Annotated in this window: 36 protein-coding genes and 1 pseudogene (1 of these 37 cut by a window edge); 20 read left to right on the top strand and 17 right to left on the bottom strand. The window is 57.2% G+C overall.

The window, feature by feature from the left end; translation table 11 throughout:
- Both TRM7615_RS20110 and TRM7615_RS20105 read right to left on the bottom strand, forming a co-directional pair.
- Positions 1-127: pseudogene (locus tag TRM7615_RS20110) on the bottom strand (electron transfer flavoprotein subunit beta/FixA family protein); the annotation flags it as partial.
- The gene (locus TRM7615_RS20105) at positions 93-1,550 is read right to left on the bottom strand and encodes an aspartate ammonia-lyase (protein ID WP_108791058.1); all 1,458 of its coding nucleotides are present in this window, start codon (positions 1,548-1,550) and stop codon (positions 93-95) included. The gene TRM7615_RS20105 and the pseudogene TRM7615_RS20110, both read right to left, overlap by 35 nt.
- A 284-nt stretch (positions 1,551-1,834) precedes the next feature.
- Here TRM7615_RS20105 and TRM7615_RS20100 point away from each other — a divergent pair, with 284 nt between their 5' ends.
- Genes TRM7615_RS20100 through TRM7615_RS20085 form a run of 4 tightly spaced genes read left to right on the top strand, consistent with a single transcriptional unit; the run spans position 1,835 to position 5,745 of the window.
- Entirely contained in the window at positions 1,835-2,944 is a 1,110-nt protein-coding gene (locus TRM7615_RS20100) for an ABC transporter ATP-binding protein (RefSeq protein ID WP_108791056.1), read from the top strand.
- Positions 2,944-3,873, top strand: a complete 930-nt coding sequence (locus TRM7615_RS20095) for an ABC transporter permease (protein ID WP_108791054.1) — start codon at positions 2,944-2,946, stop codon at positions 3,871-3,873. The genes TRM7615_RS20100 and TRM7615_RS20095 overlap by 1 nt, the downstream gene beginning before the upstream one ends.
- Positions 3,874-3,876: 3 nt before the next feature.
- The gene (locus tag TRM7615_RS20090) at positions 3,877-4,686 is read left to right on the top strand and encodes an ABC transporter permease (RefSeq protein WP_108791052.1); all 810 of its coding nucleotides are present in this window, start codon (positions 3,877-3,879) and stop codon (positions 4,684-4,686) included.
- Between the two features lie 21 nt (positions 4,687-4,707).
- Entirely contained in the window at positions 4,708-5,745 is a 1,038-nt protein-coding gene (locus TRM7615_RS20085; protein WP_207775249.1) for an extracellular solute-binding protein, read from the top strand.
- A 52-nt stretch (positions 5,746-5,797) separates the two neighbouring features.
- Here TRM7615_RS20085 and TRM7615_RS20080 read toward each other — a convergent pair whose 3' ends face one another.
- On the bottom strand, positions 5,798-6,835 hold the full coding sequence (locus tag TRM7615_RS20080; protein WP_207775248.1) for a helix-turn-helix domain-containing protein: 1,038 nt from the start codon (positions 6,833-6,835) through the stop codon (positions 5,798-5,800).
- 111 nt (positions 6,836-6,946) lie between these two features.
- Here TRM7615_RS20080 and TRM7615_RS20075 point away from each other — a divergent pair, with 111 nt between their 5' ends.
- Together TRM7615_RS20075 and TRM7615_RS20070 are read left to right on the top strand one after the other, a co-directional pair.
- A complete protein-coding gene (locus tag TRM7615_RS20075) occupies positions 6,947-8,992 on the top strand; it encodes an oxidoreductase (RefSeq protein ID WP_108791050.1) in 2,046 nt (681 codons plus the stop codon).
- 11 nt (positions 8,993-9,003) lie between these two features.
- A complete protein-coding gene (locus tag TRM7615_RS20070) occupies positions 9,004-9,366 on the top strand; it encodes a cupin domain-containing protein (protein WP_165821486.1) in 363 nt (120 codons plus the stop codon).
- Between the two features lie 16 nt (positions 9,367-9,382).
- Here the strand turns inward: TRM7615_RS20070 and TRM7615_RS20065 are convergent, their stop codons facing one another.
- The 8 genes from TRM7615_RS20065 to TRM7615_RS20030 all read right to left on the bottom strand — a co-directional run bounded on the left by TRM7615_RS20065 (position 9,383) and on the right by TRM7615_RS20030 (position 16,819).
- Positions 9,383-9,646 (bottom strand): CBU_0592 family membrane protein, encoded by a 264-nt coding sequence (locus TRM7615_RS20065; protein ID WP_108791046.1) that lies wholly within the window; start codon positions 9,644-9,646, stop codon positions 9,383-9,385.
- A 3-nt stretch (positions 9,647-9,649) separates the two neighbouring features.
- On the bottom strand, positions 9,650-10,798 hold the full coding sequence (gene argE, locus TRM7615_RS20060; protein WP_108791044.1) for an acetylornithine deacetylase: 1,149 nt from the start codon (positions 10,796-10,798) through the stop codon (positions 9,650-9,652).
- 30 nt (positions 10,799-10,828) lie between these two features.
- Positions 10,829-11,767 carry a LysR substrate-binding domain-containing protein gene (locus tag TRM7615_RS20055; RefSeq protein WP_108791042.1) on the bottom strand — a complete coding sequence of 313 codons (939 nt, stop codon included), beginning with the start codon at positions 11,765-11,767 and terminating at the stop codon, positions 10,829-10,831.
- A gap of 24 nt (positions 11,768-11,791) precedes the next feature.
- Positions 11,792-13,288, bottom strand: a complete 1,497-nt coding sequence (locus TRM7615_RS20050; protein WP_108791040.1) for an aldehyde dehydrogenase — start codon at positions 13,286-13,288, stop codon at positions 11,792-11,794.
- 15 nt (positions 13,289-13,303) lie between these two features.
- On the bottom strand, positions 13,304-13,978 hold the full coding sequence (locus TRM7615_RS20045) for a DUF1028 domain-containing protein (RefSeq protein ID WP_108791038.1): 675 nt from the start codon (positions 13,976-13,978) through the stop codon (positions 13,304-13,306).
- Between the two features lie 89 nt (positions 13,979-14,067).
- Entirely contained in the window at positions 14,068-14,484 is a 417-nt protein-coding gene (locus TRM7615_RS20040) for a RidA family protein (RefSeq protein WP_108791036.1), read from the bottom strand.
- 18 nt (positions 14,485-14,502) lie between these two features.
- Entirely contained in the window at positions 14,503-15,780 is a 1,278-nt protein-coding gene (locus TRM7615_RS20035) for a flavin-containing monooxygenase (protein ID WP_108791034.1), read from the bottom strand.
- A 253-nt stretch (positions 15,781-16,033) separates the two neighbouring features.
- A complete protein-coding gene (locus TRM7615_RS20030) occupies positions 16,034-16,819 on the bottom strand; it encodes a helix-turn-helix transcriptional regulator (RefSeq protein WP_108791032.1) in 786 nt (261 codons plus the stop codon).
- Positions 16,820-16,921: 102 nt separating this feature from the next.
- Between TRM7615_RS20030 and TRM7615_RS20025 the strand changes: the two genes are divergently transcribed.
- Positions 16,922-18,991, top strand: coding sequence for an oxidoreductase (locus TRM7615_RS20025; RefSeq protein WP_108791030.1), 2,070 nt, complete (start codon positions 16,922-16,924; stop codon positions 18,989-18,991).
- A gap of 336 nt (positions 18,992-19,327) precedes the next feature.
- Positions 19,328-20,497, top strand: coding sequence for a 4-hydroxybenzoate 3-monooxygenase (gene pobA, locus TRM7615_RS20020; RefSeq protein WP_108791028.1), 1,170 nt, complete (start codon positions 19,328-19,330; stop codon positions 20,495-20,497).
- A gap of 127 nt (positions 20,498-20,624) precedes the next feature.
- Here pobA and TRM7615_RS20015 read toward each other — a convergent pair whose 3' ends face one another.
- Positions 20,625-22,154 carry a sulfatase-like hydrolase/transferase gene (locus TRM7615_RS20015; RefSeq protein ID WP_108791026.1) on the bottom strand — a complete coding sequence of 510 codons (1,530 nt, stop codon included), beginning with the start codon at positions 22,152-22,154 and terminating at the stop codon, positions 20,625-20,627.
- Between the two features lie 333 nt (positions 22,155-22,487).
- On the opposite strand from TRM7615_RS20015, the gene TRM7615_RS20010 reads away from it, so the two are divergent.
- On the top strand, positions 22,488-23,549 hold the full coding sequence (locus TRM7615_RS20010; protein ID WP_108791024.1) for an AbrB family transcriptional regulator: 1,062 nt from the start codon (positions 22,488-22,490) through the stop codon (positions 23,547-23,549).
- An 82-nt stretch (positions 23,550-23,631) separates the two neighbouring features.
- Here TRM7615_RS20010 and TRM7615_RS20005 read toward each other — a convergent pair whose 3' ends face one another.
- The gene (locus TRM7615_RS20005; RefSeq protein WP_108791022.1) at positions 23,632-25,761 is read right to left on the bottom strand and encodes a S8/S53 family peptidase; all 2,130 of its coding nucleotides are present in this window, start codon (positions 25,759-25,761) and stop codon (positions 23,632-23,634) included.
- Between the two features lie 2 nt (positions 25,762-25,763).
- Positions 25,764-26,945 carry a phosphatase PAP2 family protein gene (locus TRM7615_RS20000; protein WP_165821485.1) on the bottom strand — a complete coding sequence of 394 codons (1,182 nt, stop codon included), beginning with the start codon at positions 26,943-26,945 and terminating at the stop codon, positions 25,764-25,766.
- A gap of 363 nt (positions 26,946-27,308) precedes the next feature.
- Between TRM7615_RS20000 and TRM7615_RS19990 the strand changes: the two genes are divergently transcribed.
- Positions 27,309-28,751, top strand: a complete 1,443-nt coding sequence (locus tag TRM7615_RS19990) for a tetratricopeptide repeat protein (RefSeq protein ID WP_165821484.1) — start codon at positions 27,309-27,311, stop codon at positions 28,749-28,751.
- On the opposite strand, the gene TRM7615_RS19985 is transcribed toward TRM7615_RS19990, so the two are convergent.
- Positions 28,736-29,674 carry an aminotransferase class IV gene (locus tag TRM7615_RS19985; RefSeq protein WP_108791019.1) on the bottom strand — a complete coding sequence of 313 codons (939 nt, stop codon included), beginning with the start codon at positions 29,672-29,674 and terminating at the stop codon, positions 28,736-28,738. The two genes, TRM7615_RS19990 and TRM7615_RS19985, sit on opposite strands and share 16 nt — an antisense overlap.
- Positions 29,675-29,773: 99 nt before the next feature.
- Positions 29,774-30,394, bottom strand: coding sequence for a response regulator transcription factor (locus tag TRM7615_RS19980; RefSeq protein ID WP_108791017.1), 621 nt, complete (start codon positions 30,392-30,394; stop codon positions 29,774-29,776).
- A gap of 331 nt (positions 30,395-30,725) precedes the next feature.
- Between TRM7615_RS19980 and TRM7615_RS19975 the strand changes: the two genes are divergently transcribed.
- The gene (locus tag TRM7615_RS19975) at positions 30,726-31,220 is read left to right on the top strand and encodes a putative pterin-binding protein (protein WP_235824150.1); all 495 of its coding nucleotides are present in this window, start codon (positions 30,726-30,728) and stop codon (positions 31,218-31,220) included.
- On the opposite strand, the gene TRM7615_RS25980 is transcribed toward TRM7615_RS19975, so the two are convergent.
- On the bottom strand, positions 31,170-31,727 hold the full coding sequence (locus tag TRM7615_RS25980; RefSeq protein WP_235824149.1) for a hypothetical protein: 558 nt from the start codon (positions 31,725-31,727) through the stop codon (positions 31,170-31,172). The genes TRM7615_RS19975 and TRM7615_RS25980 overlap by 51 nt on opposite strands.
- A gap of 18 nt (positions 31,728-31,745) precedes the next feature.
- Here TRM7615_RS25980 and TRM7615_RS19970 point away from each other — a divergent pair, with 18 nt between their 5' ends.
- From TRM7615_RS19970 to TRM7615_RS19930, 9 genes are all read left to right on the top strand, one after another.
- Positions 31,746-33,734, top strand: a complete 1,989-nt coding sequence (locus tag TRM7615_RS19970) for a PAS domain-containing hybrid sensor histidine kinase/response regulator (protein ID WP_235824148.1) — start codon at positions 31,746-31,748, stop codon at positions 33,732-33,734.
- 411 nt (positions 33,735-34,145) lie between these two features.
- A complete protein-coding gene (locus TRM7615_RS19965; RefSeq protein WP_108791013.1) occupies positions 34,146-35,321 on the top strand; it encodes a substrate-binding domain-containing protein in 1,176 nt (391 codons plus the stop codon).
- Positions 35,322-35,395: 74 nt separating this feature from the next.
- Positions 35,396-36,160, top strand: a complete 765-nt coding sequence (locus TRM7615_RS19960) for an ABC transporter ATP-binding protein (RefSeq protein ID WP_108791011.1) — start codon at positions 35,396-35,398, stop codon at positions 36,158-36,160.
- Entirely contained in the window at positions 36,153-36,875 is a 723-nt protein-coding gene (locus tag TRM7615_RS19955) for an ABC transporter ATP-binding protein (protein WP_108791009.1), read from the top strand. Before TRM7615_RS19960 ends, TRM7615_RS19955 begins: the two co-directional genes overlap by 8 nt.
- Positions 36,876-37,907, top strand: a complete 1,032-nt coding sequence (locus TRM7615_RS19950) for a branched-chain amino acid ABC transporter permease (RefSeq protein WP_108791007.1) — start codon at positions 36,876-36,878, stop codon at positions 37,905-37,907.
- A 1-nt stretch (position 37,908) separates the two neighbouring features.
- On the top strand, positions 37,909-38,967 hold the full coding sequence (locus TRM7615_RS19945; RefSeq protein WP_108791005.1) for a branched-chain amino acid ABC transporter permease: 1,059 nt from the start codon (positions 37,909-37,911) through the stop codon (positions 38,965-38,967).
- Positions 38,964-39,749 carry an alpha/beta fold hydrolase gene (locus tag TRM7615_RS19940; protein ID WP_108791003.1) on the top strand — a complete coding sequence of 262 codons (786 nt, stop codon included), beginning with the start codon at positions 38,964-38,966 and terminating at the stop codon, positions 39,747-39,749. The genes TRM7615_RS19945 and TRM7615_RS19940 overlap by 4 nt, the downstream gene beginning before the upstream one ends.
- Positions 39,746-40,342, top strand: a complete 597-nt coding sequence (locus TRM7615_RS19935) for a TetR/AcrR family transcriptional regulator (RefSeq protein WP_108791001.1) — start codon at positions 39,746-39,748, stop codon at positions 40,340-40,342. The genes TRM7615_RS19940 and TRM7615_RS19935 overlap by 4 nt, the downstream gene beginning before the upstream one ends.
- On the top strand, positions 40,339-40,696 hold the start of the coding sequence (locus TRM7615_RS19930; protein WP_108790999.1) for an enoyl-CoA hydratase/isomerase family protein. 410 nt of this gene lie beyond the right edge of the window; only the first 358 of its 768 coding nucleotides appear in the window; its start codon is at positions 40,339-40,341; its stop codon lies off the right edge, out of view. The genes TRM7615_RS19935 and TRM7615_RS19930 overlap by 4 nt, the downstream gene beginning before the upstream one ends.

Genomic DNA, 40,696 nt, shown 5'->3' with positions numbered 1-40,696 from the left:
CTGCAATCTCGTCGAACGGGTTCATCGACATTTTGACATTGGCGAGATCGACACCGCTACCATCCGCGTTAACGCGAACCTTCACATTGTAGTCAATCACGCGCTTGACAGGCACAAGTACCTTCATCGCATTCTCCTGTGTTGAAGTCTTCGTGGTTCCCCTGTGCCAACATTGCGTTGGGTGACAGGACTTCGGTCAGCTGTGCGATGGGCAACACGCCACTTTCGGCGGCAACCTGGCGAATGGAGCAGTCGCTGACAAGCGCCTGTTTCGCAATCTTTGCAGCCGCGTCATACCCAATGTGCGGAGCAAGCGCCGTGACCAGAACGAGACTGTTGTCCAGCAGGGCCGCGCAGCGGTCAGCATCAGCTTCAATGCCCGTCACACATTTGTCGGTTAGAACGTCAATGGCATTCACAAGGATTGTCTGAGAGTTCAGCAGGTTATACGCAACCACCGGCTCCATCGCGTTTAATTGCAATTGCCCCGCCTCAGCCGCCATCGTGATCGTCAGATCGTTGCCGATCACCTGATAGCAGACCTGGTTTACCACCTCGGGAATGACCGGGTTGACCTTGCCCGGCATGATCGACGATCCCGCCTGAACTGGAGGCAATATGATTTCGCCAAGCCCGGCGCGTGGACCTGACGACAACAACCTCAGGTCATTGCAGATTTTCGACAACTTCACCGCGACCCGCTTCAAGATACCAGAAAACGTGACAAAGCCACCCAGGTCCGAAGAGGCTTCGATCAGGTCGCTGGCCTGTTTCAAATCAAAACCCGAGATCTTTGCCAGATGCGTAATTGCACGCGCATCGTACCCGGCCTCGGCATTGATCCGAGTCCCAATTGCAGTGCCGCCGAGGTTGATCTCGGTCAGCAGTCGGCCGATCTCGTGAATTCGGTCAATGTCTTCGCCCAGGGTCACGGCAAAGGACCGGAACTCTGCCCCCAACGACATTGGCACCGCATCCTGAAGCTGCGTGCGGCCAACCTTGGCGATGCCTGCAAATTCGGACGCCTTGTGTTCGAATGCTGCTTTCAAGCGCGCCAAGGCTTCGCGCAGGGGGGCGACATGCGACAGCACGGCCAGGCGCACCGCCGTTGGGTAGACATCGTTTGTCGATTGGCCGTGATTGACGTCATCGTTGGGGTGAAGGTGATCGTAACTGCCGGGCTTGTGCCCCAGTTTGACCAGAGCCAGATTGGCGATCACCTCATTGGCATTCATGTTGGTCGAGGTCCCGGCACCGCCCTGGATCATGTCGACCACGAAATGCGCGTGATGATGCCCCGCGATGATTTCGTCGCAAACCTCGACAATCGCTTGGGCCTTGTGAGTATCCAACGCAGCAATCTCTCCATTGGCACGCGCAGCGGCGCTTTTGACCATGGCAAGCGCCGACACAAGGTTTGGAAATTGCGACAGGCGCACGCCCGTGATCATGAAGTTCTGCCGCGCGCGTTCTGTCTGAATGCCGTACAGACAAGATGCGGGCAGTTCGATGCTGCCAATCGAATCCGTTTCGGTTCGTACCTGGGGCATGAAGATACACTCTGATAATTGATGAGTCTTTCGTGAGGCTTAAGAGACAGGTGCCACAAACCAAAGTCGATCTTTCCGCGGCATTGATTAGGACAGGACGAAGCAGATACCTGTTTCAGGGTCGCAGGACAGTTTTTTCGTGCCTATTTTTGCATCACCAACTCCCGCAAGCGTCGAAAGAAACGCATAAAACACCGATTGCTTAGGATCAGCCTAAGGTTAGGTGAGGAAGTCAATTATTCAGCGATACCTGAGCCGCGTATATACCTTTGGAAAATTTCGCGATGCTCAGGGAGGCGCATTTGTCTGACAAGGAAAATATCGCGATTGACGTGCGGGATGCGGTGAAACGTTATGGCGACTTTACCGCGCTTAAGAAAATCTCTCTGTCAATCATGGATAATGAGTTCTTTACGCTTCTCGGGCCATCGGGATGCGGCAAGACAACGTTGCTGCGGATGATCGCGGGATTCGAAGATGTCACTGAAGGGGCGATCTTCCTTTACGGTGACGAAATCGAAAACCTACCTCCCAACAAACGCCCGGTGAACACGGTGTTCCAGAACTATGCGCTGTTCCCGCACATGACCATTCTGGACAACGTGGCATTCGGGCTTGAGATGCGCGGAGCATCCAAAGCAGACGCGCGCACCAAGGCCGGCGAAATGCTCGAGCTGGTACAGCTTAGCCAGTTTTCTGCGCGCAAGCCCAGCCAGTTGTCGGGTGGTCAGCAACAGCGTGTTGCCTTGGCCCGCGCGCTTGCCCCGCAGCCCAAGGTACTGCTGTTGGACGAGCCGCTGTCCGCGCTGGACTTGAAACTACGCAAGGCGATGCAGCTGGAACTCAAGCATTTGCAGCGCGAAACCGGCATCACCTTCATCTTTGTGACCCACGACCAGGAAGAAGCGCTGACCATGTCTGATCGCATCGCCGTCATGTCGGCGGGCGAAATGCAGCAACTGGGATCCCCAACCGACATCTACGAGCGCCCCCACAACATGTTCGTGGCGGATTTCATCGGTGAAACCAACTTGCTGGAGGTTTCGGTCGACGGCATCGCAGACGGTCGCGCAACCTGCCATCTTGGCGGCGGGCATGAACTGACCTGCAACGCGGTCGATGGCATCGGTGTAGGCTCCAAGGTCCATATGTCGATCCGGCCCGAACGTCTGTACATGTCGGCCGAACCAACCGCGTCCGAGGGGCTGCATGGCCGGGTCAAGGACAACATCTTTGTCGGCACCGACATCACCACGATAGTGCAGTTGGACGAAGGTCCCGATTTCGTGGTGCGCACCTCGAACTCGGATCGCGGCAACAAGCGGATCTTTGAGCCAGGCACAGAGATGTTTGTGAACATGGAGCGGGGGGCTGCGCGCCTCCTGGCCGATTGATGGCGGCCGGTGCAGCAAGCGGCGGCAGCGCGACAACCGACACCTACAAAGAGGCACGCACCTGGTTGCTATTGCCTGCGTGGGTGACCCTTTGCATCTTGATCCTGGCGCCCGTTCTCATGATGCTGGTCTACTCTTTCTTGACGAAAGAGTTCCGAGGCGGCGTGATCTGGGAATTCAGTCTGGCGGCCTATGATCAGTTCTTCTTTGATCGCGGTCTGTTCGGGGATGACCCGCCCAAGATCGAATGGACTTACATCGCAATCTTCTGGCGCTCGATCTGGCAAGCCGGCGCGGCGACGCTGTTGAGCCTGGTGATCGGATTTCCGACGGCCTACTTCATCGCCACGCGGGCGGAGAACATGCGCCCGGTCTGGGTGTTCCTGATCACCATCCCCTATTGGGTGAATCTGCTGATCCGCACCGTGTCGATGAAGTTCCTGCTGCGCGACCAGGGCCCGCTGAATGACTTCCTGATCAACATCGGCCTGATCGACAGCCCCCTGCACATCGTCAACACCAACTTTGCGGTGCAACTGGGTCTGTTCTATTCATATCTGCCCTTCATGGTTCTGCCGATCTATGCGGCCGTCGAACGCTACAATTTCAATCTGTCCGAGGCCGCAGCCGACCTGTACGCCAGCAAGTGGACCACCTTGCGCCGCATTCTGCTGCCTGCGGTCAAACCGGGCGTCATCGCCGGCTGTATCCTGGTGTTTGTACCCTCGATGGGATCGTTCCTGGCCCCTGACCTGTTGGGCGGTGCCAAGAATTTCATGATCGGCTCGCTGATCGAGGAACAGTTCAAAGGCAACGCCGGCAACTGGCCGTTTGGTGCAGCGGCGTCGATGATCCTGCTGACCATGGTTCTGATCATCCTGATGATCTTTGCCCGGCAACAGGCCAAAGCCGAAAAATCGGGGGGCTGACCAATGGCGTCGACAAACTTTGACATCAAAACCTATCCCGGCTTCAAGGCCGTCACCCTGCTGTGTTTGATCGTGCTTTATGCGCCGCTGGTGGTGGTCACGATCTACAGCTTCAACGCCTCGCAATCGCTAACAAACTGGGAGGGCATCTCGCTGCGCTGGTATGCGGATGTCTTTTCCGGCCCCGAAAGCAGCAAGTTCAAAGAGGCGGCCAAAAACAGCTTTATCATCGCTATCATCGCGGCCACGGTCTCTACCTCGATCGCAACACTGGCGGCGACCGGCATGGTGCGGGGCGGCAAGTTCAAGCTGCGAACCGTGTCCTTTGGCCTGATCAGCCTGCCGCTGATGGTGCCCGAGATTGTGACGGCGGTTGCAACCCTGATCTTCTTCAATTCGATCGGGTTTGACCGGGGCATCATGACCATCCTGCTGGCCCACATCGCCTTTTGCATTCCCTTTGCCTATCTACCGATTTCGGCCCGGATGCAGGGGATTGAAGACAGCTATGAGCAGGCCGCGCAGGACTTGTATGCCACCAAGCGGCAGGCCTTTACCAAGATCCTGCTGCCGCTGATGATGCCAGGTATCATTTCGGGCTTCTTGCTCGCGTTTATCGTCAGCTTGGATGACTTCATCATCACCAACTTTGTCAAAGGAGCGGGTGTGGAAACTCTGCCAACGGCGATCTTTGGCTCGGTCAAGCAGGGGATCAAACCCAATATCATGGCGATTTCAACCATGTTGCTGGGCGTATCGGTGGTGATGGTAACGATCAGCTATTTCGTCAGCAAAAAAGACAATACCAAGTAAAACCAACAGATGGAGAGAACAATGAAATCCTTCATGAAGAACAGCGCCGCTGCCATGGCCCTGATCATCGGAGCAAATGCCGCCGCGGCTGAGGGCAACCTGGTCCTGTACCACTGGTTCGAATACATACCGCAGGACTTGATCGAAAAGTTCACGGCCGAAACCGGCATCAACGTGACCATGGACACCTTCGATTCCAACGAGGCGATGCTGGCCTCGCTCAAGGCCGGCGGGATCGGTACCTATGACGTCTCGGTCCCCGGCGATTACATGGTGTCGATCATGGCAGGCGAAGGGATGCTGGACACCATCGCGGATGGCGAACTGAAGAACAAAGGCAACATCGCATCCGAATGGGCCGATCCCAGCTTTGATCCCGGCCGCAAGCATTCGATCCCGTATCAGTGGGGCTCGACCAGCTTTGCGGTGAACCGCGATGTCTATTCCGGTGACATTCAGACCACCGACATCCTGTTCAACCCACCGGCCGAACTGCAGGGCCGCATCAACATGCTGGACAGCCAGGGCGAAGTCATGGCGATGGCCGCGCTTCACGTGGGCATCCCGCAGTGTTCCAATGACCGCGAACAGCTCAAGGCGCTGAACGCCATGCTGATCGAAGCCAAGGCGCATTGGGCTTCGTTCAACTCGGACACCGCCAAAGAGGTTCTGGTGTCGGGCGATGCAGCTGTCGGCCAGATCTATGACGGGTTCTCGGCCAAGGCGCGCGAAGAAGGTGCAAATGTTGAATACGCCTATCCGACCCAAGGCTACATCGCGTGGATGGACAACGTGGTTCTGCTCAAGGATGCGCCGAACCGTGACAGCGCCCTGAAATTCATGGACTTCCTGCTGGAGCCTGAAAACATCGCCGCTGTCACCAACTATGCGCGCTACAATGCGGGCGTGAATGGGGTCGAAGAGTTTCTGGACCCCGAACTGGCCACACAGCCTGAAAAGAACCCACACGACAAAGTTGGCCCCGGCGTCTTTATCGAGGTTTGCTCGCAAGAAGTGCAGGCGGTTTATGACCAGATCTGGACCAACGTGAAGAAGTAAACATCTTTCACGTGTGCATCTGGAAACCGGGCGGCCAGTCTGCCCGGTTTTTTCATGTTTGGGATGTGCTCACATGATTGAGCATCAGCAGGAACAGCTCGCGTTCGGTTGTGATATCAAGCTTGCGATAGATGCTTTTGCGGTGGTTTTTGACCGTGCCAACAGCGATGCCCAACTGTTCCGCGATGGATGCAGACGGGAAGCCGCGCAAGGCCAGATGACAGATCGAAACTTCACGCTGTGTCAGCTGGTCGGTGAAAAGGCTTTCCACCACTTCGGACATCACCAGGGATGAAGACGCCATGGGCCGCTGGACTACAAAAGTGATCCGCCCGTTTGGCGCAGGCGGAAAATCCGCGCCCAGATCTTCGGAAATCACATGCGCAGTCCCCACGACGACGGGCTGACCTGCCAAGCCCTTGCGTGTTTGATTGACAGCGTCAGACAGATCGACGGCCTGTCCCACGATCTGTTGCCAGTTGGCGCTGACAAAGCTTTGCCGTCCCTGGCTGTCATCGATGGCAAAAGCATCCGCCTCGGGAAAGCCGCTGACTTGCGTATTCCCCTCGGCCAAAGCGTTCAGGATTAGGCGTTGGTTCAGGTCGTGCAGCGCGTGTAGGGTCGGGAAGACCGCCCGCAGGATGTCCATCTCGGGCTGCTCAAACGGCGTGCTGCGCAGAAAGAAATAGTTGTCCACCGCCCCTCCGATCTTGGGGCAAAGCACTGCGATCTCATCTGCCATGCCGGTCTTGGGCTGAAACCGCAGCACGTAGTCCCGGGCCTTTTCACCCACGCGCCCCTCTGCGTCGCTAAGCTCGCCGAGGTTTAGTACGCCGCTGATCTGGCTTTCCCGCCATTGTCGAAAGAAGGGATCAAAGCGATAGGCGCCGGCCAAATAGAAATCAACCTCTTCGGTGGGCACGTGATCACGTACCAAGTAGTGCGGCAACGCAGGGCGCGAATACTGCAGCACGCCGCGCCGTTCAGCCCCAAGCCATGTGGCAATTGCCTCGCTCAAAGCAGCTTGGAAACCACCTTGACCCACTGTCAGAACAGCCGCTGACAGATCGGGAATAACGGGGTTGGGCATGCGCTGCTCCGGGTATGTCCCTTTAGGGACACTAGGCCGCCTGCGGGGTCTCGTTAAAACTTGCTCCATCTTATTGCCAGCCCCATCAAAGGCCAAGCCAGAGAGGCCCCCATGCCACGTGATCCGCGCTATGACGTTCTGTTCGAACCGGTCAAGATCGGCCCTGTCACCACCAAGAACCGCTTTTACCAGGTGCCCCATTGTTCCGGCACATCCGACAACGCCCCCGATGCCAATACTCGCATGCGTGAGACGAAGGCCGAGGGCGGTTGGGGCGTTGTCTGTACCGAGATCGCCGAGATCGGCGACACGACCGAATTCTGGCCCTTCCCCTCGCTGCACCTGTGGGATGACGCTGACATCAAGCGCATCTCGCGCATGCCTGAGGCGGTTCATCGTCACGGCGCATTGGCTGGGGTGGAGTTGGGGCATGTGGGACTGGCGGCGGGCAACCGCGCGTCGCGCACGCCGCCCCTTGGGCCAACCTCCCGCCTGACGCTTGAATCGGTCGAGCCGTTTCAATCCAAGATGATGGACAAACAAGACATCAGAACCCTGCGCCAGCAGCACATCGCGGCCGCCGTGCGCGCCAAAAAGGCGGGCTTTGACATCGTCTATGCCTACGCCGGTCACGGGTTGTCGATTTTCAGTCAGTTCCTGCAACCCAGCTTTAACACCCGCAGCGATGAATACGGAGGCAGCCTGGAAAACCGTGCCCGCCTGCTGCGCGAAGTGTTGGAGGGTATGAAGGACGCGATTGGCGACACTTGCGCCGTGGCCTTCCGTTTTGGCGTGAACGAAATCGACGGTGATCTGGTGCAGGGTCAGGAACTGGTCGAGATGTTGAAAGACATTCCCGATCTGTGGGACGTGAACATTTCCGATTGGCCCGAAGACAGCCAGACCTCGCGCTTCTCGAAGGAAGGTTTCCAGGAGCAGCAGATCGCTTTCGTCAAAGGTGTGGTCGACAAACCGGTGGTCAGTGTGGGCCGCTTCACTTCGCCCGACACAATGCTCAGCCAGGTGCGGCGCGGTGTGTTGGATCTGGTGGGGGCGGCGCGCCCGTCGATCGCTGATCCGTTCATTCCGACCAAGATCGACGAAGGCCGCGTGGATGACATCCGCGAATGTATCGGCTGCAACGTCTGCGCCTCGGGCGAGATGTCTTATGCGCCGATGCGCTGCACCCAGAACCCGACAATCATGGATGAGTATCGCCGGGGCTGGCATCCGGAAAAGGTGCCGCCCAAGGGATCCGACGACAGCATCCTGATCGTGGGCGGTGGCCCCGCCGGGCTGGAATGCGCCAACATCCTGTCCAAGCGCGGGTATGAGGTGACGGTGGCCGATGCCCGGGCCGATCTGGGTGGCAGGGTCAAGCGCGAGTCGAGTCTGCCGGGGCTGTCAGAATGGGTCCGAGTGGCTGATTATCGCCTCTATGCGTTGCAGCAATTGGACAATGTGAACCTTTACACTGACTCTCCGCTGGAGGCGGGTGATATCCTGGAATTCGGGATGGAACACGTGGTCTTGGCAACCGGTGCCAAATGGCGGCGCGATGGGGTTGGACGGATCAACCTGATGCCGGTGCTGCGCGGGGATGAGGCCAACGTGCTGACCCCCGACGACATCATGGATGAGGCCGAGGCGACCGGACCGGTGGTGATTTATGACGAGGATGGCGCGTACTTAGGCAATGTGATCGCCGAGAAACTGGTCAAGGAAGGTCACGACGTGACTTACGTCATCCCCGTGCCCGAGGTTGCGCCTTATCTGGCGCTGACCATGGAACAGCACAAGGTTATCGCCCGCCTGATGGAGCTGGGTATGCGCATCGAACGCTTGAAAGCGCTTAAAGCGGTGCACACCGATCAGATCGAGTTTGCCTGCGTCCACGGCGGCCCCGGCTTGACCCTGCCGCTTGGCACGGCGGTTGTCTTGACGTCGAAAACACCCGAGGATCGTGTCTATCAGGACCTGATCGCACGCGAAGTCGAGTGGCCCGATGCGGGTATGAAAACCGTCAGCTGCATCGGCGATTGCGAGGCGCCCTCGATCATTGCCGCTGCGGTGCATGCCGGCCACCGGTGGGCGCGCGATCTGGACAATACAAAGCAGCACGTGCCCCAATTTCTGCCCATGCCGCTTGCACAATGAAGGAGGACCCAATGACTCAACCCATCCGTCTGTTGGCCGACGGCCACCCCGATAACGGCTTTGTCCCGTCCGATCTGGTGGCAGAAGGCGATTTCACCACCGATGATAAGTCCGAGACCATAAGCAGTTTCTTCGAAAGCAGGGATGAGAAAATCTCGGTCGGGGTGTGGGAATGCGCGCCTTGCCGGGAAGAGATCAAGGCCTATCCGGTGGACGAGATGATGACCGTGATCTCGGGCGCGCTGACCCTGACCAGTTCGGACGGAACGGTGCAGGAATTCGTCACGGGCGACACGTTCTTTATCCCCAAGGGCACGGCGTGCGTCTGGGAGATCACCCAGACCCTGCGCAAGTATTACATGATTGCGGAATGACCCGGTTGGGCGCGGCCTAGGTCGCGCCCCGCAGATTGCGCAAGATCGCCAAAGCGGCGATTAGCAGGAACATGACCTCGATCACGATGGCCCCCAGGTTGGGCCGGTGGATCAACGAGATCATGACCAAAGTTCCGCCCACGATGTTGCAGGCGTTGAATGTGATTTTGTCGGCGGGCAGGATGTTTCGGGTGGCCAGGTAATAGGCCACCCCGATGATCACCGAACCGATCAGGCCAACCCCGTCAATCAGCGAAACGTCTTGCAGCATGTCAATCATCGGTCACTCACATAAATCATCCAGGATGCGATCCATCATCTCATCACAGGCATTCAGCTGGCTCATCTCCAGATACTCATCCGGCTTGTGCCCTTGCCCCTCCATCGAGCCGGGGCCGCAAACGATGGTGGGAATACCGAGCTCGCTAAAGAACCCGGCTTCTGTGCCAAAGGCCACTTTGGTCGTCTCATTGCTCTGCGCCAGTTTCTGGGCAAAGCCGATCACAGCATCTGTCTCAGGCGTGTCCAGGCCGGGATAGGCGTTGTATTGCTCGACCTCGACCCGCGCGCCGTCAAATTGCGCGCGATGAGAGGCACCGACACGCTCTGCCGCGGCCTCGATCTGAGCCAGAATATCCGCCCCCCGGTCTGCGGCGAGGTGGCGATATTCGAACGTCATCTCGGCCCGGTCCGGCACGATGTTCAACGCGGTGCCACCTGACAGAACGCCCACGTGAAAGGTCGTATATGGTACGGAATAGGCCTGATCGCGATTACCGCCTGTAGCATAGGCATTTTGTAATTCTCGCAGCTCACCAACGAAATCTGTCGCCAGATGCAAAGCGTTGACGAACTTGGGTGCCAACGCCGAATGACCGGCCTGCCCATGACAGGTTGCCCGCAATGCCGCCTTGCCCTTGTGCCCGACGGCGACCTGCATATCGGTGGGTTCACCCACGAAACAGGCGCGCGGTTGACCCAGCATCGGTGCCAGCCGGTCGAGCATCCGCTGGATGCCGACACAGCCAACCTCTTCGTCATACGACAACGCAATCTTGAGTGGTTCGCGCAGTGGGGCCTGCGCCGCCCGATCCGCCAGTGACAGGATTGAGGCAACATAGCCTTTCATGTCCGTTGTACCCCGCCCATACAGCCGGTCATCTTCGCGGATCAGATGGAAGGGGGCCTTGGTCCAGACCTGCCCATCGACCGGCACGACATCGGTATGTGCAGATAAAAGCACCCCGTCCCCGGATGGCCCTTTCTCGGCATAGAGACCCGTTTTTTCCCCATCGGGATCATCGATGCGATACACCGCAAAGCCCCGCTCGGTCAGGAACGCTTCGGCATATCGGGCAAGCTCCAGATTCGAGTTCCGGCTGACCGTGTCAAATCCGATGAGACGGTCCAGAATGTCCAAGGTTGATGTCATGAGGTCAGAAACTTCTTTTGTGTCGAGTTGTTATTCGGCATCCATCGCATAGAGCCCAGGCAAGGCCCCCGATTGAACCGCTTGCGTGCAATGCTCAACAAATGCCTTCAGCGTGTTGGTGTCATTCTCGGTGCGAGCTTGCAACAGGCCTAGCCGCATCGGTCGAACGTCGCCAGCCAAGGGCACAAAGATCAGCTTTTTCCCGTCAGGCGACAAAGTGTTCAGCGGGCGGATGTTGGCGATCGAAAAGCCAAACCCATTTGCCACCATTGATCGCATCACCGACATGTCAGCAGTGCGTTCCGCGATGATCGGTTTGATGTTCTCATCCCGGAAAAACGACAGGAAATATTCACCACTGAACGGCAGATCCAACAGTACCATCGGGGAGTCGCGCAGTTCTGCAATGGTCAGTTCGGATCGCTCTGCCAGCGGGTGTCCCTCACCCAGAACCACATAGGGTGGCAGCACGTGTAGGGGTTGGAATTCCAGATCGGCGGGAATGTCCAGGTCATATGTCAGCGCGATGTCCAGCTCGGCCCGACGCAACTGACTGAATATCTCGGCCTGGTTCAACTCGCGCTGTTCAAAACGGACATTGGGATAGGTGTCGATAAACTCGCGTCGCAGGCCAGGCAGCACGATCTGCGCAAAGGTCACAAGGCACCCCACCGAAAGGACACCTTGGACTTTACCGGTGATTTCCCCGGCCAGTGTCGTCAGCAGCTCGGCCTCGCGCAGCACAAACTCTGTCCGTTCCAGGAACTTGTGGCCCGCGTTGGTCAATGCCAGGCCACGTGCGTGTTCGCGGACAAAAAGGTTGATGCCAAATTCGACCTCAAGCTGGGTGATCGCCGCCGAGATGGACGGGGACGATACGTTCAGCTTATTGCTTGCAGCGGCGATGCTGCCGGCCCGTCCGACTGCCACGAAATACTCCAACTGGCGCAAAGTATATCTGAAAGGCACTGGCGCATCTCCGCTTGCTCCGGATCAAGCCTTGTACTTGATCCAAGTGGTTTTCAGAGCAGTGTACTTTTCAAGCGAGTGCAATGACAAATCCCGACCAAAGCCGGATTGTTTCATGCCACCAAACGGCGTCTGTGCCGATAGGGCGTCGACCGTGTTCACCGACACCGTGCCCACCATTAGCTTGTCCGACACCCGGCACGCGCGGCTCAGGTTGTCGGTCCAGACCGAGGCCGCAAGCCCGTAGATCGAGTCGTTGGCCATGGCGACCGCCTCATCCTCGGTATCAAACGGGATGACTGATAGGACCGGACCAAAGATTTCGTCGCGGGCCAGAGGGTTGTCGTGGGCTACGTCGTCAAAGATCGTGGGCTGCACAAAGCACCCCTTGCCGTCCACGGTGACGCGTTCGCCGCCCGTCACCAGATTGGCGCTTTTCTTGCCTTCTTCGACAAAGCGCATGATGCCTTGGGTCTGCTTCTCGTCAACAATCGCGCCCATTTTCGAGGTCGGATCAAGCGGATCGCCTGGCTGCATCGCTTCAGCTCGTGCAATCAGCTTTTCGACGAACGCATCCTTGATCGAACGTTCCACATAAAGGCGCGAGTTGGCCGAGCAGACTTCGCCCTGATTAAAGAAGATGCCAAAGGCGGCCATGTCGGCGGCGGTGTCCAGATCCTCGCAATCGGCAAAGACGAGGTTGGGGCTTTTGCCGCCGGTTTCAGGCCAGACCTGTTTCAGGTTCGATTGACCGGAATACTGCATGAACATCTTGCCAATCGCGGTCGAGCCGGTGAAGGCCAGACAATCGACATCCATGTGCAGGCCAAGCGCCTTGCCCGCTGTGACGCCAAAGCCCGGCACCACGTTGAACACCCCATCAGGCACGCCCGCTTCAGCCGCAAGCTCGGCCAGTCGCAGGGCCGACAAGGGCGATTGTTCCGCCGGTTTCAACACGACCGAATTGCCCGCTGCGAGCGCGGCGGCACCCTTCCATGTGGCCATGTCCAGCGGGAAGTTCCAGGGCGTCACAGCGCCCACAACGCCAAGCGGTACGCGAGAGACCAGGGCCAAGTCGCCGGGACCAGTGGGAGCAACCTCGTCATAAATCTTGTCAATGGCCTCGGCGTACCACTGAAAGAAATGGGCCGAACCTGGCGCATCCACAGTGGCCGCATCCGTCACCAGCTTGCCCATGTCCAGACTGTCGAGCAGGGCCATCTCTTCCAGATTGGCGCGGATCAGATCGGCCAGTTTGAGAAGCACCGCCTTACGATCGCCCGGCGCCATGCGCGACCAGCGACCGTCTTCGAACGCAGCACGCCCGGCGGCAACGGCGCGGTTGATATCGGCCTCGTCGCCCTCGGCCACTTGAACCAGAACCGCGTCTGTGGCTGGGTTGATGCAGTCAAAGGTCTTGCCTGATGCCGCATCGACAAACTTGCCGTCAATAAAGGCCTGACCCTTGATGTTCAGGGCTGCAGCGCGCGCTTTCCAATCTTCATGTGTGTAATCCAGCATCACATGTTCCTTGTGTTATTCATCGCCGGGGACGCCGTAAGAGGGTGCCTCACGCGGGTCGAGAGCGCGTTGGACGTAGGCGTCGAGTTGCGGTTTGTAGATGTCCCAGGCGGTTGCGATGACCTCAATGGGGCAGTCCTCGGTCCAGTCGCAGCGCAGGTCGGCGACCGGCCAGCTGACCTGATCTACGATCTTCATGCCCGCTGAATGGATCGTGCCAGCCTCGCCGCCGGATGCCAAGCCCGCGCGCATGGCTGCGATCAGGCGATCGCCAATGTGTCCCGACGATGTCAGGAAACCGTCGACAATTGCCTGCGGCACGCCATCGTTATCCAGAAGGTTGCCACCCGAGGCCACATTGTCAGCCTGCGCTTGCGTCCAGATCCCAAGGGAGTTCGGACCTGAGTGTATGGCGGTTGCGCCGTTTACATCGACAGCAAGCACCTGACGGTAATCGATGAACTTTCCAATGCGCTTTAGCTCGGCCACCGCTTCGGCAGCCGATGCGCCGTTCTGCATCAGGTCAAGCGCAAGTGGTCCCAGGCTGGGGTCGGTCACGTTTTGCGAAGCAACGGCCCCAACCCCAGCCCGCGCAAACGAGCAGCGCGCGGCAACTGCGGGCGAGGACGACGAAATCGCCAGCCCGAACATTCCCGTCTCGGGACAGCGGGCAACCAGCGAAAAGGTCATGTTTATCTCCTAGTCAGAAAGTTTCAGACCGGACCCCAACAAAGGGGAGAGGAGCGTGAGGTCCGGCCTCCGTTGATCAGACGTGCCGATCAATCGGGAATTACTGCAGTTCCGTCGATTTCGACCAGCCAATCGGGACGGGCCAGCGCCTGCACCACCAGACCGGTCGAGACCGGATGTACACCTTTGATGTATTCACCCATGGTGCGATACACCGCCTCGCGGTGTCGCACATCTGTGATGTAGACGACGACCTTGACCAGATGGCTCATGTCGCCGCCGCACTCTTCGATCAATTGCTTGATGTTCTGCATCACCTTGTGGGTCTGCTCGACCGGGTCGTGGCTGTCGATGTTGACCGCATCATCCAGGTTCTGCGGGCATTGGCCGCGAAGGTAGACGGTCTTGCCGCCTTGGGTGACAACGGCCTGACAAAGGTCGTTGTCCAGGTTCTGCTCGGGGTACGTTTCGGACGTGTTGAATTTTCGGATGCGAGTATGCGCCATGTCTGGGATTCCGTCTGATTATTCTGCTGCGGGGGCGATGATGGCGGCTTGGCCATCGTATTCGGCATAGGCGCGCTGGATCGTGATCTGGTCAGCGATGTATTTCGCGTCGTGCCACACACCCCAAAGGAAAGTTGATCCCCGGCGCGATTGCCACGGCAGGCCCAGGAAATAGATGTCCGGTTCTGCCGAGACGCCACGCTGATGAATGGGGGCACCGCGATCATCAAAAGCGTTGGCCTTGATCCAGCTGAAGTCCTGGCGGAAGCCGGTGGCCCAGATGATCGTGGTGATGCCTTCCTTGGCGAAATCAATCGAGGTGAGCGGATTGGACAGGCAGTCGGGATCAGCAAAAACCTCGCGCGCTTCGGGCTCTTCGGGCAGGTCCAGACCGGTGCGCTCGACATAGGCGTCTGCCAGATCGAGCATTTCCAGATAGTTGGCATCGCCTGCCGCCACGTTGCCCTGCAGATCGTCGGCAAAGGACAGAACCCCGTTCTCGAACCCTTTGGTCATGCCAACCAATGTGACGCCTTCGTTGCCCAGACGGCGGAAATCCATCGTGTGGCCGCCGTAAGCCCCTGAAACCGAAATGGTCACGTGTTCTGTGCCCGGTTTCATCGCGGCCACGTCCCACAAGCCCAGAACGCCCAGCCACCAGACAAAGTCGCGGCCACGGTAGCGGCGCGGCGGGCGGTCGTGTGGGCCAACCGACAGGAACACCTTGCGACCCGCGCGGTTCAGCTCATCGGCGATTTGCGCACCAGACGAACCCGCGCCCACAACCATCACAGCACCGTCGGCCAGCTGATCGGGGTTCTTGTAGTAGAACGAGTGCACCTGTTCGACGTCCGGAGTTTCCGGCACGATCGGCGGAATGACCGGGTGCTGGAACGCGCCAGTTGCGGCCACGATGCGCTTGGTGTGGATTTCTCCGACCGTGGTCTGGACGCGAAAGCCCCCTTCGCCGGGCAAGCGTTCGGCGCTCAACGCTTCGACGCCTTCGCGGATGGGAGCATTCACCATTTGGGCGTATTCCACCAGATATTCGGCGACGCGGTTTTTGGACACAAAGGCGTCCGGATCATCGCCTTTGAACAACAGGCTGGGAAAGCGATCATGCCAGGCCGGGCCATTGGCGACCAGAGCATCCCAGCGGCCGGTTCGCCAGGCTTCGGCCGTGCGGTTTTTTTCCAAAATCACATGCGGCACACCGTTTTTTCCCAGGTGTTCGCTGAGCGCGATACCGGCCTGACCGCCGCCCACAACCAATGTATCCGTTTTTTCAATTGCCATGTGTCGGTTCCCTTCAAGGATCTTCCGGATTGCTCCGAAAGGTCGAAAATTCCTGCGCCGGTGTGTTGATCTGATTCACGGGTTGGATCGTCCTTGCCAAAGGGCAAAAAGGCGACGAGCCAAGAGTCATCCGTTCCGTTTCAGCACGTTTTGCGCGTTTCGACGTAAAGGTTCCACAAGTTGAAATTGGGCGAAATAACTCTCTAACTTACCCTTAGTTAGGCTATGGCTAATCTCTTGGGGACTAATTGGTTTACCCCGATAGATAAGGAGCAATCAAGTAATAGAGTTCGCCCTGAGATGAGATCTGGCATCTTTTGTATAGTTGTTTGCGGATCACTTTCACCGTTTGTGGGCTGATCCCCAGAGTCAGGCCGATCGAGATCGACGAATGCCCCTTGAGCACCAGCAGCGCCACCTCAGATTGCCGCCTGCTGAGCTCGATCCCCGTGTTCTGGGCAAGCCGCTGGCGCAAATCACCAGCGACATCCTGCGGGGCGGTGTTTTCATCGGATCTCAGATCACCCCAGTTTTGGCGCACCAATGCGTTTACAACTGGGGCAATCCTTTTCGCAATCTCGCGGTCCTTGGCTGAAAATCGGCTGCCTGTTGTTTCATCCCGTCCAATACAGGTCGTGATAGAAACGCCTGGTGCAGGGGAACAAAAGAAAGCCAGTTCATCCGTCAACGTGGTGTTGCGATAGTAGGACTTGAAATATTCGTTCCGCTGGAACTGGTCGGGCGCCACATCCGAAAGACGATAGAGGCCCACAGCAGCCTGACTTTGGTGCAGGCCGAAAAACGGATCCAGAAGATAGGCACCGCCGACATACTGGCTGTCGATCCGGTCAAACACGCGGCTGGTGCGCGCGTGGGTATAGAGTACACGCGGGGGACGGTCCTGGAAGAACGCGATGATGCCGATGTTGTCGAACACACAGACCGCATCGAGCCAGTCCTGCAAGGATGCCGCGAACTGGTCAGTGCGGACTGACAAGATCACCTGTCCCAGTTTGTCTGGCGCCATATCGGGGGACATGGGTGCATACCTCCTTGGGGGTATATACCCCCCTAACGTGCCTACATTAGATAATGTCCTGAAATTGGTGGTATGCAACAGCCAAAGTAAAAGGAGCCAGCCGTGCGTGATCCCCGTTACGATATCCTGTTCGAGCCGATGAAGATCGGCCCTCTCACAGCCAAGAACCGGTTCTATCAGGTGCCCCATTGCAACGGTGGCGGCTATCGCGACCCCTCGGCCGCGGCGGCGATGCGCGGCATCAAGGCCGAAGGTGGTTGGGGTGTTATCTTCACCGAACAGTGCGAGATGCACCATACCAGCGAGATCACCCCGTTCATCGAGCTGCGCCTGTGGGAGGACAAGGATATCCCGCAGTTGCGTAAAATGTCCGAGCGCATGAAGACCCATGGTGCACTGGCGGGCATTCAGCTTGCCTATTCGGGCATCAACGGTCCCAACCTCTATACCAAAGAGGTGCCTCTGGCCCCGTCCGCTCTGCCAATCCGGACTTTCACCAATGACCCTGTTCAGGCGCGTGCGCTGGACAAGCAGGACATCAAAGACCTGCGCCGCTGGTTCGTGAACGCCGCCAAACGGTCCAAGGATGCGGGCTTTGACCTGATCTGCCTCTATGGTGCGCACGGGTTCGGTATCTTCCAGCACTTTCTGAGCCGTGCCACCAACCAGCGGTCGGATGAATACGGTGGATCGTTGGAAAACCGCGCCCGGTTCAGCCAAGAGGTGATCGCCGACATGCGCGACGCCATCGGGGACACCATGGCAATCACCCTGCGCGTGTCCCTGGACGAAACCATTGGCGAGCTTGGGTTTTCCAACGCCGAGGTGCGCGACTACATCGAGATGAATAAGGATCTGCCCGACCTTTGGGATCTGGCGCAGGGTACATGGGAAGATTGTTCAGGACCTTCACGCTTCAAGGAAGAGGCCGCTCAGGAACAGTTGGTGCGCGGCATTCACGAGCTGACTGACAAACCCATCGTGGGCGTGGGTCGTTTCACCTCGCCCGATGTTATGGCCAAGATGGTTAAAACCGGCACACTTGATTTCATCGGCTGCGCGCGGCCGTCGATCGCCGATCCCTTCCTGCCCAAAAAGATCGAAGAAGGCCGGATCGAAGACATCCGCGAATGCATCGGCTGCAACATCTGCATCACCGGCGACATGACCATGTCGATCAGCCGCTGCACCCAGAACCCCACCTTCATGGAGGAATGGCGCAAGGGCTGGCACCCCGAAAAGATGAACGACAAAGGCGACAGCGACAACGTGCTGATCGTGGGGTCGGGCCCTGCAGGGCTCGAGGCCGCCTGGGCACTGTGTCGGCGTGGCTATGACGTCGCGGTGGCCGAGGCCCGCGACGTGATCGGGGGCCGTGTGGCGCGTGAACGCCTGCTGCCAGGGCTCAGCGCCTGGGGCCGCGTCGTCGACTACCGCGACTATCAGCTCAGCCAACGCCCCAATGTCGAGATATATCGCGAGAGCGAGCTGGACGCCGACAGCATCCTGGAGTTCGGGTTCGAAAACGTCTGTATCGCTACCGGATCCACCTGGCGTCGCGATGGCGTATCACGGCAGCATGTTGTGCCCATGCCAATCGCCGAAGGGGCCAAGGTCTATACCCCCGACGATCTGATGGATGGTACCATCCCCTCGGGCCGTGTGGTGGTCTATGACGACGACCACTACTACATGGGCGGCGTCTTGGCTGAACTGCTGGCCAAGCAGGGGGCGCAGGTCACTCTGGTCACGCCGTCGGCCTTTGTCAGTGATTGGACCAACAACACCCTGGAACAGATCGCGATCCACCCGCGTCTGATCGAGGCCGGGGTTGAGATCGTCCTGAATCAGGGCGTGACCGAAATCCACCCCGATCACGTGGTGTCGAACTGCGTCTACACGGATCGCACGTGGAAGATCGAGGCGGATGCGGTTGTCATGGTTGCCTCGCGACTGGAAACCAACGGCGTCTACAACGACCTCAAAGCACGAGAGGCCGAATGGGCCGATGCGGGCATCAAATCGGTCAAGCTGATCGGGGATGCCAACGCGCCCGGCCCGATTGCCTGGGCCACCTATGCCGGTCACCGCTATGCCCGCGAGCTGGACGGAGGGGACATTGGCGACGCCCTGCCGTTCCGCCGAGAGATCACCGAGCTTGCGGTCGACTAGGGCCGTTCATCACAGGCGACGTGGCTGGCGCCATCTTCCGAGACGAATAGCCACGTCGCAGACCCCCAAGCCCAGAGGTGGTTCCAGATACCGCCCGACAACGTTCTTGAACTTGTGGCGAACTGGGTCTCGCCCTTACTGATCAAGTCGAACCGCATCGGTCGGGAGTGGATTGTGTTGCGATTGCGCGCTCGCGATTATGAAACTACCCCACAGTGCTTACATCCATTCCGATGAAAAGATCACACCACCAAGGTTTGTGTTCAAACACCCATTCATTTTACTTCGTGCAATTGAACAACCAATATGTGGTCAGCACATTCGACGGAGGGAAGGATGCGTACTCAGGTTCTAATCGTTGGTGGCGGTCCTTCGGGTTTGTTGCTGAGCCAACTTCTTCACCGCAGAGGCATCGATACTGTGGTGCTGGAACGCAAGACCAAGGACTATGTTCTTGGCCGCATACGGGCCGGCATTCTTGAGACAGGCTTTGTCGACTTGATGCGCGAAGCCGGTGTCTCTGAGCGCATGGACAAGGAGTGCTTTGTCCATGACGGAACGATCATCTCATATGGTGAGACGCAATTCGGCATCAACTTCAAGGAACACACTGGCAGCCATGTGGTGGTCTACGGTCAGACCGAAGTCACCAGGGATCTTTATGAAGCCCGTGAAGCCATGGGTGGCAAGATCATCTTCAACACCGAAGATGTCACCATTCATGATGCTGACAGCGATGCGCCATTTGTCACCTATTCGGTAGGTGGCATCGAGCACCGTATCGAGTGTGATTACGTGGCTGGCTGCGACGGGTTTCATGGCGTCAGCCGCCAGACCATCCCGCTGACCCTTCGCAAGGAATACGAGAAGCTCTACCCCTTTGGCTGGCTTGGCATCCTGTCGGAAACACCCCCTGTCAATCACGAGCTGATCTATTCGGGCTCGGACCGTGGATTTGCGCTTTGTTCGATGCGCAACGACAACCTGAGCCGCTACTATATCCAGTGCTCTTTGTCGGACTCACCCGACGATTGGACCGATGATGCATTCTGGCAAGAACTGAAGCGCCGCATTCCTCAGGAGTTTGCCGAGAAGCTTGTCACTGGGCCGTCAATTGAAAAATCCATTGCCCCGTTGCGATCCTTTGTAACCGAGCCGATGCGATGGGGGCGGCTGTTCCTGTGCGGGGATGCGGCGCATATTGTACCGCCAACCGGTGCGAAGGGATTGAACACCGCCGCCAGTGACATCCACTATCTCTACAATGGGTTGCTCCAGTTTTACGAAGATGGCGACAGCGAAGGTCTTGATCGGTATTCCGAAAAGGCCCTGGCACGGATCTGGAAAGCCGAACGGTTCAGCTGGGCCACCACCAACCTTTTGCACCGGTTTCCCAAGCAGAACGAGTTCGACCTCAAGATGCAGCAGGCGGATGTCAATTTCCTTCGGGACAATCGCGAAGCGCAGTCGGTTTTTGCTCAGAACTATGTCGGGCTGCCTTACTGAGGCAGCTCTGCCGGGTGCGAAAGGGCCATCAGACTGTTCATCACCATCGGTAAGTCAAGACCCTTGCGAAAGCCAATCGTGTTCCACAATCCCTGATAAATGCAAGCGCGCCAGAGCAAGTGAAGAGTTAGGCGGGACCAACCGGGGTGCGGTTCGGACCAATATCATCCGGTCGCAAATCCAAGTAGCTTTCCAACGTTTCGCGTAACTCGGCGAACTCGGGATCGTCGAACACATTGATCATCTCGTTTGGATCGCGGCTCAGATCATACATCTCTCCCGCGCCAGAGCGCATATCCTTTGTCAGTTTCGCGGACTTTGTGCGTACACAACGCAGGGATAAAGCCACCCCAGCACGATTTGACAAAAGCTCCCATTCGCTCATTGCAAAGTCTCGTGTTGCTTGTTCACCTTCCCAAAGCGGGCGCAGGCTTTGGCCGTGTTGAGGTGTCCGAGCTGAAACATCCGCCAGGTCGTAAAATGTGGGACCCAGATCAATTGCAGACACTGGCTCCTCAACAACCTTTCCGGCGGGCACGCCCGGCCCCTGGACGATCAGAGGAACTCGTAAAAGACCTTCGTAGAACATTGGGCCTTTCAGTACCAACCCATGATCTCCCAGCCAATCTCCGTGATCCGCCGAGTAGATGACATAGGTGTTTTCATCCAATCCTGCCTCGCGCAACGCATTCATGATCCGGCCAATGTTGTGATCGATTAGCGCGATCTGGCCATATGTGTTGGCGATGATTTCACGCAGTTGATCGTCAGTCTGCTGCGAGATCCTCGAATAATCCCTGCGGATCCTGATCGACTCCGGATCGCCTTGGGGCTCGTTGTCCAGCGCTGCTTTGTGCCACCAGGGCCGGTTTTCCAGATCACGCGTCCGATGTTCGGGCAAATCCACGTCCTTGGGGTCATGCAGCAGTGACCAGGGTTCGGGGCAATCGAACGGATGGTGCGGGTCCGGGAAGCTGATCCAGGTTACAAAAGGTTTGTCGCTGTCACGCTTGAACTTCAGCCAATCAATGGCGCGGTCTGCGGTCCAAGGCGTGTTGTGATAAGCCAAGGGCAGCTGTGAATGCCAGGTTTGTGCAGCATCCTTGGTGTCCCGGCCTGTCTCGTTGTAAAGCCTGTTCAATTCATCCCCTATCCCCGAGCCATAGTAGAACCGCTCGAAATGCTGGCCTCGCGGTGGCTTCTGAGGGGTGAAATAGTTGTGCCCGTGGATCATGATCTCGACGTGGTCGAAGCCCATGTAAGGACCATACCAATCATCGCCGTAGTCTTCGGATGACAATACGCTTTCTGGGGTGCCGGTCTTGTGGCGAGCGTCATAGCTCGAGAAATGCGCCTTGCCAAAATAGGCACTCTGATATCCGGCGACCCCAAGCGCGCCAGCAAACCCGTTTTCACCCACGTTTGGTTCCAGGTCGATACCATTGTCATGCACGCCGTGCGTTCGACATAACTGTCCGGTCAGTATCGAAGCCCGTGATGGCTGACACACCGGGGACGGACAAATTGCTGATGTAAACCGCGTTCCCCTTGCCGCAAGTTGATCCAAGTGCGGCGTACGAATGTTTCGGCCTTCGACCCCAAGGCAATCACCACGATGTTGGTCAGATGTTATGAAAACAAAGTTTGGGCGTGTCATAGGGCTTTCGAACCTTTGTGTGTGAAATTGCCAAACCCGTCAGAGGGTGGTGAAAGTATCGTGTAGTGTCCTGGGGCGCGTCCCATTGCGGTCTAAGAGCCGTCGGTTCCATCAAGCGACCAAGACTACACCTGCGTTCTTGCCTCTCAATTCTTTTGTCAGACTTCACAGTGCTGGCACCCGACTTGTGCGCAGATTATCGTGCATAATTGCTATATACAACATTAATGTTGCGAATGCAGCATTATTTGTGCTTGCACCTTTGCCAAGCCTTGAGTGATTGAAAGACTGGAGATCAACCTGAGTGTGTGCCCTGCAAGGAAGAGTTCTGAGATGGATAACAAGTTTTTCCAATTGGTCCTGATCCTTGGTTCCGGACTATTCGGTGCGGTTCTGGCGGATTGGATCGGCCTGCCGATCCCTTATCTGTTGGGAAGCATGGCTATGGCCGCAACAGTTTCGCTCGTGAGCTACGCGCGCGCAGGTCAGCGTCTTTGGTTTCCGATCCGACTTCGCCATGCCTTTATCGCCGTCATTGGCACAATGATCGGTTCGACCTTCAGTTCAGACGCTTTCGACGCCGCCCCAGATCTTGTGGTCACTTTGGGGGCAATGGTGCTTTTCGTGGCCGCAGCTCAGCTGATCAACTACACCATTTTTCGTCGCCTGGGCGGTCTTGACCGGGTCACTGCCATGTATGCGGCGATGCCCGGAGGATTGATCGAAGCCGTATCTCTTGGGGAAAAAGCAGGAGGTGATGCGGAAACCCTAACCCTCCAGCACTTTGTGCGGATTGTGCTTGTCATTGTTTCGGTGCCGCTTTTGTTCCAACTGGTCACTGGTGAAACCGTTGGCAGCGCTGCCGGGCAAACCCTTGAAAAGGCGCGAGCAGAGCTAACGGACACGGCGCTCTTTTTGATCCTTGCGGTCGCCGGTGCCCTGATTGGGCCTTGGTTGAAACTCCCTGCAGGCCCCTTGATCGGACCGATGATCGTAACCGCCGTGTTTCAGGCGACAACTGCAATTGAGGTGAACGGTCCGGCGAGCTTGATGAACCTGGCCCAATTGGTTGTCGGCTCAGGTCTTGGCGCCAACTTTGCGCGCTCAACGCCGCGTCGTCTTCTTGCGGCCTTTGGGTTGGGGGCCGTGTCTGTCGGCTTGACGCTTGCCCTTGCGTCGATGTTTGCCGTTCTTTTGGAAAAGGTGGTTCCCATCTCATTTCAAGCTTTGCTGATCAGTTTTGCGCCCGGCGGCGTGACAGAGATGAGCCTTGTGGCGCTGAGCCTTGGCGTCGCGCCGATATTGGTCACCACGCATCACCTGTTCCGGATCATCTTGACCGTTACCGTGGCGGGGCTTTTGACGCGCCGTGCCAGTTCCGACGGTACCAGGTGATCAAAGCCTGGTACTGTCGGAACCATTCGTCAGCAGGTTCTTTGCGCCGCGCCAAGGTGGCTATTGCATCATCGATCCACAGTCAGCGAGATCTTCGATCGTCGAAGACAACACGACCAGCGCCCACCTTTGTTACCTCGACCGGCGATTTGAACCATCCTTCTTGTGCAGGCTGCCGCTGAGCGGTCACCGCAAGAAACTGATTGATAGGAATGTTGCCATAAGGGTCATGCTGTCGGGTCAACCAAGCATTCACAACCATCCGTGTGGCCATCGCACTGGCAAAGCTGGTGCCTTGCATTGCCACAACCGACCCATCACTGGCACCATCAGACAATACCCCAGGATGCGCATAGCCGTCGTCTGTCGGGAGTGCGATCGTGGGCGCCCCGCGTGCATCAGGACCTGCCTTTATCCCTCTTCCGGTCGAGGAATAGGCAGCAGGCCTGCCGTCATTAGTCCGGTACCCTGCAATTGTCGCAACCGTGCTGTTGGCGGCATAGGTGTTCAATGTGCCATGACGTTTGACGAATTCACCGGTGTCCAGATCTGCGGCCTCTGACGCGGACTGAAACAGCCTGCGGAACCGATAGTCGTGAGTGTCCCGCACCCTGCCGTCTTCGGTGAATTTTTCGTAGGTCGGATCATCCAGATAGGCCGCTCGCGTAACTGACGATCCCGGCATCACCGGCAGGTCCGTTTGCACCATGGCTGATACTGACAGCGGTTTGTCTGGCGACATGTTTTTCAACCTCACAGTCCACCGTCCCGAAGGCGGGTTGTCCCATATGTCGCTGCGATACCGATCGGGCCCCAAGCAAAGCAGGTAGCGGAATCGCCGAACGGCATCGACGTCGCCTCCTTCAGTGCTGGGAGGGTCGATCCGTTGGCAGTAAATTCGCGCCAGCTGTTGCATGCTTTCGGTGGCTATGGTTCTGAACAGCTCCTGTATTTGCCCATCGGCTCCTGCGTCTTCTCCGGCGGGCGCTTGCCCTGGCGGCACCAATTCGATTGCCAATGGGCAGTCTCCTGCCGCGCTGTCGCTTGTTTCCTCGCACCAGACCTCAAGAAAGTTCGACGTTTCGTCGTCGGGTTGAACAACCCAATCTATCTCGGCTTGGGGTGACTCTGACGGTGTCAGCAAAAACTTGGCCGTGGCCCGATCCAGGTTCGAGTTTCCTGCCGGAAGCACCGCGTGAAAGGGCACGCGGGTGGTCACTTCGTCCACGCCTTGGGCTGCGGAAGGCCCGGACTGACCTTGATGCAGCATCGCGTTGACGAACGGTTGGGCTCCGTCCTTGGAACCGGCATGCTTGCCGAAAGACGCATTGACCACCATCGGCCGGGGTCTGTCCAAACCGGATTTCTCGGCGATGCGAGCATTGACCTCAACCAGCCACCTGAGCGCGTAAATCAGATAGAAATCCAGGAAAGTTCCACCCTCTCCAAAAGCAAGTGCCGGCGGCAGCGAGACCAGCAGAAAGCGCGTCTTTTCGCCAAATGCGCGGCCTTGAGCTGTATCGGGGTCCGCACCCCCTGCAAGCCCCATCACATGGGTGCCATGCGAGGCGCGCCCAGCCAGCAAACGCTCAGTTTCTGGTCGCGAGTAGTTCGTCAGGCCAGCCATTCGGTTGAACCCGTCCTGATCCAACGGCGCCTTCAGGTCTTGTCCGACGCTGGACTGCGTCAACGCCTCGTTTATCTGTGCCTCGAACAAATGACCGCCAAACGGAAGGTGAGGTGCCGCCTCGGGAACATCACCTTGCCTGTCGACCGGGGCGCCTTGCAGCCAAGTGCCCAAAACGCGCGTTTGCCCGTCTTCCAAGCGGAAGCGACGGTGACCAAGCGCCAGACCCACGTCTATGATCCCGATGATCACCGCGTCCTTCTCCACTGTCGGGTAGTCGAACGTATCTGCGGGTGGCAGCCAGGTCTGTTTGTCCGGTCGATTGTTCCACCAGTTGGCAAAACCGGTGTTGGTCATGAACTTTGGCGACCGGATGACAAATGGACCTGGCTCTGCCGTCTCAGCCCCCGCCAGGGCATCGACCCCAGTGTCGAGGCTTTTGAAATCATCCGCAGCACGCGGCACAATCTGTCTTACGAACTCGGGTTTGTCACCACGCCGTCCGTCGTGAAGGATATCGAACCAATCCACATAGGGCGCTTCATAGCCCAGGGGATGATCCATCCAGTCTCCCCAGGTCAGCATGATCAGCCTCCCTGACCCGGTGCGCTTGCGGGGGGTACTCCTGGGCCGTTTGTCCAACCTTTGACCGCGTCGCCCCAATGGGCCGTGACATAACCCGGTGCTTGACCAAAGCTCTGCCCTTCGCTCCCCGTCACAATCTTTTTGAGATTGGTCAGGGTGAAGTCTTCGTTCGCAACGACCTTACCGTCCGTATCAACCTTCAGATACTGGGATGGGTCAAAGTTGTAGCAGGTTGCATTTTCGCCGGTGGCAAAAGCCGCGACCGCTTCGCCGATACTAAATCCCAGAGCCGCTCCGGCCATAGAATCGATCGGATAATGCACTCCTGCTATCGTGCGGTTCACGGCGATGCGGTGGGCCAATTCAAACACCTGCTTGCCTGCGTCAACACCGCCTTGGGCGCCTTGACCGAATTCCAACCGATTCAGAACGGTGGCGATTGCAAAAGCCTCGGTCGAATGCCCAGACGGATAGGCGCTGTGATCCGGCGTATCGATGACAGGGTGCAGCTTCTCTGAAAACAGGGCCGGACGTGGTAGGTGCAAAAGGTGTTTGACCTGCATCTCGACGATGATGGCGATCTGCTGCGTCAGTGCTATCCATTCGGCCGTGTCCTGCCGAGGTGGCATTCCAAAGGGACGGATGGCCATAAATGCCGGAGTGATGTCTTCGGCCTGCACAAGGATTTCGTGCACACGATCCGTACGCAAGTCCGCATATGCCCGCAACCAGGTCATTTGGGCGGCCACCTCGTCACAAGACGGGGCCTTGATCATACAAATTTCATGGCCCGGCGCACCAACCGTCACACGACCGGTATCGTCAGACGTCACGGGAAACAAGGGAGTCAAAGACCCAAGTATCACCGATAGGCGCCGTTGCGTCGACAAATACCCGAGATCGGAAGGATCGGGCGACCAGGCGACATGCAGGTTGCCCGCCGGAGGCGCCCAATAATTTGCCAGTGCGTCATGGGCCGTGATCCGCGTGGCCGCCACAGCACCTGGATCAGCCGACACACGTCCACCTATTCCGCCACCGATACCGCCACCGATGCCGCCGCCAATACCGCCACCTATACCGCCGCCGATACCCCCTCCGATACCGCCGCCAATGCCGCCACCGATACCACCCCCGATACCGCCGCCGATGCCTCCACCAAGCAAAACGCTACGATGCCCCATTTGTCTTCCCCCAGAAAAAATTTTTGAAACATGATTCACGCAGGATCGAAACCCGTCGCAAGCCCGTCAATTGATATCTGAGAAAATCACGGTGGGTTCACGAAAAAGCTTTCCGCACCCCATGCACTTGCCGTAAGCTTTAGACGCCAGGCTAGGGAGCTAACTCCTTGTGTCTGGCCGAAGAAATTCTTTCTTTGAAGGTAAGTAAAGTTGACAAGCGAGCCTGTTTTAACTGTGCAATTGACCGGCCCGTTTCGTGTAACTGGGCCGGATGGTCAAGATTGGACACCCAAGTCCCGAAAAGCTCAGGCTCTGCTGGCTCTCCTTGCAACATCACCCAATTTGCTCCGGACACGTTCGTGGTTGCAGAGCAAGCTCTGGAGCCAGAGCGATACCGCCCATGCCGGCGCCAGCTTGCGCCAGTCTTTGTCTGCTCTGCGTCGGGCCTTGGGTGAGCACGTTCGTGTGCTCGAAGCCTCGCGACAGGATGTTTCCCTGAACTCAGACCTCGTTTGCGTTTTGTGGGACGAGGAGGGCAGTCATAAAGCGGGTGAATTCCTGGAAGGGATGGATCTTGCCGATCCCGAATTTAGAAACTGGCTCCAGTTCATGCGTCGCGGTAGTGGATCACCTGCCCTTATGCCGGTGCTTGCTGACCAGTTTGAGTCGCGCTGGAAGGTTGTTCTGACGCTGGATGAACAGGGCGCGCATCCGCCCTTGTTGCAGAATTTTGCGGATATGATCAGTCGCGCCCTGCGAGAGCAGGGGGAACTTGAACTGACAGAAAACGCCAATGACAACAGCCAGGATCGACTTGTTACGGTAACCATAGGAATGGTTGGGGGAAGCGAAGGCACGGCTTCGGTGCGGTTGGTCGCAAATGACCCAAGATTGAACAGGCAGATTTGGGCTCGTACATTGCCAGTGTCGGTTGATACGCAAGACGAACACCAAAACCTCGCGCTTTTGGGTATGGCTTTTCAACTGCAATCCGAATTGACCCGGTATCTGGCGCAATCACGCAACTTGCTTGGCACGGATGCCTGCCCGCCACTGGTTCTGGGTGCTGCGATACCCCGCATCTTTTCCTTTCAACCAGACGAGCTGAACCAGGCGGCTCTTATGCTGTCTGATGCAATGGACAGCAGGAACGCGGCCCAATTCCTTGGGTGGCAAGCTCAGATCGCTGTTATCAATCTTATCGAACAGTTCACGGATGCCCCAGAAGCCTGCGTCGAAAGCGGTAAGATGCTTGCCGCAAAGGCGATCGAGATGGACCCGATGAACTCTGTGGTCCTGTCAACCGCAGCAAATGCTCAGGTTCTTCTGGAGCGAGGGAATGCAGCGGCAGGTGCGGATCTGGCCAAAATGGCCGTACAGGTTAACCCGGCCAATCCTTTGGCATGGTGGGCCTTCGCCAATGTTGCCATCTATGCTGGAAGAACAGAGGATGCGCTGCGCAGCGCGCGCGTCGCCTCGCGCTTGGCGGCCCGCACGCCGCTTCAGTTTTGGTGCGAGTTCCAGCTGGGCCTGGCTGCGTTCAAGGCCGGAGATATCGCGACTGCAAAACAGGCACTGGAAACGTCGGCCTGTCTTGCCCCGCAATTTCGACCGCCGCGGCGATATTTACTCGCGATTTACGCCGATCTGAAAGAGCATGACAAAGCGGTTCACGTGATGGCGGAATTAAAGAAACTGGAACCCGAGTTTACGCTGGACCGTTTCGTCAACGACCCGCTGTATCCGGTCAGTCTGGTGCGCCAGAAAAAACTGCTGACCTGGGATAGATATCAAGACTTGGGTTGAGCTTCGCAGCCGGCAACATAACCCGCGATTGCCTGCTTATACAAAGCCTGAATGCGGGTCATAATGGGGCGATCGGTGGTGCCAATCGGCTTCCCGTCGATTGAGGCCACAGGTGTCTGCGCGCCAAAGGTGCCGGTCAAGAACGCTTCGTCCGCGCCATAAGCCTCGTACAAAGAGTAGTTCTTTTCAAAGATCGGAATGCCATTGGCCCGGCACAGGTCGATGACTTTCTGCCGGGTTACTCCGTTCATGCAATAGTCGCCAGTCGAGGTCCAAACCTCGCCACGCCGTACGATGAAGAAGTTGCAGGCATTGGTGGTGTTCACGAACCCATTCGGGTCCAACATCAATCCTTCGTCCGCACCCGCCTGTTCAGCTTGCAGGCAGGCGATAACACAATTGAGCTTCGAATGGCTGTTGTACTTTGCGTCCTGGCTCATCGGCAGGCCCCGCACCTGAGGCACGGTCGCCAATCGAATGCCCGCACTTTGTAGGCTGTTCACCGGTTTGGAGTGTTCCAGAATGATGACCAAAGTCGGCCCTGATCTGGACAGTGATGGGTGCTGAAACGGTTTCACCTTGGTGCCACGGGTCAACATCATCCGGCAATGCACATCCGTGGTCATCCCGTTGGCACTGGCCGTAGCGTTGAGTGCCTCCAATATGCCTGCCTCGTCCATGCCGATGTCCAGGCTGACGGCCTTGCACGAGTTGAAGAAGCGGTCCATGTGCTCCTCGAAAAAGGCCCATTGCCCATCGTAAAGGCGCAACCCCTCCCACATGCCATCACCCAGCATGAAGCCGGAATCATAAACCGAAACCTTGGCGTCGTCGCGGTGAACCAGGTTTCCATTCACGTAGATTTTGATATCCGCATTGCGCGGATCCTCAAGTGCGTCATGTGTGGTGTGTGTGTCAGTCATCTGGACCCATCAGTTGCAAAAGGTTCGGCAGCCATTGGCGCGCCTTGCGACCTTTCCGGTTTTCGCGTCTGATGAAAAGCCAAGAATTCAGCCAAACGGCTAGTCGGCCTGGAATCCGGCGTCCTTGGCGATAAGTGCGGCTTGGGTCCTGTTCTTCGCGTTGAGCTTTTTGCAAAGGGTTCGAACGTGCAGTTTGATTGTGACCTCTTGCAGATCCAGAGTACGGGCGATTTCCTTGTTGGATCGACCGTGGCACAGCCCGCTCAGAACTTGACGTTCCCGCAAACTCAGCTGTTTGGTGAATTCGGTTTCGGTTGCTTCTCCCTGATCAGCAAGAACATTCGCAGGTACATAGGTTTCCCCGGCCACCATGAATCGAACCGCGTTGATCAAAGATTTCGCGCCCATCGTTTTGGGTATGAACCCTATTGCACCACAGTCGACGGCCTGGTGTGCGATTCGGTTGGGCGCCGTTCCGCTGAGGATAGCAAATGCCTGGTCGGGGAAACGGGTCAGCGCATCAGTCAGGCCATCCAGCCCGTTCATTCCCGGCATGTTGAAATCCAAAAGCACAAGATCAAAAGGACCCTTGGCCGTCAGAGTCTTCATCGCGCTGACATAGTCCGGCGCCGTAATCACAGCAGCACGTCCTTCGGTTTCCAGATAGGCGGAGATGGTATCACGAACCATTTCATGATCATCAGCGAGAAGAATACGCATTGCAAAAATAGACCTTGTACTAACCTGCTGACCATATTGTAGCGCGCCCGGATAAGTTGAACCAGCCCCTGCTGCACCACTTTCGAATTCCATTCTAAGCATTTCTTTCCTAACCAACCCTTTGCGATCCGCGCACTACGGCTTTCGGTCAAGGCTGGATTGTGGCCTAAAATTTCATCGAGCTTCGACGTGAATCAGTGCAGACCCCGTATCAGAACGGTCATCGCAACTATACCAAAGGATAGCTTACTGAACCGATGCCCGTTCAAAGGTTTGGCCGTTCCGGGTGTAGAAGTGAGAATTCCTAATGCTGCAAAAAGGTGGGCTGGCCATGAAACGTCTTGCGCAATTCGTCGCTCTCTTCTTCTTGCTGTGCGTGACGAAAGTTGCGTCCGCCGGAGAGGTTATCCTAACAATCTCGGGGGATGTCGCCCCACCAACACAAACCCAAGCCTGGACGTTCGATTTGGACGCGTTGAGCGCAATGCCTGCAACGACGGTGACGACAACCACCGTCTGGACCGAGGGTGAGCAATCTTTTGTCGGTGTATCCCTTTCCGCTTTGCTGAATCATGTCGGGGCAGCCCAAGGAACCATTCAGGCCGTTGCGTTGAACGACTATGCCGTTAAAATCCCCACCACGGATGCGGTCGAAAACGGACCAATCGTGGCTTACAGCCTGAATGGTGCCGAAATGTCGGTGCGTGACCGGGGCCCGCTGTGGATCATCTACCCTTTTGACGAAAACGAAACTTATCAATCAGAAGAATACTACTCACGTAGCATTTGGCAGCTCGACCGGATCGAGGTTGTCGCACAGGAATAAGGCAGCACAGCGATAGACAAGGCCGTGAAACCACAGAGCATAAGCGGATGGCGCCTTGCGATAATCACGGCCGTACTGGTGATAAGCGGTGCGGTCGTGATTGTGCTTGGCCGGGCGGTCTTCTCTGATCTTGAAGCTCTGTCCACAGCTCGAAATGACGATGTGAGTTGGAACGTCTCCCAGCTGGAAGTCGAACTTTTGAAGCTGCAAAACGAAACGCTCAACGTGATGCAGCTCCCAAGTTCTGATCTGGTCAGCTTTCGAAAACGATACGATATTTTCTACAGCCGCTTTTCCAGCCTGTCGCAAGGTAGATTGTTCCGCTCTCTCAGGGAAAGACCTGGCGCTCAGAGCGTTTTGGACGCGGCAAATGGTTTTCTGGACAGAAACACCCCATTGGTCGATGGGGCAGATGACGTTTTGCGCAATGATTTGAGCGGCATCTACGATGAATTGACCGAGCTGCACCCACAGATTCGCGAATTGGCGCTCATCGGGATCGAACATTACGCAGAGAATGAGACCATGCGCCGGGACCAGTTGTCAAAAACGCTGATCCGCCTGGCTGCCGCAGTGCTGGTTCTGATCTTTGTTTTGACCGTAACTACCTTTGTTCTTCTCAAGCTGTTTCGCAGGGGCGAGCGATTTTCACACGAAAACGCAATAATGCGGTCTCGGTTCGAAGCTGCAGTCAACTCGTCCCTGGACGCTGTGTTGGTCGTTAATACCAAGGGACAGATCATCGAATTCAACGGCTCGGCCGAAGCTGTGTTCGGCTACACCCGTAGTCAAGCCATCAACGGCGACATGGCTGATCTGATTGTGCCACCCCACATGCGAGAAATGCATCTAAAGGGTATGCAGCGGTTCTTGGATACCAACGAGAAAAAAGTCATTGGCGCAGGGCGTATCCGTCTGGAAGGAATGCGTAAATCCGGCGAGATCTTTCCGGTGGAGCTGTCCATTTCATTGGCGGAAACTGATGGTGAGCGGGTCTTTGTCTCATTCCTGCGCGACATTACCCAGGAAATCGAGGCTGAACAGGACCTGCGCACCGCCCGCGACAAGGCACAAGAAAGCGAAAGGGCAAAATCCGACCTGTTGACCGTGATGAGCCATGAGATGCGCACCCCTTTGAACGGCATCCTTGGGTCGCTGTCCCTGATTGATCAGACCAACCTGACCGATCGCCAGAAACGCCACCTGAACTCAATCGCTGTGTCCGGAGAGCTTTTGCTGTCTCATGTCAATGACGTGCTGCATTTGTCCAGCCTGACTGCCGAAAACGCCCTGCCCGAGCAGAGCCTGTTCGACTTGTCAGCGCTTACCAATGACGTCGCTGAAAGTCTTTTGGCCAACGCGCAGGCCCGCAATTGTGACTTGCAGGTCAATGTCCTATCGGATCTTCCGCGGTTGGTGCGCGGACATAGAACTTCGCTTCAGCAATGCCTGATCAATCTGGTAGGCAACGCAATCAAATTTACCTCTGATGGAACTGTCTTGATCGAGGTGGAAAAACTCCACGCTGATGATCAATATGAAATTCGGGTTTCTGACACAGGCGTCGGCATTGCGCCGAAGAACCTGTCGCGGATATTCGAAGAATTCGTAACCATTGATTCCGCGTTCTCACGCGAGAACGCGGGAACTGGACTGGGCTTGGCAATCACCAAACGCCTGGTCGAAGGGATGGGCGGCGAGATTGAGGTCGACAGCGTACTTGGTCAAGGGAGCTTGTTCACACTCCGCATTCCTCTTGGTGACGCGGCCACCCAAATCGACCACGTTCAGGGCGGCCAGACACTGCCGCGTGCATTGCCCTCGAATGGTTTGCGCGTGTTGGTGGTCGACGACAACGAAATCAATCGCCTGATCCTCGCTGATATGCTGCACGACATGAATTGTGAAGTCACGCAAGCGGCCGACGGGTACGAAGCGATAAAGGCAACGCAAAAACAGGCGTTTGACCTTCTTTTGCTGGATATAAGCATGCCTGGAATTGATGGAATGGAAACGCTTGAACGTATCCATGCGCAGGGCGCAGACTGGACGCAGGTGCCCGCGATTGCCGTAACAGCTCATGCCTCGAAAAAGGATCATGAGACAATCATGCAGGCAAATTTTTCGAGCCTTCTGGTCAAACCCGTTGATATGGGACAGCTTAAGGCATCTCTTATAGGCGTCTTGCAAAAGGACTTGCCGCACGTACAGACAATGGCGCGGAACAGCACAGCCCAAGACTTTATTGCCCGATTTGGCGACGCAACCTATGAACGTCATCTGCACGATCTGAAATCCGGCGTGTCCGAGTTACTTGAGCAATTGCCTTGGGATGGCGCTGTGTCTGCCGACGCCCAACAGCAAGCTCACAAACTTGCCGGGACGGCGGCAATTTTGGGCCTGCCGACACTTACAGAACTTTTGCAGACAGTCGAAATTTGTGATGCGGAGGCATGGGCAGAAGAGCAAGACCGCTTGCGAGCGAACCTGCAGGACGCATTGCGGCAGCCATGATCTTGCCATGACAGTCCCCATGTCATTGGTTTGGCGTCGGATAGCGCGATGGTCATCTTGAGTGACCATGCCAATTCACAAATAACTCGCTCCGACCCAATTGCGTAACAGCGTAAAGCTGCCACTGTGATCTGTCTCGATTGCCCAATCAGTGGCTGGATCCTGATCTTTTCGACGTTTTGACGCGCTTTTAGGGCGATCTCATCCAATCAGAATTGATGCAGCAGCGGATAAATCCTCTCGGTTGTTTTCCTAACCGCGCGCCGGTCGGTAGTGCGAAAATCTGAACGGCTGCAGCGCAGCATGCCCAGAGGTTTGAATCTTCCTTGCCTGCGGTACTAGAGAAAATTTCTTTGACATGAATACTGATTCATGTTTCATGTTCGATAGAGGAAAACGGGAGGAGACCCTATGTTGCGCATGCTCGCATTAACCGCTGCCGGTGCATTGATGTCGTCGGTCGCAAGCGCGGAAATTCGAATTGCCCATGTTTATGGCAAGACTGGACCTTTTGAGGCTTATGCGGCCCAATCCCACAATGGTCTGAAGCTGGGGCTGGAATACGCCACCGGCGGCACGATGGAGATCAATGGCGAGAAGATCGTCATCATCGAAAAAGACACACAGTTGAAGCCGGACATTGGCCGCGCACAGCTGGAGGAGGCATACGGTGACGACGATGCCCACATAGCGGTTGGTCCCGTCAGTTCGGGTGTTGCCTTGGCGATGCTGCCGGTTGCCGAGGAATATGAGCGCGTGTTGATCGTAGAGCCTGCTGTGGCGGATTCGATTACGGGTGCAAACTGGAACCCGTATATCTTCCGCACCGGCCGCAACTCGTCTCAGGATGCGATTGCCAACGCGGTCGCCTTGGGCGGCGAGAACGTGACCATTGCAACTTTGGCGCAGGATTATGCCTTTGGCCGCGATGGCGTGGTCGCGTTCAAGGAAGCTTTGGAAGGGACCGGTGCGACACTGGCACATGAAGAATATGTGCCGACCGACACCACGGATTTCACAGCGGCCGCAGAACGCATCTTCAATGCGATGGGTGAGGTCGAGGGCGAAAAGAAGCTGTTCATCATCTGGGCCGGTGGCGGTAACCCGATGAGCAAGATCAACGCGATGGAGCCCAGCCGGTTCGGAGTTGAGATTGCCACAGGCGGGAACATCCTTGCCGCTCTTAAGGCGTACAAAGAACTGCCCGGTATGGAAGGGGCCACGTATTACTATTACGAGATCCCGCAGAACCCGGTGAATGACTGGCTTGTGAAAACGCATTTCGAGCGTTTTGACAGTCCGCCGGATTTCTTCACTGCGGGTGGCATGGCTTCGGGTATCGCGATTGTTGAAGCGATCAAAAAGGCCGGTGGTGCCGAAGATACCGATGCGCTGATTGCAGCGATGGAGGGTTTGACATGGGAAACGCCCAAAGGCGCCATGACGTTCCGCCCCGAAGACCATCAGGCGATGCAGTCCATGTATCACTTCCGGACCGAGCTTCAGGACGGCAAGGATTATGGCGTGCCGGTCCTGGTCCGAGAGATCGGCATGGACGAGATGAAAATCCCCGTTCGCAATCAATAATTTGCGGCCATTTACTGTCGCATGAAACCGGGGCGGTTGCTACTTCCCGCTCCGGGATCTTAGGACTTCATCCAATGACCCAGATACTTTTGGAAACGGACGCACTGACTGTGCGTTTTGGGGGGCATGTGGCCGTGGATGCGGTGACCTGCAAATTCCCGGCCGGAGAGCTGACGGCAATTGTCGGGCCCAACGGCGCAGGCAAGACGACCTACTTCAACCTGATCTCAGGCCAGATCGCGGCAAGTGCCGGGACAGTCACCCTGAAAGGTCAGGACATCACCCGCCTGGGTGTTGCAGAACGCTGCCGCCGCGGTTTGGGGCGTGCGTTCCAGCTTACCAATCTGTTTCCCAACCTTTCGGTGCTGGAAAACCTTCGATTGGTGATCCAGGCGCGCAAACACCAGGGCTTTGGGCTGTTTACGATGGCGGATAGCCACACGGAATTGACCGCTGAAGCAAGTGGAATTCTGGAGCGCGTTCGCCTGGATACCCAAAAAGATCAACTAGTATCTGAACTGTCGCATGGCGACCAGCGCAAGCTGGAAGTGGCGATGCTGATCGGCCTCGACCCGCTGGTTTACATGTTCGACGAACCTACTGCGGGCATGAGCGTGGATGAGGCCCCGGTGATCCTCGACCTGATTGCCGAGATTAAGGCCGACACCAGCCGAACGGTACTGCTTGTCGAGCACAAGCTCGACGTGATCCGCACCCTGGCCGATCGCATTATCGTTTTGCACAATGGCGCGCTGGCCGCCGACGGTCCACCCGCCGAAGTCATGGCCTCGGCCGTGGTTCAGGAAGCTTACATGGGGAAAGAGCTGGATCATGTCTGACCCAATCCTGACGCTGAAAAATGTCTATACCGACATCGCGCAATACCACATCCTGCAAGGTGTCGACCTGGAAGTGCCACGTGGCGAGGTGACAATGCTGCTGGGTCGCAATGGTGTGGGCAAGACCACGACGCTCAAGACCATCATGGGGCAGTGGACCGCCAAGTCTGGCGAAATTCTTTACAATGGGCAGGAAATGAAACGCCTGCCGGTTTCGGCCCGCGCCCGTGCCGGCATCGGTTTTGTGCCCGAGGATATGGGCATATTCAGCGATCTGACGGTCGAAGAAAACATGCTGCTGGGTGCCAGCTCTGGTCCACTTGACCCAAAACGGAAAGAGTGGCTGCTGGGTGCGTTTCCCGCGCTGGGCACCTTTTGGAACAGCGAGGCGGGCAACCTGTCAGGGGGGCAAAAGCAGATGCTCTCCATCGCTCGTGCTATGGCCGAAGACCGCGAGCTGTATCTGATCGACGAGCCAACCAAGGGTCTTGCCCCCGCCATCATCGCGACCATGGCAAACGCCCTGCGCGAGTTGAAGGCTCAAGGGCGTTCGATCCTTTTGGTGGAGCAGAATTTTTCGGTCGCCAGAGCCCTTGGGGACAGCGCCGTCGTCATGGACGACGGGAGCGTCATCTGGACCGGGGCTATGGCGGAACTTGCAGAAAACAAAGACCTTCAGGAAAATCTGATGGGTCTGAGCATGGAGGCGCACTAAATGTCCGCTGCCCCTGATCACAGACCAACCTTTGCGGATGTGTCTCTAGCTGAACGGCTGGACAAGGCGATGCCGTTCCTTTTGATCCCGATCCTGGTAGTGCTTGGATTTTTCGCAATCGGCGCTCCCTCATCCTGGTTGACGTTGACCGTGTCGGGTCTGGCCATGGGCATGATGATCTTCATCATGGCCTCCGGGCTTACGCTGGTGTTCGGCCTGATGGATGTCATCAACTTTGGCCACGGTGCATTTGTGTCGGTCGGGGCCTTTGTCGGGGTTTCGGTCCTGATTGCCTTTGGCGACTGGACCGGGGCAACTTCGCTACTGCTTAACATGTCTGCCGTGTTCCTTGCGGTCGTGGCGGCGATGACCGTGACCGGTGCATTGGGGTGGGTGTTCGAGCGGGTGATCGTCAAACCCGTTTACGGCGCACACCTGAAGCAAATCCTTGTCACCGTCGGCGGCCTGATCGTGATCGAGCAATTGATCCATGTGATCTGGGGCCCGGACGAGATCTTTATCAACCGCCCCGAAATGCTGAAAGGCGCGATCACCTTTGCCGGAGCTGCGATGGAAAAGTACCGCCTGCTCGCCGTGGGTGTCGGAGCCGTTCTGTTCATCGTCATGCGGATGATTCTGCGTCGCACCAAGATTGGTCTGATCGTGAGGGCGGGCGTCGAGAACGGCCCGATGGTCGAAGCGCTGGGGTATCGCCTGCGCATGGTCTTTGTTGGTGTCTTCATTGCCGGATCAGCTCTTGCTGGCCTAGGCGGTGTGATGTGGGGGCTGTATCAAGAGGTCATCACCGCTGGTATGGGTGAACGCATGATGGTTCTTGTCTTTATCGTAGCGATCATCGGCGGCCTTGGTTCGGTCGAGGGTGCCTTTATCGGCGCGCTTTTGGTCGGACTATTGCAGAACTACGTGGCATTTCTGGAACCGAAACTGGCGCTTGTGTCCAACATCGCGCTGATGACTGCAATCCTGATGTGGCGACCGCAAGGTATGCTGCCTGTTGTGAAGGCGAAATGATATGATTGTGCGTCTGATATCTGGCGATACGCCCCGTTCCCCCATTCTGACCGCACTGCTGGTGCTGATCCTGACCTGCCTTGCCGGTGCGCCGTTCATATTCGAAGGCGTGCGCGCCCTGGATACCGCCGCGCGGATCTGCATCTTCATCTTGCTGGTGGCGAGCTATGATCTGCTGCTTGGCTACACCGGGATCGTAAGTTTTGCACATACCATGTTTTTTGGCATCGGTGCTTATGGTGTCGCGCTGGCCTCGACCCATATGGGGCGTGGCTTTGATGCGCTGCTGGTCGGCTCGGTCTCTGGTGCGTTGGCCGCAATCGTTCTAGCGCTGTTGATTGGTCTCTTCAGCCTTCGGGTGCGGGCGATATTCTTTGCGATGATCACGCTTGCCGTTGCTTCTGCCGTCGCCGTTCTTGTGTCGCAGTTTTCCAACATCACTGGTGGTGAAGATGGGCTAACCTACAAGATCCCACGCGTTCTGACCTCGGCCAACAGGATGGGTGAGGTGATGGGGGTGAAATTTACAGGCAAAATCCTGAACTACTACCTGATCTTTGTCTGCTCCTTGGTGCTGTTTCTGACCCTGCTGCGCATCGTGAACTCCCCCTTTGGTCGCGTCCTGCAAGCTATCCGCGAGAACGATTTTCGGGCCGAGGCCATCGGCTATCGCGTGGTCTGGTATCGCACGGCTGCAACTTGCTTGTCGGCGGCCACTGCGGCACTTGCCGGGAGCCTGTTTGCGATTTGGTTGCGCTATGTCGGACCTGACACGACGCTGAGCTTTGAGATTATGCTCGATATTCTGCTGATGGTCGTGATCGGTGGCATGGGCACGATGTATGGTGCAGTGCTTGGTGCGGTGCTGTTCGTGCTGGCACAGACCTATCTGCAGAACCTCATGGGTGCGGCGTCGCACGCCACCGAGGCGTTGCCGCTGATCCCTGAACTTGTTGATCCCGACCGTTGGCTGATGTGGCTGGGCATCCTGTTTGTTCTCAGCGTCTATTTCTTCCCGACGGGCATCGTGGGTCGCCTGCGCAGGCAGCGCGCAACATGAGTGTACCGCTTCTATTCTTGCATGGCTGGGCCATGAATGGTGCGATGTTTGGTGACGTCGCAGTCCGGTTGGGACCTGATTTCGACTGTCATGTGCCCGATTTGCCCGGACATGGTGCACAAGAGAAGGATGAGCCAAGCCTTGCGCGCTGTGTCGAGGTTGTGGGCGACATCATCGACCGGTTGGATCGCCCAATTCTGATTGGCTGGTCCATGGGGGCGGCGGTGGCATGGCAATACTTGTCGCTGCACGGCACCCAAGGTTTGGGCGGGTTGGTCACCGTCGACATGAGCCCGTGTTTGTTGCCCGACGAGGAGTGGACGTTTGGCCTCGGCGGTCAAAGCGCCGATGCCGTTCTGTCGACGTCTTCGAAGATCGAATTTCAATGGCGCAGCATGGTCAACAACATCCAACGAAACATGTATGCACCCGGCCGTGCGCTGGCTTCAGATGATGATGCGATGAAGGCGCTTCTTCTGAAACAGAACCCAACAACGCTGCGCCCGATCTGGGACGATCTGGTTGCAATGGACGCACGCAACACCATCGCAGGGATCGACATTCCCTACCTCGTCTGCGCGGGCGGGCAAAGTCAGCTTTACGATCCGGGGGTGGCGCATTGGATCGCGCGACATGCGCCGATGGCCGAGGTGCAGATATTCCCACACTCGGGTCATTCTCCGCACCTCGAAGAGCCAGAGGCGTTTTGTGATGCCATACGACGCTTTGTCATGGCACAAAAAAGCGGAACAACTGAGCAAAAGAAGACGATGACACGATGACAAAACCCGCTGCCTCGCAACCAAAAACCAAACGTGGGATTGAACGCCGCGCGAAAATTCTTGCCGCTGCAGAGCAGGTGATCGGTGAAAAGGGTTTTGCCGCTGCCTCCATCGCCGACATCACGCGTGCGGCGGAAACGGCCCTTGGCACGTTCTACATATACTTCTCCAGCAAGGAAGTGCTGTTCCGTGAATTGGTCGAGGACATGGGCCGCGCCACGCGAACCCAAACGACCGAGCGGATCGTCGACGCGCCCAACCGGTTGGAAGCCGAACGTGCCGGTCTCGCGGCCTATTTGCGTGTCGTGCGCGACCGCCCCTTGCAATACCGCATCGTGGAAGAGGCCCGATTTGTCGATCCCGAAGCCTATCGCACCTACTACACAGAGTTTGGCAAGGCCTACGCCGATCAGTTGGAGCAAGCGGTGCAAAAGGGAGAGATTTCTCCAGGCGATGCCGAGGTCCGTGCGTGGGCGTTGATGGGGATAGCCAAAGCCCTGGGCGAGCGATACGTGCTTTGGGACGACAATGTCGACATCGACCGTGTCGTTGCCGAAGCGCATGAGCTAATCTGCAACGGTTTGGCCCCATGAGTGAGTTGGTTGCGTGGCATACGGAAGATTTGCCAAACGCGGAACCCTGCTTTCAGATCGAGATGAAAGCACCGCGCGCTAACGCGCTGGAGCCTGGTCTTTTGCGCGATCTGCATCGTGCGTTTGATGCGCTCGAACAATCGGGCGCGCAAAAGGCGCTGATCTCGGGTGGGCGCAATTTTTCCACCGGCGGGGATGTCGGGCGGTTCGCCGAGGCGGCACAATCGGGACAGATCGAAAGCTATACGGGGCAGGTTGTGCCTGTGCTGCAGGCACTGGTCTTGCGCATGATTGAAATGCCAGTTGTCCTGGCTACGGCCATTCGCGGCGCGGCGACAGGTGGGTCGGCCGGTC

Source organism: Falsiruegeria mediterranea M17 (genome assembly GCF_900302455.1).
In the GTDB taxonomy this organism is placed as follows: domain Bacteria; phylum Pseudomonadota; class Alphaproteobacteria; order Rhodobacterales; family Rhodobacteraceae; genus Falsiruegeria; species Falsiruegeria mediterranea.
The sequence above is the reverse complement of the archived record's forward strand: the minus strand, read 5'-3'. Positions and strand labels throughout refer to the sequence as shown.

What these genes read in the sequence shown, in the direction of transcription:
- TRM7615_RS20030 (WP_108791032.1), bottom strand. Translation starts at nt 16,819, where the DNA reads ATGTCCCCCGATATGGCGCCAGACAAACTGGGACAGGTGATCTTGTCA.
- TRM7615_RS20080 (WP_207775248.1), bottom strand. Translation starts at nt 6,835, where the DNA reads ATGCCCAACCCCGTTATTCCCGATCTGTCAGCGGCTGTTCTGACAGTG.
- TRM7615_RS25980 (WP_235824149.1), bottom strand. Translation starts at nt 31,727, where the DNA reads ATGTTCGATCCCGATGAGCGCCAATTCGCGAATCTGTGGGTGCAGCTC.
- TRM7615_RS20005 (WP_108791022.1), bottom strand. Translation starts at nt 25,761, where the DNA reads ATGCTGACCTGGGGAGACTGGATGGATCATCCCCTGGGCTATGAAGCG.
- TRM7615_RS19970 (WP_235824148.1), top strand. Translation starts at nt 31,746, where the DNA reads ATGCGCCGGGACCAGTTGTCAAAAACGCTGATCCGCCTGGCTGCCGCA.
- TRM7615_RS20105 (WP_108791058.1), bottom strand. Translation starts at nt 1,550, where the DNA reads ATGCCCCAGGTACGAACCGAAACGGATTCGATTGGCAGCATCGAACTG.
- TRM7615_RS19955 (WP_108791009.1), top strand. Translation starts at nt 36,153, where the DNA reads ATGTCTGACCCAATCCTGACGCTGAAAAATGTCTATACCGACATCGCG.
- TRM7615_RS19975 (WP_235824150.1), top strand. Translation starts at nt 30,726, where the DNA reads ATGAAACGTCTTGCGCAATTCGTCGCTCTCTTCTTCTTGCTGTGCGTG.
- TRM7615_RS20050 (WP_108791040.1), bottom strand. Translation starts at nt 13,288, where the DNA reads ATGCTGGATTACACACATGAAGATTGGAAAGCGCGCGCTGCAGCCCTG.
- TRM7615_RS20095 (WP_108791054.1), top strand. Translation starts at nt 2,944, where the DNA reads ATGGCGGCCGGTGCAGCAAGCGGCGGCAGCGCGACAACCGACACCTAC.
- TRM7615_RS19935 (WP_108791001.1), top strand. Translation starts at nt 39,746, where the DNA reads ATGACAAAACCCGCTGCCTCGCAACCAAAAACCAAACGTGGGATTGAA.
- argE (WP_108791044.1), bottom strand. Translation starts at nt 10,798, where the DNA reads ATGACATCAACCTTGGACATTCTGGACCGTCTCATCGGATTTGACACG.
- TRM7615_RS19940 (WP_108791003.1), top strand. Translation starts at nt 38,964, where the DNA reads ATGAGTGTACCGCTTCTATTCTTGCATGGCTGGGCCATGAATGGTGCG.
- TRM7615_RS19985 (WP_108791019.1), bottom strand. Translation starts at nt 29,674, where the DNA reads ATGACTGACACACACACCACACATGACGCACTTGAGGATCCGCGCAAT.
- TRM7615_RS20090 (WP_108791052.1), top strand. Translation starts at nt 3,877, where the DNA reads ATGGCGTCGACAAACTTTGACATCAAAACCTATCCCGGCTTCAAGGCC.
- TRM7615_RS20075 (WP_108791050.1), top strand. Translation starts at nt 6,947, where the DNA reads ATGCCACGTGATCCGCGCTATGACGTTCTGTTCGAACCGGTCAAGATC.
- TRM7615_RS20100 (WP_108791056.1), top strand. Translation starts at nt 1,835, where the DNA reads ATGCTCAGGGAGGCGCATTTGTCTGACAAGGAAAATATCGCGATTGAC.
- TRM7615_RS20015 (WP_108791026.1), bottom strand. Translation starts at nt 22,154, where the DNA reads ATGACACGCCCAAACTTTGTTTTCATAACATCTGACCAACATCGTGGT.
- TRM7615_RS20010 (WP_108791024.1), top strand. Translation starts at nt 22,488, where the DNA reads ATGGATAACAAGTTTTTCCAATTGGTCCTGATCCTTGGTTCCGGACTA.
- pobA (WP_108791028.1), top strand. Translation starts at nt 19,328, where the DNA reads ATGCGTACTCAGGTTCTAATCGTTGGTGGCGGTCCTTCGGGTTTGTTG.
- TRM7615_RS19945 (WP_108791005.1), top strand. Translation starts at nt 37,909, where the DNA reads ATGATTGTGCGTCTGATATCTGGCGATACGCCCCGTTCCCCCATTCTG.
- TRM7615_RS20035 (WP_108791034.1), bottom strand. Translation starts at nt 15,780, where the DNA reads ATGGCAATTGAAAAAACGGATACATTGGTTGTGGGCGGCGGTCAGGCC.
- TRM7615_RS19965 (WP_108791013.1), top strand. Translation starts at nt 34,146, where the DNA reads ATGTTGCGCATGCTCGCATTAACCGCTGCCGGTGCATTGATGTCGTCG.
- TRM7615_RS19960 (WP_108791011.1), top strand. Translation starts at nt 35,396, where the DNA reads ATGACCCAGATACTTTTGGAAACGGACGCACTGACTGTGCGTTTTGGG.
- TRM7615_RS20040 (WP_108791036.1), bottom strand. Translation starts at nt 14,484, where the DNA reads ATGGCGCATACTCGCATCCGAAAATTCAACACGTCCGAAACGTACCCC.
- TRM7615_RS20085 (WP_207775249.1), top strand. Translation starts at nt 4,708, where the DNA reads ATGAAATCCTTCATGAAGAACAGCGCCGCTGCCATGGCCCTGATCATC.
- TRM7615_RS19980 (WP_108791017.1), bottom strand. Translation starts at nt 30,394, where the DNA reads ATGCGTATTCTTCTCGCTGATGATCATGAAATGGTTCGTGATACCATC.
- TRM7615_RS20045 (WP_108791038.1), bottom strand. Translation starts at nt 13,978, where the DNA reads ATGACCTTTTCGCTGGTTGCCCGCTGTCCCGAGACGGGAATGTTCGGG.
- TRM7615_RS20070 (WP_165821486.1), top strand. Translation starts at nt 9,004, where the DNA reads ATGACTCAACCCATCCGTCTGTTGGCCGACGGCCACCCCGATAACGGC.
- TRM7615_RS20000 (WP_165821485.1), bottom strand. Translation starts at nt 26,945, where the DNA reads ATGGGGCATCGTAGCGTTTTGCTTGGTGGAGGCATCGGCGGCGGTATC.
- TRM7615_RS20065 (WP_108791046.1), bottom strand. Translation starts at nt 9,646, where the DNA reads ATGATTGACATGCTGCAAGACGTTTCGCTGATTGACGGGGTTGGCCTG.
- TRM7615_RS19950 (WP_108791007.1), top strand. Translation starts at nt 36,876, where the DNA reads ATGTCCGCTGCCCCTGATCACAGACCAACCTTTGCGGATGTGTCTCTA.